This window comes from Pseudomonas sp. p1(2021b), assembly GCF_020151015.1.
In the GTDB taxonomy this organism is placed as follows: Bacteria; Pseudomonadota; Gammaproteobacteria; order Pseudomonadales; family Pseudomonadaceae; genus Aquipseudomonas; species Aquipseudomonas putida_K.
Genome location: NZ_CP083746.1, coordinates 4,380,085 through 4,430,000 on the forward strand (window position 1 = coordinate 4,380,085; position 49,916 = coordinate 4,430,000).

General features: G+C 63.3%; 41 protein-coding genes, 2 rRNA genes and 1 pseudogene (2 of these 44 only partly in view). 17 read left to right on the forward strand and 27 right to left on the reverse strand.

Features of this window, described 5'->3' with window-relative positions; all coding sequences use genetic code 11:
- Nucleotides 1–900, forward strand: partial view of a methyltransferase gene (locus K8374_RS20425; protein ID WP_224459374.1) — the 3' portion only. 225 nt of this gene lie to the left of the window's left edge; 900 of the gene's 1,125 nt are visible here — the last part of the coding sequence; its start codon lies off the left edge, out of view; the stop codon is at nucleotides 898–900.
- A gap of 107 nt (nucleotides 901–1,007) precedes the next feature.
- Here the strand turns inward: K8374_RS20425 and K8374_RS20430 are convergent, their stop codons facing one another.
- Genes K8374_RS20430 through K8374_RS20440 form a run of 3 tightly spaced genes read right to left on the reverse strand, consistent with a single transcriptional unit; the run spans nucleotide 1,008 to nucleotide 3,608 of the window.
- Complete coding sequence (locus K8374_RS20430) at nucleotides 1,008–1,148, reverse strand: DUF2474 domain-containing protein (protein ID WP_084858455.1); 141 nt, start codon at nucleotides 1,146–1,148, stop codon at nucleotides 1,008–1,010.
- Nucleotides 1,149–1,160: 12 nt separating this feature from the next.
- Entirely contained in the window at nucleotides 1,161–2,168 is a 1,008-nt protein-coding gene (gene cydB, locus K8374_RS20435; protein ID WP_224456961.1) for a cytochrome d ubiquinol oxidase subunit II, read from the reverse strand.
- Nucleotides 2,169–2,171: 3 nt separating this feature from the next.
- Nucleotides 2,172–3,608: a cytochrome ubiquinol oxidase subunit I gene (locus K8374_RS20440; RefSeq protein WP_224456962.1), complete on the reverse strand. Its 1,437-nt coding sequence runs from the start codon at nucleotides 3,606–3,608 to the stop codon at nucleotides 2,172–2,174.
- Nucleotides 3,609–3,950: 342 nt separating this feature from the next.
- On the opposite strand from K8374_RS20440, the gene K8374_RS20445 reads away from it, so the two are divergent.
- From K8374_RS20445 to trmA, 3 genes are all read left to right on the forward strand, one after another.
- Nucleotides 3,951–5,171, forward strand: a complete 1,221-nt coding sequence (locus tag K8374_RS20445; protein WP_224456963.1) for an MFS transporter — start codon at nucleotides 3,951–3,953, stop codon at nucleotides 5,169–5,171.
- A gap of 324 nt (nucleotides 5,172–5,495) precedes the next feature.
- The gene (locus K8374_RS20450; protein ID WP_196143789.1) at nucleotides 5,496–6,791 is read left to right on the forward strand and encodes an NCS2 family permease; all 1,296 of its coding nucleotides are present in this window, start codon (nucleotides 5,496–5,498) and stop codon (nucleotides 6,789–6,791) included.
- Nucleotides 6,788–7,873, forward strand: a complete 1,086-nt coding sequence (trmA, locus tag K8374_RS20455; protein WP_224456964.1) for a tRNA (uridine(54)-C5)-methyltransferase TrmA — start codon at nucleotides 6,788–6,790, stop codon at nucleotides 7,871–7,873. The genes K8374_RS20450 and trmA overlap by 4 nt, the downstream gene beginning before the upstream one ends.
- Nucleotides 7,874–7,945: 72 nt before the next feature.
- On the opposite strand, the gene K8374_RS20460 is transcribed toward trmA, so the two are convergent.
- Nucleotides 7,946–8,791 (reverse strand): IS3 family transposase, encoded by an 846-nt coding sequence (locus K8374_RS20460; protein ID WP_411969661.1) that lies wholly within the window; start codon nucleotides 8,789–8,791, stop codon nucleotides 7,946–7,948.
- Nucleotides 8,788–9,147, reverse strand: coding sequence for a transposase (locus tag K8374_RS26585; RefSeq protein WP_224456644.1), 360 nt, complete (start codon nucleotides 9,145–9,147; stop codon nucleotides 8,788–8,790). Before K8374_RS26585 ends, K8374_RS20460 begins: the two co-directional genes overlap by 4 nt.
- 122 nt (nucleotides 9,148–9,269) lie before the next feature.
- On the opposite strand from K8374_RS26585, the gene K8374_RS20465 reads away from it, so the two are divergent.
- From K8374_RS20465 to K8374_RS26595, 3 genes and pseudogenes are all read left to right on the forward strand, one after another.
- Nucleotides 9,270–10,160, forward strand: coding sequence for a neutral zinc metallopeptidase (locus tag K8374_RS20465; RefSeq protein WP_224456966.1), 891 nt, complete (start codon nucleotides 9,270–9,272; stop codon nucleotides 10,158–10,160).
- Nucleotides 10,161–10,574: 414 nt separating this feature from the next.
- Nucleotides 10,575–11,456: pseudogene (locus tag K8374_RS26590) on the forward strand (methyl-accepting chemotaxis protein); the annotation flags it as partial.
- Between the two features lie 198 nt (nucleotides 11,457–11,654).
- Complete coding sequence (locus K8374_RS26595) at nucleotides 11,655–12,359, forward strand: methyl-accepting chemotaxis protein (RefSeq protein ID WP_411969662.1); 705 nt, start codon at nucleotides 11,655–11,657, stop codon at nucleotides 12,357–12,359.
- Between the two features lie 120 nt (nucleotides 12,360–12,479).
- On the opposite strand, the gene ggt is transcribed toward K8374_RS26595, so the two are convergent.
- From ggt to K8374_RS20485, 3 genes are all read right to left on the reverse strand, one after another.
- Nucleotides 12,480–14,147, reverse strand: coding sequence for a gamma-glutamyltransferase (gene ggt / locus K8374_RS20475; protein ID WP_224456968.1), 1,668 nt, complete (start codon nucleotides 14,145–14,147; stop codon nucleotides 12,480–12,482).
- Between the two features lie 118 nt (nucleotides 14,148–14,265).
- Nucleotides 14,266–15,162, reverse strand: coding sequence for a LysR family transcriptional regulator (locus tag K8374_RS20480; protein ID WP_224456969.1), 897 nt, complete (start codon nucleotides 15,160–15,162; stop codon nucleotides 14,266–14,268).
- A gap of 203 nt (nucleotides 15,163–15,365) precedes the next feature.
- A complete protein-coding gene (locus K8374_RS20485; protein ID WP_224456970.1) occupies nucleotides 15,366–15,956 on the reverse strand; it encodes an NAD(P)H-dependent oxidoreductase in 591 nt (196 codons plus the stop codon).
- 165 nt (nucleotides 15,957–16,121) lie between these two features.
- On the opposite strand from K8374_RS20485, the gene K8374_RS20490 reads away from it, so the two are divergent.
- A complete protein-coding gene (locus K8374_RS20490) occupies nucleotides 16,122–16,436 on the forward strand; it encodes a putative quinol monooxygenase (protein ID WP_224456971.1) in 315 nt (104 codons plus the stop codon).
- A gap of 168 nt (nucleotides 16,437–16,604) precedes the next feature.
- Here K8374_RS20490 and K8374_RS20495 read toward each other — a convergent pair whose 3' ends face one another.
- From K8374_RS20495 to K8374_RS20510, 4 genes are all read right to left on the reverse strand, one after another.
- Nucleotides 16,605–16,874 carry a DUF3077 domain-containing protein gene (locus K8374_RS20495; protein ID WP_224456972.1) on the reverse strand — a complete coding sequence of 90 codons (270 nt, stop codon included), beginning with the start codon at nucleotides 16,872–16,874 and terminating at the stop codon, nucleotides 16,605–16,607.
- A gap of 7 nt (nucleotides 16,875–16,881) precedes the next feature.
- Nucleotides 16,882–17,100, reverse strand: coding sequence for a hypothetical protein (locus K8374_RS20500; protein WP_224456973.1), 219 nt, complete (start codon nucleotides 17,098–17,100; stop codon nucleotides 16,882–16,884).
- 377 nt (nucleotides 17,101–17,477) lie between these two features.
- Nucleotides 17,478–17,885 carry a type II toxin-antitoxin system HicB family antitoxin gene (locus K8374_RS20505; RefSeq protein ID WP_224456974.1) on the reverse strand — a complete coding sequence of 136 codons (408 nt, stop codon included), beginning with the start codon at nucleotides 17,883–17,885 and terminating at the stop codon, nucleotides 17,478–17,480.
- Nucleotides 17,886–17,941: 56 nt separating this feature from the next.
- The gene (locus tag K8374_RS20510) at nucleotides 17,942–18,124 is read right to left on the reverse strand and encodes a type II toxin-antitoxin system HicA family toxin (RefSeq protein WP_196143798.1); all 183 of its coding nucleotides are present in this window, start codon (nucleotides 18,122–18,124) and stop codon (nucleotides 17,942–17,944) included.
- A gap of 214 nt (nucleotides 18,125–18,338) precedes the next feature.
- On the opposite strand from K8374_RS20510, the gene K8374_RS20515 reads away from it, so the two are divergent.
- Genes K8374_RS20515 through K8374_RS20540 form a run of 6 tightly spaced genes read left to right on the forward strand, consistent with a single transcriptional unit; the run spans nucleotide 18,339 to nucleotide 24,154 of the window.
- Nucleotides 18,339–18,944 carry a CDP-alcohol phosphatidyltransferase family protein gene (locus K8374_RS20515; protein ID WP_224456975.1) on the forward strand — a complete coding sequence of 202 codons (606 nt, stop codon included), beginning with the start codon at nucleotides 18,339–18,341 and terminating at the stop codon, nucleotides 18,942–18,944.
- A 30-nt stretch (nucleotides 18,945–18,974) separates the two neighbouring features.
- Nucleotides 18,975–20,732: a bifunctional alpha/beta hydrolase/class I SAM-dependent methyltransferase gene (locus K8374_RS20520; protein ID WP_224456976.1), complete on the forward strand. Its 1,758-nt coding sequence runs from the start codon at nucleotides 18,975–18,977 to the stop codon at nucleotides 20,730–20,732.
- A complete protein-coding gene (locus tag K8374_RS20525) occupies nucleotides 20,722–22,161 on the forward strand; it encodes a phosphatase PAP2/dual specificity phosphatase family protein (protein ID WP_224456977.1) in 1,440 nt (479 codons plus the stop codon). The genes K8374_RS20520 and K8374_RS20525 overlap by 11 nt, the downstream gene beginning before the upstream one ends.
- Entirely contained in the window at nucleotides 22,158–22,586 is a 429-nt protein-coding gene (locus K8374_RS20530) for a hypothetical protein (protein WP_224456978.1), read from the forward strand. Before K8374_RS20525 ends, K8374_RS20530 begins: the two co-directional genes overlap by 4 nt.
- Nucleotides 22,587–22,596: 10 nt before the next feature.
- Nucleotides 22,597–23,220 carry a lysophospholipid acyltransferase family protein gene (locus K8374_RS20535; protein WP_224456979.1) on the forward strand — a complete coding sequence of 208 codons (624 nt, stop codon included), beginning with the start codon at nucleotides 22,597–22,599 and terminating at the stop codon, nucleotides 23,218–23,220.
- 1 nt (nucleotide 23,221) lies between these two features.
- The gene (locus tag K8374_RS20540) at nucleotides 23,222–24,154 is read left to right on the forward strand and encodes a phosphatidate cytidylyltransferase (RefSeq protein WP_224456980.1); all 933 of its coding nucleotides are present in this window, start codon (nucleotides 23,222–23,224) and stop codon (nucleotides 24,152–24,154) included.
- A gap of 180 nt (nucleotides 24,155–24,334) precedes the next feature.
- Here K8374_RS20540 and K8374_RS20545 read toward each other — a convergent pair whose 3' ends face one another.
- Nucleotides 24,335–24,610, reverse strand: coding sequence for a metal/formaldehyde-sensitive transcriptional repressor (locus K8374_RS20545; protein ID WP_084858469.1), 276 nt, complete (start codon nucleotides 24,608–24,610; stop codon nucleotides 24,335–24,337).
- A gap of 70 nt (nucleotides 24,611–24,680) precedes the next feature.
- Here K8374_RS20545 and dmeF point away from each other — a divergent pair, with 70 nt between their 5' ends.
- Both dmeF and K8374_RS20555 read left to right on the forward strand, forming a co-directional pair.
- Entirely contained in the window at nucleotides 24,681–25,619 is a 939-nt protein-coding gene (gene dmeF / locus K8374_RS20550) for a CDF family Co(II)/Ni(II) efflux transporter DmeF (RefSeq protein WP_224456981.1), read from the forward strand.
- 95 nt (nucleotides 25,620–25,714) lie between these two features.
- On the forward strand, nucleotides 25,715–26,059 hold the full coding sequence (locus K8374_RS20555) for a cupin domain-containing protein (RefSeq protein WP_084858471.1): 345 nt from the start codon (nucleotides 25,715–25,717) through the stop codon (nucleotides 26,057–26,059).
- Between the two features lie 66 nt (nucleotides 26,060–26,125).
- Here the strand turns inward: K8374_RS20555 and K8374_RS20560 are convergent, their stop codons facing one another.
- The 6 genes from K8374_RS20560 to K8374_RS20585 form a co-directional block, all read right to left on the reverse strand.
- Nucleotides 26,126–27,208: a fimbrial protein gene (locus K8374_RS20560; RefSeq protein ID WP_224456982.1), complete on the reverse strand. Its 1,083-nt coding sequence runs from the start codon at nucleotides 27,206–27,208 to the stop codon at nucleotides 26,126–26,128.
- A gap of 2 nt (nucleotides 27,209–27,210) precedes the next feature.
- Complete coding sequence (locus K8374_RS20565) at nucleotides 27,211–29,808, reverse strand: fimbria/pilus outer membrane usher protein (protein ID WP_224456983.1); 2,598 nt, start codon at nucleotides 29,806–29,808, stop codon at nucleotides 27,211–27,213.
- A 40-nt stretch (nucleotides 29,809–29,848) separates the two neighbouring features.
- Nucleotides 29,849–30,595 carry a fimbria/pilus periplasmic chaperone gene (locus K8374_RS20570; RefSeq protein ID WP_224456984.1) on the reverse strand — a complete coding sequence of 249 codons (747 nt, stop codon included), beginning with the start codon at nucleotides 30,593–30,595 and terminating at the stop codon, nucleotides 29,849–29,851.
- Between the two features lie 60 nt (nucleotides 30,596–30,655).
- Nucleotides 30,656–31,207: a fimbrial protein gene (locus tag K8374_RS20575; protein WP_224456985.1), complete on the reverse strand. Its 552-nt coding sequence runs from the start codon at nucleotides 31,205–31,207 to the stop codon at nucleotides 30,656–30,658.
- A gap of 430 nt (nucleotides 31,208–31,637) precedes the next feature.
- Entirely contained in the window at nucleotides 31,638–32,525 is an 888-nt protein-coding gene (gene mmsB, locus K8374_RS20580; RefSeq protein ID WP_224456986.1) for a 3-hydroxyisobutyrate dehydrogenase, read from the reverse strand.
- 10 nt (nucleotides 32,526–32,535) lie between these two features.
- Complete coding sequence (locus K8374_RS20585; protein WP_224456987.1) at nucleotides 32,536–34,062, reverse strand: CoA-acylating methylmalonate-semialdehyde dehydrogenase; 1,527 nt, start codon at nucleotides 34,060–34,062, stop codon at nucleotides 32,536–32,538.
- A gap of 118 nt (nucleotides 34,063–34,180) precedes the next feature.
- Between K8374_RS20585 and K8374_RS20590 the strand changes: the two genes are divergently transcribed.
- The gene (locus K8374_RS20590; RefSeq protein ID WP_224456988.1) at nucleotides 34,181–35,125 is read left to right on the forward strand and encodes a LysR family transcriptional regulator; all 945 of its coding nucleotides are present in this window, start codon (nucleotides 34,181–34,183) and stop codon (nucleotides 35,123–35,125) included.
- 132 nt (nucleotides 35,126–35,257) lie between these two features.
- Here the strand turns inward: K8374_RS20590 and K8374_RS20595 are convergent, their stop codons facing one another.
- From K8374_RS20595 to K8374_RS20630, 8 genes are all read right to left on the reverse strand, one after another.
- Nucleotides 35,258–35,755 (reverse strand): OmpA family protein, encoded by a 498-nt coding sequence (locus tag K8374_RS20595; protein WP_224456989.1) that lies wholly within the window; start codon nucleotides 35,753–35,755, stop codon nucleotides 35,258–35,260.
- 3 nt (nucleotides 35,756–35,758) lie between these two features.
- Complete coding sequence (locus tag K8374_RS20600; RefSeq protein WP_224456990.1) at nucleotides 35,759–37,030, reverse strand: diguanylate cyclase domain-containing protein; 1,272 nt, start codon at nucleotides 37,028–37,030, stop codon at nucleotides 35,759–35,761.
- Nucleotides 37,027–37,596 carry a YfiR family protein gene (locus K8374_RS20605; protein WP_224456991.1) on the reverse strand — a complete coding sequence of 190 codons (570 nt, stop codon included), beginning with the start codon at nucleotides 37,594–37,596 and terminating at the stop codon, nucleotides 37,027–37,029. Before K8374_RS20605 ends, K8374_RS20600 begins: the two co-directional genes overlap by 4 nt.
- 79 nt (nucleotides 37,597–37,675) lie before the next feature.
- Complete coding sequence (gene recD, locus K8374_RS20610; protein ID WP_224456992.1) at nucleotides 37,676–39,751, reverse strand: exodeoxyribonuclease V subunit alpha; 2,076 nt, start codon at nucleotides 39,749–39,751, stop codon at nucleotides 37,676–37,678.
- A complete protein-coding gene (recB, locus tag K8374_RS20615) occupies nucleotides 39,748–43,425 on the reverse strand; it encodes an exodeoxyribonuclease V subunit beta (RefSeq protein ID WP_224456993.1) in 3,678 nt (1,225 codons plus the stop codon). Before recB ends, recD begins: the two co-directional genes overlap by 4 nt.
- Entirely contained in the window at nucleotides 43,422–46,904 is a 3,483-nt protein-coding gene (gene recC, locus K8374_RS20620) for an exodeoxyribonuclease V subunit gamma (RefSeq protein WP_224456994.1), read from the reverse strand. Before recC ends, recB begins: the two co-directional genes overlap by 4 nt.
- 286 nt (nucleotides 46,905–47,190) lie before the next feature.
- Nucleotides 47,191–47,306: ribosomal RNA gene (gene rrf, locus K8374_RS20625) — 5S ribosomal RNA — on the reverse strand.
- Nucleotides 47,307–47,433: 127 nt separating this feature from the next.
- Nucleotides 47,434–49,916: ribosomal RNA gene (locus K8374_RS20630) — 23S ribosomal RNA — on the reverse strand; it runs 409 nt beyond the window's last position.

A 49,916-nucleotide genomic window follows, 5' to 3' on the forward strand; every position in this document is an offset into this window, starting at 1 on the left:
CACCTGGGCCACCTGGCGCTGCAAAAGAACCTCGCACGCAACGGCAAGCCGTTCGACGCCGTACCCTTCGTGCCGGCCAGCGAGGCCTGGCAGGGGGCGTTCGACCGCGTGCTGGTACGCGTGCCAAAGACCTTGGCCTTGCTCGAGGAGCAACTGATCCGCCTGCAAGGCCACCTGGCCCCTGGCGCCCAAGTGATCGCCGGCGCCATGATCAAGCATCTGCCCCGTGCCGCAGGCGACCTGATGGAGAAGTACATCGGCCCGGTGCAGGCTTCGCTGGCGCAGAAGAAGGCGCGCCTGCTCACCGCGACCGTCGCCGAACGCCCTGCCGCGCGCTCGCCCTACCCCAGCCGCTATCGCCTGGACACGCCGGCCCTGGAGCTGGTCAACCATGCCAACGTGTTCTGCCGCGAAGGGCTGGACATCGGCACCCGTGCCTTCCTGCCCCACCTGCCCCGCGACCTGGGCCAGGCACGCGTGGCCGACCTTGGCTGCGGCAATGGCGTGCTGGCGATCGCCAGCGCCCTGGCCAACCCCGATGCGCACTACACCCTGGTGGACGAGTCGTACATGGCGGTGCAGTCGGCCCAGGAGAACTGGCGCGCCGCGCTCGGGGATCGAGGCGTGGACATCCGCCCTGCCGATGGCCTGGCCGGGCAGGAAAAACAGTCGCTGGACGTGGTGCTGTGCAACCCGCCGTTCCACCAGCAGCAGGTAGTGGGGGACTTCCTTGCCTGGCGCATGTTCCAGCAGGCCCGCGAAGCACTGGTGGTGGGTGGGGCGCTTTATATCGTAGGCAACCGCCACCTGGGCTATCACAGTAAGCTGGGGCGGTTGTTCCGGGGGGTGGAGCAGGTGGCGGCGACACCGAAGTTCGTGATCCTCAAGGCCCGCAAGTAATGTCTGGGGCTGCTTTGCAGCCCTTTCGCGGCACAAGGCCGCTCCTACAGGAGGCGCTGTAGGAGCGGCCTTGTGCCGCGAAAGGGGCGCAAAGCGGCCCCGATGACTCAGTGGGTACTCAACCCCGCCGCACTCATGAACATCCGCATTAGCCAGGCCACGATACCCAGTGCTGCCACACTCCCCGCCCAGATCAGCACCAGCCAGCCCAGGCGCTGCCAGAGCGGTTTCTTCTCTTCAACCATCATCACCGGGCCTCCCTAGTGATAGCCGTGCTCATGGGTGACCTTGCCGCGGAACACGTAGTAGCTCCAGAAGGTGTACCCGAGGATGAACGGCAGGATGAACAACGTCCCCACCAGCATGAAGCCCTGGCTCTGCGGGGGTGCCGCAGCGTCCCAGATGGAGATCGATGGCGGGATGATGTTCGGCCACAAGCTGATCCCGAGGCCGCTGTAGCCCAGGAAGATCAATACCAGCGTCAGCAGGAACGGCGTGTAGTGTGCATTGCGTGCCACCGCCCGCAGCAATCCGTAAAAGGTCACCAACACTAGGATCGGCACCGGCATGAACCAGATCAGGTTCGGCATGCTGAACCAACGGTCGGCAATCTGGGGGTAGGCCAGCGGCGTCCACAGGCTGACGATGCCGATGACCGCCAGCAGCACCAGCGCCAGAGGCTTGCCCAGGTCGTGCATCTGCTGCTGCAATGGCCCTTCGGTCTTCATGATCAGCCAGGTGCAGCCCAACAGGGTGTAGGCGACGATCAGGCCCACGCCGGAAAACAGGCTGAAGGGTGTCAGCCAGTCCAGGGCACCGCCGGCATAGTGCCGGTCCACCACCTTGAAGCCCTCGATGAAGGCCCCCAGGGCCACGCCCTGGAAGAAGGTCGCCACCAGCGAGCCCCAGATGAACGCCTTGTCCCAGATATGGCGCTTCTCGGCCGTGGCCTTGAAGCGGAACTCGAAGGCCACGCCGCGGAAGATCAGCCCCACCAGCATCAGGATCAGGGGCAGGTAAAGCGCCTCGAGGACCACCGAATAGGCCATCGGGAAGGCGCCGAACAGCCCGGCCCCGCCCAGCACCAGCCAGGTCTCGTTGCCGTCCCACACGGGGGCGACAGTGTTCATCATCACATCACGGTCACGCTCGCCCTTGACGAAGGGGAAGAGCATGCCGATGCCCAAGTCGAAGCCGTCCATCACCACGTACATCATGACGCCGAAGATGATGATCACGGCCCAGATCAACGGAAGGTCGATACCCATGGCTCAGTTCCCCTTGCTCAAGCTGGCGGAGTCGGCCTCATGGCCTTCATCGGCGGCGGACAACGGCCGCGCTGGCGTACGTTTCTGGCCAGGCCCGCCAGGGTTGTGCTCGTCGCCCTCGCCGGTCTTCGGCCCCTTGCGCACCAGGCGCATCATGTAGCCAAGGCCCGTGCCGAACAGGGCGAAGTAGACCACCACGAAAATCACCAAGGTCAGGCCGAGCTGGCCGTAGCTGTGGTTGGAGACACCATCGGCGGTGCGCATCAGGCCATAGACCACCCACGGCTGGCGCCCGATCTCGGTGGTGAACCAGCCGGCCAGCAGGGCGATCAAGCCCGAAGGGCCCATCCACAGCACGAAGTGCAGGAACGGCCGCGAACTGTACAAGGTGCCGCGCTTGCGCAGCCACAGGCTCCAGAAACCGGCGGCGATCATCAGCAGGCCCAGGCCGACCATGACCCGGAACGACCAGAACACGATGGTCGAGTTGGGGCGGTCCTCTGGCGGGAACTCCTTCATCGCCGGTACCTGCTTGTCCAGGCTGTGGGTGAGGATCAGGCTGCCCAGCGCCGGGATCTCGATCTTGAAGCGGGTGGTCTCGGCGTCCATGTCGGGGAGGCCGAACAGGATCAGCGGGGTCGATTCACCGGGCTTGTTCTCCCAATGCCCTTCGATGGCCGCGATCTTCACCGGCTGGTGCTTGAGGGTGTTCAGGCCATGGAAGTCGCCGATCACCGCCTGGATCGGCGCCACGATCAGGGCCATCCACATCGCCATGGACAGCATCTTGCGCACCGCCGGGTTATCACGTCCGCGCAGCAGGTGCCAGGCCGCCGAAGCACCGACGAAGAAGGCCGTGGACACGAACGCGGCGGTGGCCATGTGCATCAGGCGGAAGGGGAACGACGGGTTGAAGATCACTGCCAGCCAGTCCACCGGTACCACCCGACCATCGATGATCTCGTGGCCCTGGGGAGTCTGCATCCAGCTGTTCGACGCCAGGATCCAGAAGGTCGAGACCAGGGTGCCGAGCGCCACCATGACCGTAGCGAAGAAATGCAGCCCTCGGCCGACGCGGTTCCAGCCGAACAGCATCACGCCCAGGAAACCGGCCTCGAGGAAGAAGGCGGTGAGCACTTCATAGGTGAGCAAGGGGCCGGTGATGGCACCTGCAAAGTCGGAGAAGCGGCTCCAGTTGGTGCCGAACTGGTAGGCCATGACCAGGCCCGAGACCACGCCCATGCCGAAGTTGACGGCGAAGATCTTCGACCAGAAATGGTAGAGGTCACGGTAGACGTTGTTGTGGGTCCTCAGCCAGAGGCCTTCGAGGACGGCCAGGTAGCTCGCCAGGCCAATGGTGATGGCCGGGAACAGGATGTGAAAGGACACGGTAAACGCAAACTGGATTCGGGCGAGCTCCAAGGCCTCTAAACCGAACATAGTGCTTCCTCTTCAGGTAATCCAGCGTCCGGGCTCGTGGCCCTGACGCCCACTGCCCCCACGGTTATCGAGTGCGGCGTTTTGGAATTGTTCTGTTCGATCGCAGGGATTGCGGCCAACGGCCGGATCGTTGCACCTGGAACGATTGACCCAGGTCAACGAATGTTGGGAAGCATAGACCCGAATGGCCAGGCGAGCCGTGTGGTTGATTGCCGCGTGACCGGTTGTCCCACCGCCTTGCGGGGCACGGTGAAAAGTGCCGAACCCGGCAAACAGCAACCATTTGTTACAAACAGGTGATACCCTGCAACCCCTCTACCGCGCCGAAGTCAAGGCTTACCGATGTCCGATCCCGCTGTGCAGCTGCTGCGTCACCACCGCCCTTTCCTGGCCTTCTGGCTGGCCCGGGTGTTCACCGCCAGTGGCTTCCAGATGCTCACCGTGGCCATCGGCTGGCACCTCTACCAGCTGACCGGCAACGTGCTGGACCTGGGCCTGGTGGGGCTCGTGGAATTCGCCCCACGCGTGCTGTTCATGCTGCACACCGGCCACGTCGCCGACCGCTATGACCGGCGCCGCGTCGCCGCCCTGTGCCAGAGCCTGCAAGCGCTGATCGCCCTGGCCCTGGCAGTGGGCAGCGCCACCGACAACGTCAGCCGCGAGCTGATCTTCGCCCTGGCCTTCCTGCTCGGTGCCACACGGTCCTTCGAGATGCCGGCCACCCAGGCACTGCTGCCCAACGTGGTGCCGACCGGGTTGTTCCCGCGGGCAGTGGCGGCTTCGGCCTCGGCTACCCAGGCGGCGACCATCGTCGCTCCGGCAGTGGGCGGCTTGCTCTATGCCTTCGGCAGTATCTGGGTGTATGGCCCGACCGTGGCGCTGTACGTGATTGCTTGTCTGCTCACCCTGAGCCTCGATGTCCGCCAGCAGGTGGCCCAACGCGGGCGCGCCAGCCTGGAGTCGTTGCTGGCCGGGATCCGCTTCATCCGCAGCCGCCCGGACATCTTCGGGGCGATTTCCCTGGACTTGTTCGCTGTGCTGCTGGGCGGTGCCACTGCGTTGCTACCGGTATTCGCCAAGGACATCCTGCTCACCGGCGCCTGGGGCCTGGGCCTGTTGCGCTCGGCACCGGCGGTGGGCGCGCTGTTGATGTCGCTGTGGCTGGCGCGCTTCCCGGTGGAGCGCAAGGTCGGCCTGACCATGTTCACCGCCGTCGGCGTATTCGGCGTGGCCACCATCGCCTTCGGCCTGTCCACTTCGTTCTGGTTCTCGTTGGCGGTGCTGGTGGTACTGGGTGCGGCGGACATGATCAGCATGGTCATCCGCGGTGCCTTCGTGCAGTTGGAGACGCCGGACGAGATGCGTGGCCGGGTCAGTGCGGTGAACGGCTTGTTCATTGGCGCCTCCAACCAGTTGGGCGAGTTCGAATCGGGGTTGACCGCGCATTGGTTCGGCACGGTGCCAGCGGTGGTGCTGGGGGGTGTGGGTACGCTGGTGGTGACCGGGACCTGGATGAAACTGTTCCCGACCTTGGCCCAGCGCGACCGGCTGCACGGCGGCTGACCATACCGGCGCAATCGCGGGGCAAGCCCGCTCCCACAGGTCTACAGCTGTTTTGAAGTCGGCGTTGTACCTGTGGGGGCCACAGGTCTACCGCTGTCTTGAAGACGGCGTTGTACCTGTGGGAGCGGGCTTGTCCCGCGATTGGGCCCGCACAGACAACCGCATATCCCGCCCTGCCCCGTAGCCATAGGCCCTCGCCATCCATGCTGGTATGATGCGCGGCTTTTTTCCGCCCCGCAGAAAACCACGGCAACCGGTACGGTCTGTGCTTTGCTGATTGGGGTCGATACATTCACGGCGCCGGGGGCGCCTTGGGGAGCGGGCATGCTGGACAGGCTGTTTCAACTAAGAGCACACAACACCAACGTGCGCACCGAGATTCTCGCGGGCGTCACCACCTTCCTGGCCATGGCCTACATCCTGTTCGTCAACCCGAGCATCCTCGGCGAGACCGGCATGGACAAAGGCGCGATCTTCGTCGCCACCTGCCTGGCCGCGGCCATCGGCTCGGTGACCATGGGCGTGATCGCCAACTACCCGATCGCCCTGGCGCCGGGCATGGGCCTGAATGCCTTCTTCACCTACACCGTGGTCCTGCACATGGGCCACACCTGGCAGGTGGCCCTGGGCGCGGTCTTCCTTTCGGCAGTGCTGTTCTTCCTGTTGTCGATCTTCCGTATCCGCGAATGGATCGTGAACAGCATCCCCCTGCCACTACGCTCGGCCATCGCCGCGGGTATCGGCCTGTTCCTGGCACTGATCGCCCTGCATAACGCCGGCATCGTCGTCGACAACCCGGCCACCCTGGTGGGCCTGGGCGACCTCAAGCAACCGGCGCCGATCCTCGCCACCCTGGGCTTCTTCCTGATTGTGGCCCTGGAAGCGATGAAGGTTCGTGGCGCCGTGCTGATCGGTATCCTCGCCGTGACCCTGGCGTCAATCCTGATGGGCGTCACGCCGTTCGCCGGGGTGGTGTCGATGCCACCTTCGCTGGCCCCGACCTTCCTGCAACTGGACATCGCCGGCGCCCTGGACGTAGGCCTGATCAGCGTGATCTTCGCCTTCCTGTTCGTCGACCTGTTCGACAATTCCGGTACCCTGATCGGCGTGGCCAAGCGCGCCGGCCTGATGGGCAAGGACGGCCATATGCCGAAGATGGGCCGTGCCTTGATCGCCGATAGCACCGCAGCCATGGCCGGCTCGCTGCTGGGCACCTCCACCACCACCAGCTACATCGAGTCCGCCGCGGGCGTGAGCGCCGGTGGCCGCACAGGCCTGACCGCCATTGTGGTGGCGATCCTGTTCCTGCTGGCGCTGTTCTTCGCCCCATTGGCCGGTAGCGTGCCGGCCTTCGCCACCGCCCCGGCGCTGCTGTTCGTCGCGGTACTGATGGCCTCGGGCCTGGCGGAAATAAACTGGGACGATGTCACCGAGGCCGCGCCGGTGGTGGTCACCGCCCTGGCCATGCCGCTGACTTATTCGATCGCCAACGGCATCGCCTTCGGCTTCATCACCTGGACCGCCATCAAGCTGATTTCCGGCCGCCGCGGCGACCTGAACCCGGCGCTGGTGATCCTTTCCATCCTGTTCGTCATCAAGCTGGGCTGGTTCAACGCATGAGTGCTGTCTTCGACCCTTCCGCCTATACCCAACAGCTCGAAGCCAAGGTCGCGCGCCTGCGTGAGCTGCTGGCGCCCTTCGGCGCGCCAGAGCCGGCGGTGTTCGACTCGCCGCGCGAGCACTATCGCCTGCGCGCCGAATTCCGCCTGTGGCGTGAAGACGGCCAGCGCCACTACGCGATGTTCGCCCCGGGCGAGAAGCACAAGGCGATCCTGATCGACGACTTCCCCATCGCCAGCCAGCGCATCAACGCGCTGATGCCCCGCCTGAAAGCCGCCTGGCAGGCCAGCGAAGCACTGAGCAACCGCCTCTTCCAGGTAGAGTTCCTCACCACCCTGGCTGGCGATGCCATGGTCACGCTGTGCTACCACCGCCCGCTGGACGACGCCTGGGAAGCGGCCGCACGCCAGCTGGCCGCAGAGCTGGGCGTGAGCCTGATCGGCCGCTCCAAGGGCAAGCGCCTGGTGATCGGCCGTGACTATGCGGTGGAAAAGCTCGACGTCGCAGGCCGCGTATTCAGCTATCGCCAGCCCGAAGGCGCGTTCACCCAACCCAACGGTGCGGTGAACCAGAAGATGCTGGCCTGGGCCTTCGAGGCCATCGGCCAGCGCGACGACGACCTGCTGGAGTTGTACTGCGGCAACGGCAATTTCACCCTGCCCCTGGCCACCCGGGTGCGCCAAGTGTTGGCGACCGAAATCAGCAAGACCTCGGTCAATGCCGCGCTGAGCAACCTCGACGAGAACGGCGTGGGCAACGTGCGCCTGGTACGCCTGTCGGCCGAAGAGCTGACCCAGGCACTGAACGAAGTGCGCCCGTTCCGCCGTCTGGAAGGGATCGACCTGAAAAGCTACGACTTCGGCACTGTGTTCGTCGACCCACCACGTGCCGGGATGGACCCGGACACCTGCGAGCTGACCCGCAGGTTCGAGCGGATCCTGTATATCTCGTGCAACCCCGAGACGCTGGCGGCGAACATCGCCCAGCTGCACGACACCCATCGCATCGAGCGGTGCGCGTTGTTCGACCAGTTCCCGTATACCCATCACATGGAAAGCGGCGTGCTGCTGGTTCGCCGTTGAAGCGGGGGCGCTGTGCGCCCCTTTCGCGGCACGAGGTGATCTGGTCAAGTAATTTTGGACACCGGTTAAGGTTCATGCCGCTGCCCTGAGCTTTTCCTCCATGGCTACCGGGGTCTCGTAGCCGTTGTAGCTGTGGAGGCGCTTGAGGTTGTAGTGCACCAAATAAGCCATGATGTCGGCCTTGGCTTCAGATTCGGACTCATAGCCTCCTGGTGGCACCCATTCTGATTTCAATGCCCCAAAGAATCGCTCCATGGCGGCGTTGTCCCAGCATTGGCCACGGTGGCTCATGCTCTGCTTCAGGCTGCACTCTTCAAGCACAGACCTGAATTTGTGGCTGGTGTACTGGCAGCCTTGATCTGAATGAAACATCACGCCCGCAGGCCTGCCCCTGGACTCAGACGCCATACGCAGCGCGTCACAGGCCAGCCTGGCATCGGCAGTCATTGAAAACGCCCAGCCTACGACTCGGCGTGCATACAAGTCGATTACTGCGGCTAAATACAGCCAACGCCTGCCAACCTGGATATAAGTTACATCGCCACACCAAACCTCGTTGATTGTCGAAACTTTGAAGTTTCGCTTCAGTTGGTTTTCCGCAATCAATGCTTCCGTGCCGGATGACCGATACCGGTGCGGTCTACGCTGCCGGCATTTCAGGCCAGCTTCACGCATAAGCGCACGCACTTTGTAACGCCCAATCTCATGGCCTTCACGCCGCAGCTCCTGCATCAACGTGCGTGAACCGGCAGAGCTTCGTGACGCCTTAAAACGATCGATTACACGCGAGCGTAGAGCATCCCTGCCGGGATTCTCACGCCCTTGGCGTTTGCGCCATGCATAGAAACTGCTGCGTTTGACCCCAAGCACGCGACAGCAGTCGACAACACCATATTGCTCTCTCAGCTCGTTGATCAGCGAGAACGATCTTTGGAGTCCCGAAGCAGGAGAGCACTGGCCTTTTTTAGGATTTCGATATCCCGATCCTTTTGACGAACCAGCGCTTCCAGCTCTTCAATACGTTGCTGCTCCGGAGTGATGGCTTTGGCTCCAGCCGGCACCTTGCCCTCTCTCTCCTGCCTTACCTGCTCAACCCAACGACGAAGAGCTGTGCGGCCAATCCCGAGGATTTCGCATACCTCAGGAACCGACTGGCCGGCATCCAGCACCATTTCAGCTGCTCGGATTTTGTGTTCTCTCGAATAAGACTTGCGCACTGATTTTGCCTCCAATTGGGCGCCATCATAGCGCCCGAAGAAGGTGTCCAAAATCATTAGGCCAGTTCAAGGCCGCTCCTACAGGGGCGAGTGGCCGTAAAGCGGCTCTAACCGCCTGACAGTTGCCCCTGCACTGGCTACTCTTGCTCCTCACGTTACAAGCCCTCGGAGAACAGTACATGGAATGGCGAAAAGGCCGACGTAGCGACAATGTGGTCGATGCCCGAGGCGAAGGTGGCGGCGGGGGCGGCATGCGCTTCGGCGGTGGCAAGGGCCTGGGGCTCGGCGCGATCCTGCTGATCGTCGGCATCGGCTGGATCACCGGGCAGGACCCGTTGCAGATCCTCGGCCAGCTCGCTGGGCAGATGGAGCAACAGCAGCATCAGGCGCCGGCCAGCGTGGGCAGCAAGGCCCCGCCGGCCAACGACGAACAGGCCGAATTCGTCGCCTCGATCCTCGGCGATACCGAGGACACCTGGAAAGCCCTGTTCGCCCAAGGCGGCAAGCAGTACCGCGACCCCAAGCTGGTGCTGTTCAGCGGCCAGGTGAACTCCGCCTGCGGCTTCGCCTCCTCGGCGGTCGGCCCCTTCTACTGCCCGGCCGACCAACGGGTATACCTGGACATGACCTTCTTCCGCGAAATGGAAACCCGCTTCGCCGCCGCTGGCGACTTCGCCCAGGCCTATGTGATCGCCCACGAGATTGGCCACCACGTGCAGACCCTGCTCGGCGTCTCGGCCAAGGTCGACGCCGCACGGCGCAGCGGCCAGCGCATGGAGGGCGACAACGGCCTGCTGGTGCGCCAGGAGCTGCAGGCCGACTGTCTGGCGGGCGTCTGGGCCTACCAGGCGCAGAAGCGCCTGAACTGGCTGGAGCCGGGCGACGTGGAAGAAGCTCTCAACGCCGCCAACGCCATCGGCGACGACCGTCTGCAGCAACAGGGCCAGGGCCGCGTAGTGCCGGACTCCTTCACCCATGGCACCTCTGAACAGCGCGTGCGCTGGTTCAAGGCCGGGTTCTCCAGTGGCGATGTGAACCGCTGCGATACTTTCGGCGCGCGTAATCTGTGAAATGGGGCCGCTTTGCGGCCCTTTCGCGGCACAAGGCCGCTCCTACCGAAGATTCGCGTTCCCCTGTCGGAGCGGCCTTCTGCCGCGAAAGGGCTGCAAAGCAGCCCCCCGCCCTCTCCAAAACGCAAACGTTTTCAGCAGGTTACAAATCCGCTGAAAAAGCGTTTCAGCTTCATCCCCAGCTGCCGATAACCCCCACAGGAATCAGCGGGCCCCGATAACAACAATGCCCAGCGATTGGAGATCAAGCGAGCGAAATCAATTTCTGGAGAGCGTGCCATGAACAGCTGGTTTGCCAATATCAGCGTCAACCTCAAACTCGGCCTGGGCTTCGGCCTGGTCCTGCTTCTGACCGGCCTTCTGGCCCTGACCGGCTGGACCAGCCTGGGCAGCCTGATCGACCGCAGCAACTGGATGAGCGACATCACCAAGCTCAACAGTGACTTGACCAACCTGCGCGTGGCACGCCTGCAGTACATGCTGACCAACGGCGACGACACCTCGGCGGCCAACGTACTGGCCAAGCTCGATGCCTTCGGCGCCCAGCAGCAGCACCTGGTCAACACGTTCAAGAGCCCGGAAAACCTCAAGTTGCTGCGCGAACAGGGCCAGACCATCAGCGAATACCGCGTCTCGCTGGACAAGATGCGCAAAGGCTACAACGCCAGCCTCGCCGCCCGCGACACCATGGGCAAGGCAGCCGCCCAGGCCAACGAACCGATCGAGGCGATCAGCCGCGACGTGCTCGCCAGCACCGATGCCGACAGCACCCGCCTGGCCCAGTACCAATTGATCAGCAAGGCCAAGCAGACCCTGGCCCAGGTACGCCTGGACGTGCGCAGCTACATTGCCGACCAGACCGCCGATGCCGAGCGGGCCGCCCTGCGCCAGCTCGATACCGCCCTGGCGGAAATCGACGGCCTCAAGCGCGAACTGCCCAACGATGCCGCACGCGTGCAGCAGTTCGAAACGGGCCTGCAGGCCTACCGCGCTGCCGTCGCCCAGTTCCGCGATGCGCTCGCCCAGATCGCCGAGGCCCGGGCGGAAATGACCGTGCAAGGCGCCGACATCGTCAAGCGCAGCGACCAGCTGTACCAGATCCAGCTCGACCGTCGCGACCAGGAAAGCCTCCAGGCCCGTAGCCTGCAGACCATCGCCACGCTCCTGGCTTTGCTGGTCGGCGTACTGGCTGCCGTGCTCATCACCCGCCAGATCACCCGCCCGCTGCGCGAAACCCTGGATGCTGTGGAAAAGATCGCCAGCGGCGACCTCACCCAGGACCTGCGCGTCACCCGTCGCGACGAGCTGGGCGTGCTGCAGCAAGGCATCGCCCGCATGGGCGCCACCCTGCGCGAGCTGATCACCGGCATTCGCGATGGCGTCACCCAGATCGCCAGCGCCGCCGAACAGCTCTCGGCCGTCACCGAGCAGACCAGCGCTGGCGCCAACAGCCAGAAGGTCGAGACCGACCAGGTGGCCACCGCCATGCATGAAATGGCCGCTACCGTGCAGGAAGTGGCGCGCAATGCCGAGCAGGCTTCCCACGCCGCGACCGGTGCCGATGACGAAGCCCGCGCCGGTGACCGCGTGGTGGGCGAAGCCATCAGCCAGATCGAACGCCTGGCCGAGGAAGTGCACCGCTCCACCGAGGCCATGAGCTTGCTGCAGCAGGAAAGCCAGAAGATCGGCAGCGTCATGGACGTGATCAAGTCGGTGGCCGAACAGACCAACCTGCTGGCGCTCAACGCCGCCATCGAAGCCGCCCGCGCCGGTGAAGCCGGCCGTGGTTTCGCCGTGGTCGCCGACGAGGTCCGCGGCCTGGCGCAGCGCACCCAGCAGTCCACCGAAGAGATCGAAGGCCTGGTGGCCAGCCTGCAGAACGGCACCCAGCAGGTGGCCGACGTCATGAACGGCAGCCGCAGCCTGACCGACAGCAGCGTCGAGCTGGCACGCAAGGCCGGCGCCTCGCTGGACAACATCACCCGCACGGTGTCGAACATTCAGTCGATGAACCAGCAGATCGCCGCGGCAGCCGAAGAGCAGAGCGCGGTGGCCGAGGAAATCAGCCGCAGCATCCTGAACGTGCGGGATGTGTCGGAGCAGACGGCGACGGCCAGTGACGAGACGGCGGCGTCCAGCGTGGAGCTGGCGCGGTTGGGTGGGCATCTGCAGACGCTGGTGAGCAAGTTCCGCGTCTGAGTGGGTTGGGGCTGCTTTGCAGCCCTTTCGCGGCGCTAGGCCGCTCCTACAGGGGTTGCGTTGTCCGTGCAGGAGCGGCCTTGTGCCGCGAAAGGGCCGCAAGGCGGCCCCGCTTACCGATTACTTGACGATCATCCCCACACCCCGCCCGCGCGGGTCAGAGGCGGTTTCCAGCTGCTCCCCGGTCACCCGGATCGCCTGGATATCGCCCATCTCCCAGCCCTGGTCCTCCAGCACATAGCCCATCTGCTTCAGCTCATCGGCCACCTTGCCGGTCAGCGGCGCATAGCTGTCGTAGTAGAGGGTGTCCTTGGGCAGCAACTGGTGGTGCACCCGCTGCGCTGCCACCGCCTTCTCCAGCGGCATGCCGTAGTCGTACAGGTTGTTCATCACCTGGAAGATCGAGGTGAAGATGCGCGAACCGCCCGGTGTGCCGAGCACCAGCGCCACCTTGCCGTCACGGGTGACCAGGCTCGGGCTCATGGACGAGAGCATGCGCTTGCCCGGCTCGATGGCGTTGGCATCGCCGCCCACCACACCAAAGGCGTTGGCCGCGCCTGGCTTGGCGCTGAAGTCGTCCATCTCGTCGTTGAGCAGGAAGCCCGCGCCCTTGACCACCACGCCACTGCCGTAGTCCAGGTTGAGGGTATAGGTGTTGCTCACCGCATTGCCTTGCTTGTCGACGATGGAGAAGTGCGTGGTCTGGTGCGGCTCCAGGCCCGGCTTGACATCTTCGGTCTTGGAGATGGCACTCGGGTTCACCTGGGCGGCGCGCTTGGCGAGATAGTCCTGGGCGACCAGTTTGTCGACCGGCACCTGGGTGAACGCGGGATCGCCGAGGTAATCGGCGCGGTCGGCGAACACCCGCTTCTCGATTTCGGACAGCAGGTGGATGTACTTGGCCGAGTTGTGTTCCACGCCCTTGAAGTCTGCCGCGCGCGCTTCCTTGATGCCCAGCAGCTGGGCCAAGGCCACACCGCCGGAGCTCGGCGGCGGCGCGGTGTAGACCATGTTGCCGCGCCAGCTGATGGCCATCGGCTCACGCCACACGGCCTTGTAGTCATTCAGGTCGGCCTTGGTGATCAGGCCCTTGTCGGCCTGCATCTGCGCCACCAGCAGGTCGGCGGTCTTGCCCTGGTAGAACTCGCTCACGCCCTTGTCGGCAATGCGCTCCAGGGTCTGGGCCAGTTCGGGCTGTTTGAACAGCTCGCCGACCTTCATGGTGCCGAAATAGTCGTTGAAGTTGGTGGCGGTCTTGAACAGGCCCTGGGCATCGTTGCGGTACTGGTACTGCTTTTCGGCCACCTTGAAGCCGTTCTTCGCATAGCCGATGGCCGGGGTCAGCAGCTCGCTCCAGGGCAGCTTGCCGAACTTTTGGTGCGCTTCCCACAGGCCCATCACCGTGCCGGGCACACCGGCCGCACGGGCGCCGACCAGGCTGAGGTTCTCGATCACCTCGCCTTTTTCGTTCAGGTACATGTTACGGGTCGCGGCCTTGGGCGCCACCTCGCGGTAGTCGAGGAAGTACGGCTTGCCGTCGACGAACAGGGTCATGAAACCGCCGCCGCCGATGTTGCCCGCTTCCGGGTAGGTCACGGCCAGGGTGAAGGCCGTGGCCACCGCGGCATCCACGGCGTTGCCGCCTTTCTTGAGGATATCGGCGGCCACCTGTGCGCCATATTGATCAGGCGCGGCGACAGCACCGCCCTCGAGGGACACCGCAAAAGCGGACGAACAGCTCAGGATCGCGGCCCCAAGGGCCATGGACTGGAACATGACGATACGCATGCGTACTTCCTTGGTGTTGTTTTTGTTGATCAGTCATTAAGGCCGAAGCGCTTCGACTAAGCAAACACCGTAGGAAACTTGCGCCGCCTATGCACAGGTCCTGTCGTGTTCAGGCAACTCAACAGGCATACATCGCCAGCTTCTGCTGGATGAAATCCAGGAAGCACTGGATGCGCAGGGCCAATTGGGTATTGCGGTAGTACACCGCGTGGATCGGCTGGCGATAGCCATTGTTGAACTCACCCAGCACCACCTGCAGGCGGCCGGTGCGGATGTCTTCATGGCTCATGAAGTGCGACAGGCTGACCATGCCCTCGCCGGCCAGCGCCAGCTGGCGCAGGGTCTCGCCGCTGGAGGCGATCAGGCTGGGGCGGATCTGCCAATGGTCGCCCTGGGCATGGCGCAACGGCCAGCGGTTGAGCGACTCAGGTTGGCTGAAGCCGAGCAGGCAATGGTCCTTCAGCTCCTCGACCGTTTGCGGCATGCCATGGCGTGCCAGGTAGTCGGGGCTGGCCAGCACCTGGATCGGGCTGCAGCCGAGTGAACGCGCATGCAGGCTGGAGTCGGCCAGGTCGCCGATGCGGATGGCGACGTCGGTGCTCTGTTCCAGCAGGTCGATGATCAGGTCGTCGGTGTTCAGTTCCAGCTCGATGCCAGGGTACTGGCGGCGGAACTCGCCGATCCACGGCAGGATGGCATGCAGCATGAAGGGTGCTGCGGCATTGATACGCAGGCGCCCGGAAGGCGTCTGGTTGTGCATGGACAGGTGCTCTTCCATGTCGTCCATCTGCTCGAGGATGCGCCGCGAGCGTTCCAGGAAGAAACGCCCTTCCTCGGTCAGGTCCATGCGCCGGGTGGTGCGGTTGACCAGCGTGGTGCCGAGCTTGGTTTCCAGCCGCGACAAGGTGCGGCTGACCGCCGAGGGGGTCTGGCCGATCTGTTCGGCAGCGGCGGAGATCGAGCCACAATCGATGACGGCGACGAACACCTGGAGTTCTTCGGATCGGGTTTTCACGCGGTAGGCCTTGAGTGGGAGTAGCCCTGATAGATAGCGGGTGAAACGGATCGGTGCAAGGGGCCGCGGTGCGGCCCAATCGCGGGACAAGCCCGCTCCTACAGGTATGGCGCAGTCTCTGAAAACAGCGCAGGACAGGTGGGAAACTGTCTTGGGGTTGCTTGCCCTGGCCCTATCGCTCCGGCGATGGGGCCTCGGCAACATTATTGAGCCTTGCCGAATACCCGGTCCAGGTGCGCTTCGTAGGCCGCCAGCGCCGCCGGTACATCCGGGCGCTTCATCACGTCCACCGCCAGGAAGGTCGGCAGGCCGGTCATGCCCAGGAACTGGTTGGCCTTGTGGAACGGGAAGTACACCGCATCCACGCCCTTGCCCTCGAAGAAGTCGCTCGGGTCGTCGAAGGCCTGCTGCGGCGCATTCCAAGTCAGCGAGAGCATGTACTGCTTGCCCTGGATCAGGCCGCCACTGCCGTACTTCTGCGAGGCGTCGGAGCGGGTGCGGCCATCGTTGGCATACAGGCTGCCGTGGCCAGCGGTGAAGACTTCGTCGATGTACTGCTTGACGGTCCAGGGCGCGCCCATCCACCAGCCAGGCATCTGCCAGACCACCACATCGGCCCAGAGGAATTTCTCGACTTCTTCCTGAACGTCGTAACCGCCATCGATGAAGGTCTGCTTCACATCGAAACCTGCGCGATCCAGATGGGCCAGGGCAGCTTCATGCAAGGTCTCGTTCAGGCGACCGTCGGAGTGGGCGAAGCGTTTGCCGCCGTTGAGCAGGAGAATCTTTTTCATGGGTGGGCCTCGTGAGCAGGTCGAATGGATGGCGGCAGATTAGGCAGGCGAGGGCCAGAGAAAAAGCGGCTCGATGGCAAAATACATTTGCGCCAGGAACACGAATGAAAAACATATTGTTGCTTTAGAATGCGCTCATCTTCCCTGCCTTCGAGGCCCATGCACATGAACGAGCAATACGCCTTCATCCTCAAAGCCAAGACCCGCCCGGAAAAGGCCGAAGCCTTCGAGCAGCTGTTCCGGGCCTATGTCGAGCCCAGCCGCCAGGAGCCGGGCTGCATCGAATACCACATGCTGCGCGACCAGGAAGACCCGAGCCTGTTCGTGTTCTACGAGGTCTGGGCCAGCAAGGCCGACCTGGACGTGCATTCGGCCCTGCCGCACATGCGTGAATTCTTCGAGCAGCGCATGGAATACCTGGAGCGAGATTTCGATATCCAGATGATCGAGATGCTCAGCCCGTCCTCCGCCCGACGTTGACCAACTAGCAGCCACCTACCACTGGGAACGACTGCGGTCCTCTGGTGCCTGGTCTATCGCAATCGCGGGCAAGCCCGCTCCCACAAGTTCGGCGCCGCTCTCAAGGGCCGCGGAGAACCTGTAGGAGCGGGCTTGCCCGCGATTGCGGTAGATCAGGCACCAGCAGGCTCAGGGCCTGTTCGCCTCAAGCCCTTCCGCTGCATCATCCATCAACGCCTTGGCCATGCCGCTGAGGTAATGGGCTGCCCACATCAGGTTGCTGCCCCCCTGCTCCGCCAGGGCTGACTCAAGCGTCAGGTACCGCACGCAGTCCTGCATGATCGAAGCCTGCTCCAGCGCCACGCTCACCGGTATTCCCGGCATTACCCGCATCAGCGCCGGGATCGCCTCGCTCACCCGCAGCATCGCGATGCCTGGGGTCATCTGTTCTTTATCCATGGCAACCTCAATGACGCGTTTGCGCCAGGCTCAGGGTGAGTTCGACCAGGCTGCGGGCCGCATCGATTTCATGCATTACCGTCACGTGCAACGCGTGCATCGGCGGTTTGGGGTCGAGGTGTGCCATTTGCTGGGCCACGGTGAACGCGCATTCCAGGTGCTCGGACACGATGAGTAGGGTGTTTTCGAGGGAGTGGAGAGGTGGGGCGGGGACAATCTTCAGCATGGCTACAGCTCCGTCTTGGTTGAGCTGCCGCAATTTCGTGGCTAAACGAAAGGGTGGCAGCTGTACGCGGGTTAGCCAACCGGGAAGACGATACCCGGCTCACCCGAAGGTGCACCGCGCACAGCCGCCATGAAGCGCCAAAGTCAATTGCTAAACCTTGGATCGCGATGGCGAAGTACGTTCGTCTTCATAACCTCGGGTGGCTAAACCCGGTCGCTGAATTGGCAACGACCTGGCGAGACTAGAGGGGGAACAATACCCATCGCAATGGCAGAAGTGCGGCGAGAGTATGTTTCGGAAACGGACTACGCGAAAGAGGGAAAATCCGATGTTTTTGCCGCTAACCCGTATGTGAGTTGCAAAGCAGCCCTATTTCACTAATGCGCCGCAGCCAACTCACGCAAAGCGGCCGAGGCCAAGAAGCCGGAGCGAGAAGCATATCGATGATCACGTTTCACTTTCTCATCGATGCGTTGCAACAGGTTCTCTGGCAGCGTGGCGTTGAAACGCACCGCCTTGCCCAGATAGGGCGTCACATCAAAATCCACGACCGCCCATATTCCTCCGGCGTAATCGGGATTCGCGACATGAACATCAACTTCTTGCGCTTGTGGCAGCGTCTCTCCATCCGCCATCAGCCCTTCGAAATGCAACGTCAGAGCCTCCTGAACATTCTCCAGCGCTTGAGCGACGCTAGCACCGGCGGAGAAACAGCCAGGTACATCAGGCACGATGACGCCGTAGTCCGAGTCAACGTCTTTGTGCAATACGACTGGGAACTTCATCGACTATCTCCATAAGGGTTCGAGGTGGTAAACCTGCTCGAGCATCGCGACCGATCCTACTTCAGGCCAGCTTGTTTCAAGATGTTGTGCACAGTGCCCTTTGGCAAATCACTTTTAGGATGGGGAACCGTAACCCTTCCTCGCTTTATGGGATGCCTGAACTGATGATGGCTTCCTTTCACCTCCACCTCATACCACCCATCCGCTTCGATGAGTTGGATCACGTCCCTACTGCGCATTCACCCTTCCTTCGGCAGTCGATGTGTATAGTACACATCAGTATTGGCAAAAACAAAGAGCAATACACACTATGCACATACCAGACGACAAGCGGACACCTAGTCCTTTTGAATAAGCCTCATCCGGTTCACATGTAAGACATTTGCCGCTTGCAGCCAGCCGGACTCTGTCCCCACAATCCCCGCCATGTCGCGCCATGAAAGGGAGTTCACCGTGCCATCGATCTACCAGCTCAAGCCCCGTTTCCAGGCCCTGCTGCGTCCTGCGGTAAAGCGCCTGTACGACCGTGGCGTCACCGCCAACCAGGTCACCGTCGCCGCCGCGCTGGTGTCGGTGCTGCTGGGCCTGTTGCTGGCCTGGCAAAACACTGTGAACGGGCTGTTCCTCCTGGTCCCGCTGTGGATGCTCGTGCGCATGGCGCTCAATGCGGTCGATGGCATGCTGGCTCGGGAATTCGGCCAGCAATCCAAGCTCGGCGCCTACCTGAACGAGCTGTGCGACGTGGTCGCCGATGCGGCGCTGTACCTGCCGTTCGCACTGTTGCCAGGCGTGTCGCCCGTGCTGGTGGTGCTGGTGGTGTTGAGCGCGGTGGTCAGCGAGTACGCCGGGGTGATGGGCCCGTTGGTGGGGGCTTCGCGGCGCTATGACGGGCCCATGGGCAAGAGCGACCGGGCGTTCGCCTTCGGCGTACTGGGGGCCGGGGTCGGGTTCGGGGTGCTGGGCGCGGCGTGGATCGACGGTTTGTTGCTGGTCATCCTGGCACTCTCGCTCTATACCCTCTACAACCGGGTTCGCCACGGCCTGACCGAAGCCCGTTGATCCTTTTGCCGCCGGACAAGGACCTTAGCCATGCGCCAAGCGCAATCGCTGCACTTCTCCACCCATGACGGCGTGGCGTTGCATTACCGGTATTGGCCTGCCACGCGCAACGAACACCAGCCGCGCCGCGCAGTGGTGATGTTCCATCGTGGCCATGAGCATGGCGGACGCATGGCCCACCTGGCCGACGAGCTGGACATGCCCGGCTATGATTTCTTCGCCTGGGACGCCCGTGGCCATGGCCAGTCGCCGGGGGCACGCGGCGACAGCCCAGGCTTCGCCACCAGCGTGCGCGATGTGCAGACCTTCATCGAGCACATCCGCGATACCCACGGCCTCGAAGAGGCGAACATGGTGGTGCTGGCGCAAAGCGTCGGCGCCGTGCTGGTGGCCACCTGGGCACACGACTACGCGCCCAGGGTACGCTGCCTGGTACTGGCCTCGCCGGCGTTCAAGGTCAAGCTCTACGTGCCTTTCGCCCGCCCTGGGCTGAAGCTGCTCAAGGCCCTGCGCGGCAACTTCTTCGTCAACAGCTACGTCAAGCCACGCCTGTTGACCCACGACCCGGAGCGGGTCATGTCGTACGTTGCCGACCCGCTGATCAGCCGGCCGATCTCGGTGACCATGCTGCTGGGCCTGTACGAGGCCGCCGACCGGGTGGTGGCCGATGCCCAGGCGATCCAGGTGCCGACGCAAGTGCTGGTGTCCGGCGCGGACCTGGTGGTCGAGCGCAAACCCCAAGAACGTTTCTTCGAACGCCTGGGCAGCACGCGCAAAGAGATGCACATGCTTCCAGGCTTCTTCCATGACACCCTGGGCGAGCGTGACCGGGCCCACGCCCTGGCACGTATCCAGCGTTTCGTCGCCCAATGCTTCGAGGCGCCCGTACCGCTACCGTCTTTGCTCGATGCCGACAAGGTCGGCGCCAGCTGCGCCGAGGCCGAGAGCCTGGCCGCGCCCCTGCCCCGCTACTCGTTACGCGAGCTTTACTGGCGCGCCACCCGCGCCGGCCTGCGCCTGGGCCAGGGCCTCTCGGCCGGGGTGAAGCTGGGCTTCGACACGGGCTTCGATTCCGGCAGCACGCTCGACTACGTCTACCGCAACCAACCCACCGGCAAGGGCAAGCTCGGCGAGCTGATCGACCGCAACTACCTCAACGCCATCGGCTGGCGCGGCATCCGCCAGCGCAAGCTGCATGTGGAGGAACTGCTGCGTGAGGCCATCGAGCGCCTGCGCCAGCAGCAGCGCCCAGTGCATATCGTCGATATCGCCGCAGGCCATGGCCGCTATATCCTCGAAGCCCTGCAGGGGCAGATGCCCGACTCGATCCTGCTGCGCGACTACAGCGAACTGAACGTCCAGCAAGGCAGCGCCTTGATCGCCGAAAAGGGCCTGGCCGAGGTCGCCCGCTTCGTCCAGGGCGATGCCTTCGACCGCCAGAGCCTGGCCAACCTCGACCCGCGGCCGACCCTGGCGGTGGTCTCGGGCCTCTACGAACTGTTCGCCAGCAACGACCTGGTCGGTAACTCGTTGGCAGGCCTGGGCGAGGCGGTGGAACCCGGTGGCTACCTGGTCTACACCGGCCAGCCCTGGCACCCGCAACTGGAGATGATCGCCCGCGCCCTGACCAGCCATCGCGACGGCCAGGCCTGGGTGATGCGTCGACGCAGCCAGGCGGAGATGGACCAACTGGTGGAGGCGGCAGGTTTTCGCAAAGTCGCCCAGCGCATCGACGAGTGGGGCATCTTCAGCGTGAGCCTGGCGCAACGGGTGGGCAATGGTGCGTGAGCCTGGGCTGATCCGCCGGGGCGTGCTCTGGCTGTTGCTGCTCGGGCCGTTGTTCTTCCTCAGCTACGGCCTGGTCAACAACCACACCGCCACTCTCACCGAGGTCGGCAGCCTGGTGTTCGCCTGGGAACACCGGGTACCGCTGTGGCCGTGGACGATCATCCCGTACTGGTCCATCGACCTGCTGTACGGGCTTTCCTTTCTGCTGCCGACCACTCGCCGGGAGATGGACCGCCACGCCATGGCCTTGTTCACCGCCCAAGTGATCAGCGTGAGCTGCTTCCTGCTCTGGCCGTTGCGCTTCACCTTCGAGCGGCCAGAGCTGGGCGGGTTGTTCGGTTGGCTGTTCGATGTGCTGATGGGCTTCGACAAACCGTTCAACCAAGCGCCGTCGCTGCATATCGCGCTGCTGGTGATCATCTGGACGATGTTCGCCCGGCATGTGCGGCGCCAGCCATGGCGATGGCTCATGCATGGCTGGATGGGGTTGATCGGGGTTTCGGTGCTGACCACCTGGCAGCACCACTTCATCGACGTGCCCACCGGGGCGTTGGCGGGGTTGATGTGCGTCTGGCTGTGGCCACCTCTGGGGCAGTTGCCTTGGCAGCAGGCGCGCCTTGTGCGTGATACCAAGCGCTGGCGCTTGGCGTTGAGCTACGCCGCGGGCGCATCGTTGTGCGCCGTGCTTGCCATTGGTTTGGGCGGTGCCTGGCTGTGGCTGGCCTGGCCGGCGGTGTCGCTGGCATTGGTGGCCTTGAACTATGGCGTGCTCGGTGCAGGCGGATTTCAGAAAGGCGCCGATGGGCGCTTGTCGAACGCAGCTCACTGGTTGCTGGCCCCGTACCTGATCGGCGCGTGGGTCAATTCGCGGTTGTGGACTTGGCGCCACCCGCAGGCGGACGAAGTCTGTGATGGCGTTTACCTGGGGCGGATTCCGAGGCGTGGGGCGCCCTTCGCTGCGGTTGTCGACCTGTGCGCAGAGCTGCCGTGTCATGTTCAGGCTGGTGCGCCCCCGTGTAGGAGCGGCCTTGTGCCGCGAAAGGGGCGCGCAGCGGCCCCAGCGAAATCTGCTGCGAAGCTGAAAACCTGGGGCCGCTGCGCGCCCCTTTCGCGGCACAAGGCCGCTCCTACACCGGTCGCGTCGACTGGCTATGCGTGTTTTCCTACCCTGGACCTGATCGCCCCTGACAGCCGCCTGCTGCAACAGGCCGCCATCGCCATCGAACGCCTGCGCGCTGATGGCCCGGTACTGGTCTGCTGCGCCCTGGGCTACTCACGCAGCGCCAGCGCCGTGGCCGCCTGGCTGGTATCGACCCGGCGCTGCGCCGACATCGACGAGGCCGAGGCCCTGATCCGCCAGGCCCGCCCGGGCATCGTGCTGCACCCAGGCCATCGCCTGGCCTTGGCACAGCTGGAAGCGCTGCCATGAACCTTTACCTGACCGCCAGCCTGCTCGGCCGCGGCCGCCAGCTCGAACGCCTGTCCGACGGCGTCACCCTGTTGGCACTGGCCTACGGCCTGGCGCCGCTGGTGACCCAGATGCCGCCTTTGGCCAGCCTGCTCTGCGCCGTGCTGCTGACGCTGGGCCTGCTGCACAAGTACTACGCCACCCGCGTCGCCCTGGACGCCGAGCTGTTCGCCCGGCTCGCCGCCAGCGACGACCTTGCCCGCGACACCCAGGCCCTGGACCGCGCGCTGTTCGAGCTGCACCTCAAGCCCAACGCCAGCGACCCACGCGCCTGGGCCGCACGTAGCCAGGGCGCCCTGGGCCTGCTCCGGCGCCAGGCGCTGTGCCTCGGCCTGCAGCTCATTCTGGCCCTGGCTACGCTGCTGACACTTCCCTTCATCGGATAAGGCCCGCGCCATGCTCACCGCCCTGACCGCCTTCGTCATCACCTCCGTCGCGCGCCTGATCACCGGTGCCCGCGCCCTCTGGCTCGGCTGCACGCCGCACCCCAGGCAGCGGCTGTACTTCGCCAACCACAGTAGTCATGGCGATTTCGTGCTGCTGTGGGCCTCGCTGCCCGAACCCTTGCGCCGGCGCACGCGCCCCGTGGCCGGGGCCGACTACTGGGCCAAACCAGGCTTGCGTGACTTCTTGATCCGCAAGGTGTTCGATGCCGTGCTGATCGACCGCCAGCGCAGCGACGCCCACGACAACCCGCTGCAACCGGTGCTCGACGCCCTGGGCCAGGGCGACTCGCTGATCTTCTTCCCCGAAGGCACGCGCAACCTCACCGATGAAGCACTGTTGCCGTTCAAGAGCGGGTTGTTCCACCTGGCTGCGGCACACCCGGACATCGAACTGGTCCCGGTGTGGATCGCCAACCTCAACCGCGTCATGCCCAAGGGCCGCGCCTTGCCGCTGCCGCTGCTGTGCACCCTGAGCTTTGGCGAACCCCTGCACCTGCTGGCCGATGAGGGCAAGCAGGCCTTTCTCGAGCGGGCCCGCCAGGCCCTGCTGAACCTGGCCCCCAAGGATGCCTGAGATGGACGACAATACCCTTTCGCTGTTCGCCGGCATCGGCGCCCTGCTGCTGCTCGCCAGCGTGATCGGCCGCCTGCTCAAGTGGCGCGCCGGCCCCGAGCCGCACGCGGTGATCGACAACCTCAACGCTCGCATCAACGCCTGGTGGGCGATGGTGCTGGTGATCGGCATCGCCTTCGTGTTCGGCAAGTACGGGGTGATCGTGCTGTTCTACTTCGTCTCGTTCTACGCCCTGCGCGAGTTCATGACCCTCACGCCTACCCGGCGCAGCGACTACCCGGCACTGGTGGCAGCGTTCTACGTGGCGCTGCCGCTGCAGTACCTGCTGATCGCCATGGACTGGTACGGGCTGTTCAGCATTTTCATCCCGGTGTACCTGTTCCTGTTCCTGCCGATACTGGCGAGCTTCGGCGGCGACACCACGCGCTTTCTCGAACGCGCCTCCAAGGTGCAGTGGGGCTTGATGATCGCGGTATACTGCCTGTCGTCGGTGCCGGCCTTGATGACGCTGGACATCACCGGCTACGAGGGGCGCAACCTGTTGTTGATCGCCTGGCTGATCCTGGTGGTACAGATCAGCGATGTGCTGCAGTACGTGTGTGGCAAGCTGTTCGGCAAACGCAAGGTGGCGCCCAACCTGTCACCGTCCAAGACCGTCGAGGGGTTGGCCGGCGGCGTGGCCCTGGCCACCCTGGTGGGCGCGCTGCTGTGCTGGATCACGCCGTTCAGCTTCTGGCAGGCGGGCTTGATGGCGCTGACAGTGAATGCCATGGGGTTCTTTGGCGGGCTGGTGATGTCGGCGATCAAGCGCGATCGCGGAGTGAAGGACTGGGGGCACATGATCGAAGGGCATGGTGGCATGCTCGATCGCATGGACTCGGTGTGCTTCGCAGCGCCGGTGTTCTTCCACTTCGTGCGCTATTGGTGGGCATGAACCAGAGGCCTCCTGCGGGCTTGTCCCGGGATTAGGTCTGGCTCGATATCACCGTCGCCTGGCAAGGGCTTCGCCCTTGATCGCGGGACAAGCCCGCTCCTACAGGGGAATTGGGAAATTTTTTCTTCTGTAGGAGCGGCCTTGTGCCGCGAAAGGGCTGCGCAGCAGCCCCAAAACACCTTATTTCAGGTACGACCGCAACAACGCCGCCACCTTGTCGGCCTCTTCCTGCCGCGCCTGGGCACTCAACCCGTCAGCCACCAGGTGCTCGCGGATATGCCCCTCCATCACCTCGGCCATCAGCCCATTCACCGCCCCCCGCACCGCAGCGATCTGCTGCAGGATGCCCAGGCAGTCCTTGTCCTGCTCCAGCGCGGCCTCCAGAGCCGCCGCCTGGCCCTTGATCTTGCGCACCCGGGTCAGCAGTTGTTTCTTGCTCTTGATGGTATGTGCCATTCAGTCTCGCACCTTCATAGGTATACTGGGGTATAGTATATGCCGCATACATTCCGGAGCATGATAAACCATGGTGGCGCAAACCTCAGACAAGTGGCTGCACAGCCATCAGTTCCATACCAGCAACCTGGGCGCCGAGCGCAAGACACGCCTGGCCGTTTGGCTCACGGCCCTGATGATGGTGGCCGAGATCACCGGTGGCTGGTACTTCAACTCCATGGCGCTGCTGGCCGACGGCTGGCACATGAGCTCCCACGCCTTGGCCCTGGGCCTGTCGCTGCTGGCCTACGCGGCGGCACGGCGCTATGCCGGTGACCGGCGCTTCGCCTTCGGCACCTGGAAGATCGAGATTCTCGGCGGTTATTCCAGCGCCCTGCTCTTGCTGGGCGTGGCCGGCCTGATGGCGTTCCAGTCGGTGGAACGGCTGCTGACGCCAGGGCCGATCCACTATGACCAAGCCATCGCCATCGGCGTCGTCGGCCTGGCCGTGAACCTCGTCTGCGCCTGGCTGCTGCGCGACGACCACCACCATCATCATGACCACGATCATCACCATCACGGCCATCACCACCACCAGGACCTGAACCTGCGCTCGGCCTACCTGCACGTGATCGCCGACGCCGCCACCTCGGTGCTGGCCATCGTCGCGCTGTTGGCGGGCAAGTTCTGGGGCGCCGGCTGGCTGGACCCGGTGATGGGCCTGGTAGGTGCGGTGCTGGTGGCCGTGTGGGCCAAAGGCCTGCTGCGCGATACCGGGCGCGTGCTGCTCGATGCCGAGATGGACGCACCGGTGGTTGAGGAAATCCGCGAAGTGGTGGCCGAGTTGCCAGTGCCTGCCACCATCACCGACCTGCACGTGTGGCGCGTGGGCAAGGACCAGTACGCCTGCATCCTCAGCCTGGCGAGCCGCTTGCCGCTGGAGGCGGACAGCGTGCGCCAGGCCCTGGCCGTCCACGAGGAGCTGGCCCACGTCACCGTGGAAGTGAATGCGCTGGCGGGCCACCGATAGCGCAACCAGGCACCTGGGCGTCGAGCCCAGGCAACTGCCCTGCGGGCGCAGGCCCTATGGTGGCGTGTCATTCAGTCACTTACCTGGAGCCTGCCATGTCCGATTTCATCACCGTCCTGCGTGAAACCTGCCCGATCCCGGCCCTGAACGCCACCCCGTGGAAGCGCATCGGCGGCGACCCGCAGACGGTCAACCTGAACGCCTACCTGTCTGCCGACGGCAGCAAGATCATGGGCACCTGGATCTGCACCCCGGGCAAGTTCGAGATCAACTACGAGAAGTGGGAGTTCTGCCACTTCCTCGAAGGCTACGTGATCATCACCCCGGAAGGTGAAGAGCCCAAGCACCTGAAAGCGGGTGATGTGTTCATCATCGAACCGGGCCTGAAGGGCACCTGGGAAGTGGTCGAGACCGTGCGCAAGTACTTCGTGTTCGCCTGATCGTCTCGCCCTGGCATTCCTGTATGTTCCCAGGCCGCGCAAGCGCCCTGGGAAGCGCGAGCGACCTCAATAATATTGCACAGTGAAGATTGCCGAAGCATTGCCAGGTCCCGACGTTATCGAATCCGCTGTCTGTATATAGCGTGCTTTGAGTGGAATCGTATAGGAGGCGCCGTCGACATTCGTTAGCGTTACGCCGGTATCTTCTGGGCTATTAAGCCTGAAGTTCCCCCCTGTACGGCTGCCAATCTGCAGCCCGACCCCTTGGGCTTCCGGCTCATCGCCAGGGGCGCTTTTATCCAACGCGAGGATACCTGTATTCACATCAACCGCAGAAACGGTCGGCTCGACGAAAATCTTTAATGCGTTCATGTCAGGCACACGAACGGTAGAACTGCCGTCGTCATACCATTGATTTCCATAGAGCTTATAATACCCATGAAATGCCGGGCAATCGGTAAGGGTAATATTAAAATCCTTCCACGTCGAGACACTGCCCTTTCCTCTGAACACATTCGAGACTGTCCCCATGTCGACGTCGACATTGGAAGCCGCACGACACGTTCTGGATGAGACTGCTAGACTTCCCGTCATTTTAAGGTCAAGCACACGCGCCTTATCCAAAAAGAGGGTTACAGCAGGCAGCGTAGCCAAGTCCACAGTCCCCGAAACTATTTCCCCCGTCTTCTTTAGCGTGACCCCGAGCCTCGGTCTAATTGTATATCCACAATGCTCACCGTGATTCCCACACAGCTTGACCGCACCATGTGTACCAGGTAACGCGCCCCAAACACCGGCCATCAACCCGCCATAGACTTCAAACCCAATTCCAACCCCAGGGATACCGGTCTCATAATATCCAGTATGACCAGGAACCGGCTTGCCGCCGATGACGCTGCCGCTCACCGAGTAAAAGACACGACCGTAGTCAGATATACATTCTAGTTGTGCATCCGTATCAAATTGCTGCCTATAAATCACCTCACCCACCGCGCTGTCTTTTCCAAATGTCAGGTCAGCCACAACGAAAGGCATTGTTATATCTTGAGGCGTACCACTGAACGGGGAACAGTCCGCTTTCGCCTTCATCGTCATCAGCAAGCCAAACATACCCAAGGCAAGGACCTTGAGCATAGATTTCATATTCATTCTCACGTCCTCTCAACGCGCCCATTAGACGCAACGCGGCTATCGGGTTTCCCAGCCGAACACACCACATCCAGGCGGTGAAGTTGCTGTCTATCGTTCTTGAGCGCAGGCAACGGCAAGGAGCACTGTTGGTCCAGTTGCGAACCCCAGCTGATCCTCAGGCGACGTACATTTTCTTTCAAACGGGCATACAACTGGCCACCTTGCCCCACCACACCTACCGACACGCCGCGATCGTCTACCACACTCGCGCCGAAGGGCAGCGTATCGCCGTCTTCCAGGGTGACGTTGAGCAGCATCGCCTGGCCGCTCTTCACCCCGTACTCCAGTGCCACCACCGCTCCGGCGCGAGGCGCCACTTGCTGGCTGGTTTCGGTGAACTCCACATCGAAGGATGCGCCCATCGGGTCGATGCCCACCTCATTCAACGCGTAGGGGCGCAAGTAAGGCACCACCGCGTTGCCATTGCCATCGAGCCTGAGCGTCGAGTATCCGGCCACCTTGGCGCCAGCGGCGCCAGGCGCGCTGATCACCGCCATGGTGTCACCCCGATGGGGGCTTAGCGTGATGCCCTTTGGGTGCGCGACTACCGAACCGTTGGCGCTGAGCGAAAAGCTATCGTAGTTCGCCCCACGGCTGAGTGAGGCATTTAGCATGGCCTTCGAGCCGTTGTAGGTGCCATTGACCGTGGTGCTGGCCTGGCCAGTGGAACCACTGCGATCCATCGTCAAACCGTAATTGTACTGGTTATCCGCACCAGCGCTACCACTGATGGTCGCTTGCTCGTTCACATTGCCCGCAGCGTCGCGCATTATCCTGGCAGAAAGTCGTGGGCGGCTGGAGCCACCAAATGCCAAGGGCATGCTCACATTGAGCATCAGGCTATTCTGCATCTTGCCTTGCCCTTGGGGCTCTGTAGCTCGGCTACGGTTCAGGCTCAGGCTGTAGCCCACCGAGCCCCATCGATTGTTGTAGCTGAGTTGGTACTGCACGTCGCTACCGGCCTGGTTCCAGTAGTTCTGAGTAATACCGCTGACCCCGACATAACCCCAGTCGCCCAGGCTCTGGTTGAGGGTCGCCGAAATCCGGCTGCGCGGACGGCTGTAGCCGCGGGTGTCCAAGCCGGCGTGCTCGGCGCCCAACAACTGCACCGCATTGTTGAAGTCCAGGTAGTCCTGGGTGGAAAAACGCATGGCCGCCAGGGCGAAGTTGCTGCCTGTACGGACAATGTTCTTGCTGTAGGTCACACGGGCGCTGTGGCCTTTGGCAGTGCCGCCGGCAAGGCGAGTTTCGGCCTGGGTGAGGTCGAACGCCAGTGCGCCAACCGGCATGTTCATGGCCAAACCCGCCAGCACCGAGTAATACCCCTCACTGGCCTGGGCGCCCCCGTAGCCGGTGAAGAAGTTACTCAAACCGCGTTGATAGGTACCCTCCATCAACTTGGCTTCGCCGAAGGCCGTACTGTCGAGACGTGTCTGACCAAGCGTCACGCTGAAGCGCGAGGTGCCTTCACGCAGTAACTGCGCGCCTGCGGCATAGGGCACGCTAAAGGTCTCTTCGGTACCGTCGGCCTCGTAGACGGTCACCTCGAGGTCGCCGCCATAACCGGTGCCATACAGGTCGTCGATTTCGAAAGCGCCCGGCGGTACGGTGGTCTCATACAACAAGTTGCCGGCCTGACGCACCGAAACGCGGGCGCCAGTGCGGGCAATGCCGCGGATCACCGGTGCATAGCCACGCTGGGAGTCCGGCAGCATGCGCTCGTCGCTGGCCAGCTGGACGCCTGTATAGGCGAGCGAGTCGAAGATCTCGCCGCTGGTATTGGCCTCGCCCACGGTCAGTTGGCTCTTGAGCGGTGTGATGTCACGCTGGGCGTAGGTGTTGATGGCTTGGTAGTTTTGGCCTTGGGTCTTCTGCCAGCTCGACGAGCCGTTGTGGCGCAACCGCCATTGGCCGAGGTTCAACCCAGCATACAGCCCCAGGTAGGCCGAGTCATAGGTGCCTACGTTAGTACGGTTGCGCGTGGCATTTAAGTTGTAGCTCAAGAAACCTGCGGTAACACCGCTGTCCCACAGATCGGGGCTGACGTAGCCTCGGGCATCGCGGCGCAGCGCAATCTGCGCAATGGTAATGTCCAGTTGCTGGCTGGAGGGCGAGAACACGGCACTGGCACCCTCCACTACTTCGCTCAGGTCCAGGCAAGTTTCGCCAGTGTCCAGGCGCGCGATGACCTGCGGCGACAATTTGGCAAGGTCCACACCGATCAACTCCAACAATCCACGGCCAAAGCACACCACGGCATCGCTGCCGTCACCATTGGCCCGGATCAGGATATCCTGGCGGCTGGCCAACTTGCCGTTGATGAGGATGTCGGCCCGGTATTGGCCAGGCAGCACCGGGTTGCCGTACTGGTAAGCCGATAGATCGAGGCTGCCTGGACCATCGGGCAGCAATGCGCTGTTGAACTGGATAATTTCTGCCTTTGCCGAATCGAGCATGCAGATGCCGGCCAGGGCGTTGAGCACCAATACCGTCAACGGGCGCAAGGCAAAGCGCTGCCGTGCCTGTGGGCACAGCCCCAAGCGATGGATGATGAACATAGGTTTCTCGCGATACGTGCTGCTACAGGTCGTTCAAGGGCTAACCCTCGAGCGGCTTGAACTCCTGGACATGGGCGCCGTAGTCATTGATGGCGCTGTACTCGACTCGGGCACCGCTGACTGGACGCGCATCGAGCGAAGGCAAGGCGAACTGCCGGGTTTGCCCCGGGCCAACCATATCGACCTCGCTGCCCGCATGGCGCTGTCCGCCCACGACCAGAGCCGCATTGGCCAAGGACACGTGGTAGGCACTGGGGTTGTACGCCTGTAACGCATACCCCTTGCCCTCAGGCACGACCTGCCATTGCAACTGACTGATCGCTTGGCTTGGGGCGCCCTGCAAGCCCGAAGGCCGATAGAAGACCTTGATTCGTGTGCGGAAGGCCATGTGCAACAGGTTCTTGTCTTTGACATTTTCCGGCGTTGGCGGAATTTCAAGCACGTTAAGCCAGAATATCGATTCCTTGTCCGCCGCCAAGGGCGATGCACCGGTGAACATCATGCGTAGACTCTGTCCCTTGCCAGGGTCGATGCGTGCTACCGGTGGCGACAACACGAAGGGGGCCCTCGACTCGGACGGCTTGGTTTTCGGGTTACCGCTGTCGACCCAGGCCTGCATCAATACCGGACGGCTACCGTCATTGTTCATTTTCACGGTGACTTCTTTTTGCGCGCTGGGGTATATGACACGCGTGCCGGTAATGACCACCCCGGCGAAGGCTTGAAAACTTAACAGCGAAGCAGACAGAGCCAGAAGAATAAGGCTTCTATGTTTTGAAGTTGCCATTTACCTCTCCATACCCCAATCTACGTCCGGTGTCGATGGCCGTAGATTGGGATTTCCGTCTCACTTATACATGAGCGAATAGGTCACGGAACTTGTAACTGCGCCCTTGGTCACAGTCACGCCTGGGGCATGATAACGGACGCCATAACGAAGGGTAGCGGTCCCTGGGGAGGCGGCGTAAGTAGCAAAGTGATTGTCGGCAATCTGGCTCGCCAGATCGCCGACCTTGATTACCTTATCGCTATTCATATCGAACAGCTCCAATTCCACATTGCTGGCATCAGTGGTGGCCGTATTTACCAAGCGCCCAGTGCTATAGTCAACGTTTGGACCATCTTCAAAAAACGCTGCAACCGAATTTTTTGTTGTGCCGGTACAGGAAGACAGATTCATGACAAAGCCAATAGCACCGCCCGTATTTCCTGTCCCCAATGCCTGAAGGGAAATATCTGGCAGCGTAACGGTCGCATCGGCGCTGGCACCGGAGCCAATAGTAACCGTACAGGTGTTATCAAGTATGTTACCGGTAAACGAAATTGTCCCATCACTCGCGTTGGCAGTTTGTGTAGCGCCTACGAACAGCGCAGCGAGAAGAAGCGATTTTTTACTCATTATCTCTACTCAGTTAAGTGGCTCACACCGCAAATACATAAACAAATATGCTTTACGGCGCGAGTACTCTGAGCGATTTCAAGGATTTTCCCTACAGCCTTATTCCTACAAACATGTAGGAATTTACGACAACATCTTTGGATCCAACATTTTATCCTACGGCTCTTCAGCACCTTTAAGCAATCAATGCCATTGAGCGCTTACTCATGACGGACCTATCTTATTGATTTTTATTGAAAACTATGGGGTAGGAAGCACGATATCGATTCGCTAGCAAAGACGGATCCGGGTTGGATGGCTCCAGGTAGCTGGCCAGGCTCGAGGGACTTCACACGAACAGACAAAAACATCGCGGGGCAGATGCCCCTCCCCAAGGTGCGCAGTTACATGGGGAAAGCCACCTGGCCCGCGATAAAACTCACCTCACGCGTCAATCCTTTTTGCGATAGCTCTCTACGATCGCCGAGAAGTCCTTGCCGCCTTCACCGCGCAGGCTCATGGCCTGGTACAGCTGCTGGGCGACAGCGCCCAGGATCACCGGCTGGTGCGCGACCCGCGCAGCCTCGGTGGCCAGCCCCAAATCCTTGAGCATCAGCTCGGCGCCAAAACCGCCGGTGTAGCCCCGCGACGCCGGGGCGGTCTCGATGATGCCCGGCCAGGGGTTGTAGGTATCGGAACTCCAGCAGCGCCCGGTGGAGCTGTTGATGATGCCGGCCAGCACCTTGGTGTCGATGCCCAGTGCATTGCCCAGGGCCATGGCCTCGGACACGCCGATCATGGAAATGCCCAACAGCAAGTTGTTGCAGATCTTGGCGATCTGCCCCGTGCCGACTTCACCGCAGTGCACGATGTTGCGGCCCATCTGCTCGAGCACAGGCTTCAAGGTGGCGAACAGTTCGGCGCTGGCACCGACCATGAAGGTCAGGGTGCCGGCCGCCGCGCCGCCGGTGCCGCCGGACACCGGTGCGTCGCCCATGTCCACGCCCTTGGCCGCCGCGGCCTTGGACACATCGCGGGCGGTCTGTGGGTCGATGGTGCTGCAATCGACGGTCGGCGTGCCGGGGCGAATGCCGGCCAGTACACCGTCGTCGTTCAGGTAGACGCTGCGCACATGGGCTGCCGCCGGCAGCATGGTGATCACCAGGTCGCTGGCGGCTGCGGCGTCCTTGGGCGAGGCGCTGACCTGCCCGCCCAGTTCGGCGAGCTCGGCCAGCACGGCCTTGTTCAGGTCGAACAGGTTCAGCTGGTGCCCGGCCTTGATCAGGTTGCGGGCCATGGGCGCGCCCATGTTGCCCAGGCCGATGAATGCGATACGCATGACGAACTCCTTAGCGCAGGCTGATGGTGGTGTTCACACCGTCGTTGACGCTGTCGTCGTCGAACCAGCGGGCGGTGACGGTCTTGGTCTGAGTGTAGAACTGCACCACCTGCTTGCCGTAGGGGCCCAGGTCGCCGAGCTTGGAGCCGCGCGAGCCGGTGAAGCTGAAGAACGGTACCGGTACCGGAATCGGGATGTTGATGCCGACCTGGCCGATGTCGATCTCGCTCTGGAACTTGCGCGCCGCCGCGCCGCTCTGGGTGAACAGGCCGGTGCCGTTGCCGAACGGGTTGGCGTTGACCAGGGCGATGGCTTCGTCGAGGGTGTCGACTTCCAGGGTAACCAACACCGGCCCGAAGATTTCCTGGGTGTAGATCTGCATGTCGGTGCGCACGCCGGAGAACAGGGTGGGGCCGACGAAGTTGCCCTGCTCGTAGCCCGGTACCTTGACGTCGCGGCCGTCCAGCTCGAGCTTGGCGCCTTCCTTGATGCCGCTTTCGATCAGGCCCAGCACACGCTCCTTGGCACGCTTGGAGACCACCGGGCCAACATCGGTGCCCGGTTCGCAGCCGGCATTGACCTTGAGTTTGCTGGCCGCGGCCTTGATGTCCGGCAGCCATTCGCGGGCCTTGCCCACCAGCACCGCCACCGAGGTGGCCATGCAGCGCTGGCCGGCCGCACCGAAGGCGGCACCGACCAAGGCGTTGATGGTTTGGGTGCGGTTGGCGTCGGGCAGCACCACGGCATGGTTCTTGGCGCCCATCATCGATTGCACGCGCTTGCCGTGCTGGCTACCGAGGTTGTAGACGTGGGTGCCCACTTCGGTGGAGCCGACGAAGGAAATCGCCTTGATGTCTTTGTGCGTGCAGATGGCGTCCACCACCTGCTTGCCGCCATGCACCACGTTGAGCACACCGGCCGGCACGCCGGCTTCCAGGGCCAGCTCCACCAGCATCATGGTCGACAGCGGGTCTTGTTCGGACGGCTTGAGTACGAAGGTGTTGCCGCAGACGATGGCCATGGGGAACATCCACAGCGGGATCATCGCCGGGAAGTTGAACGGGGTGATGCCGGCGCACACACCGATGGGCTGGCGCAGGGTGTAGGTGTCCACGCCACCGGCGACGTTTTCGGCGAACTCGCCCATTTGCAGGGTACCGATGGAGGCAGCGTGCTCGACCACCTCCAGGCCACGGAAAATGTCGCCTTCGGCGTCGGCCAGGGTCTTGCCCTGTTCGGCGCTGAGGGTCTGGGCGATGCGCTTGGTGTGTTCGCGGATCAGCGCCTGCAGCTTGAGCATGATGCGCATGCGCGCGCCGATGGGGGTGTCGCGCCAGGTGGTGAAGGCTCGTTGGGCAGCGGCCACGGCGGCATCGACTTCATCGACGGTGGCGAACGGAACCCGCGCCAGCACCTGTTGGGTGGCCGGGTTGACGATGTCGCGCCACTCGGTGGTCTTGGACTCGACCCACTGGCCGTCGATCAGCAGCTTGACCTGCTCGACCTTGGCCTGGTCTGGGGTATGGGGTGCGTTCATCTGCGCTCTCCTTGGAATTATTGTCGGAACGAGATCGCCAGCGGGTGGCGCCGTGGGGCTTTTTTCGAGTATAGATGTGCAAACATCCAACAAGAACGCACAAAAAAACCGGATCATCATGCAAAAAGACCTCACCTCCCTGAGTTCGCTGAACTGGGACGACTTGAAGTTCTTTCTGGAAGTGGCGCGCACCCGCAAGGCCAGCAGCGCGGCCAAGCGCCTGGCGGTGGACTACACCACGGTGTCGCGGCGCATCAGCTCGCTGGAAGGCGCCCTGGGCACGCTGCTGTTCGAGAAATCACGGACCAACGGCTTCGTCCTGACCACCGAGGGCCAGCGCCTGCTGGGCTATGCCGAGTCGATCGAAAGCACGCTGCACATGGCCTGCGAGCAGGTGTCCGGCTCGGGCGTGGCGTTGTCAGGGCATGTGCGCATGGGCTGTACGGAGGGGTTCGGTAGCTTTTTCGTCACGCCGCAACTGAGCCATTTCGTCGATGCCTACCCGGCGATCTCGGTGGACATCCTGCCGCTGCCGCATTTCATCAGCCTGTCCAAACGCGAGGCGGACATCGTCATCGCCCTGGAGCGGCCCGAGCATGGGCCCTACGTGTGTTGCAAGCTATGCGACTACCGCCTGCGGCTGTATGCCACCCAAGAGTACCTGGACAACCACGAACCGATCCGCACGGCAGCCGACCTGGTGAACCACCGGTTCATCAGTTATGTCGATGACCTGGCCTTCAGCTCGGAGCTGCTGTACCTGGCCAATCTGATCCCCAACGCCAATGCGCACCTGCGCAGCACCAGCGTGATCGCCCAGTACACGGCGGCATTGCAGGGGCGTGGGCTGGCGATCCTGCCGTGCTTCCTGGCGGCGCAGGATGCACGGTTGGTCAACCTGTTGCCGCAGGAGGTGGAGATTACCCGGCAATTCTGGATGTACTGCCGGGAGGACCTGCGCAAGTTGAAGCGCATCACCCTGCTGTGGGACTACATTCGCGATGTGACCGAAGCGAACGCGCCGTTGCTGATGGGGCAGACGCGGGACATGCGCTTCGCCTGAGGCCGAGCTGGGCTGCTGCCGGCAAGCCGGCTCCCAGCTGCCCTACGCTGTTTCAGAGACACCACCGTACCTGTAGGAGCGGGCTTGTCCCGCGATCAAGGGCGCTGCCCTTGCCATGCGGGCACTGCCCTTTCAATAGGACGCCACCACAATCGACACCCGGCGGTTTTCGGTACGCCCCGCGCTGGTGCGGTTGTCAGCCACCGGCTGGCTGCTGCCCAAGCCGACGGTGCGGATGTTCTGCGGCTGCATGCCGATGCCGATCAGGGCCCGCGCCACGCTCTGCGCACGGCGTTCGGACAACTGCCGGTTGTAGGCCTCCTTGCCCGAGGCATCGGCATGGCCATCGACCCGTACCCGTTGGATATCCACCGCCAGCAAGGCCTTGCCGATGCGCTCGACGATCGCCCGGCTCTGGCTGTTCAGGCTGTCCAGGTCACTGCCGAACAGCACCTTGCCGGAAAGGTCATAGGCCCATCCCTCGTCGGTCGGGGCAAAGCCTTCGCGCTTGAGGGTAGCGATCTGTTCGGGAGTAAGGCCCTGGGGCACACTCTGGCAGCCGCCCAGGGCCAGCAACGCCAGCAGCACGGCCAGCAAAGGAAAACGCAACGCGTGGGAACGGTGGATCACGGTTCAGCTCCTGTTATCAACGTCAGTGGCGCAGCGGTCCGTCTGCGCCACTTGCCAATGGCCACGGCGCACGCGCTTGGCCTGGTACATCGCCACGTCGGCGGCGTTGAGCAACCCGGCCGGGTCGTCGCCGTCGTCCGGGTAGTAGGCGATGCCAACACTCATCGAAGTGGTGATCTGCTTGCCACCGTCCAGCTGGATCGGCAGCTTCATGCTCTCGACAATCTTTTCGGCAATGCGCTGGGCGTCGTCCCGCGCGTGCAGCGGGGCCAGCAGCACAGCGAATTCGTCGCCGCCCAGGCGCGCCACCAGGTCGTGTTCACGCAGCTGGGCGCGAATGCGCTTGGCGATGCTCACCAGCACTTCGTCGCCCACGGCATGGCCGAGGCTGTCGTTGATCTGTTTGAAGTGATCGCTGTCGAGGAACAGCAGCCCCAGGTGCTCGTGCTGCCGCGCGGCGTTGCGCAGGGTGCGGCTCAGGCGCCCTTCGAAGAAGGCGCGGTTGGGCAGGCCGGTGAGGCTGTCGTGGCTGGCCTGGTGGGCGAGGTTCTCGTTTTCGCTCTGCAGGTGGCTGTGCCAGGCCTCCAACTCGTCGAGCAGGGCGTTGAAGTCGTTTCCCAGTTCGTTGAGCTCGGCGATCTGCGCCTCGGGTACGCGCCGGTCGAAGCTGCGCTCGCGGCGGGCGGCGTGGGCCACGCTGGCCAGGCTGCGCAGCGGGCCGACGATATCGCCGAACAGCCGGCGCGACAGGTAGATGGCCAGCACCGCGCTGAGCAAGGTACAGAACAGGATCCCGGCCAGGCCGCTGAACAGGAAGCGCAGCAGGTTGCCGCCCTGCCCCACCAGTTCGATATGGCCCACCTGACGCTGCTGGTGCACCACCGGCAGGTTGATCGGCTCATCCAGCAGCGCACGGGCCACTTCGGCTTCCAGTTGGGCGAACATGCCGTCGTCGTCGCGGTGCCAGTGGGCCAGTTGCTCACCGTCGCGGTTGAACACCTTCGCATCGGCCACTTCCTCGGTGGCCGCGATCAGCGCCAGGGCCTCCTTGGCGGCCGGGCCGTCGTTGAACACCACGGCGGCTTCGACGGTGTAGTTGATCGAGCGGGCGATCAGGTGCAGGTTGTGGTTGGCATACACGCGCAAGGCAAGCACACCGAGCAGGGTCAGGGAAATACCCGCCAGGCCTACCGCCAACAGCGCTACGCTCAAATGCCCACGGCCCAGCACCGAGCGCAGGGTCGGGCGGGTACTACGCTTGGCAGCGAGCTTCATGGCTGCACCGCCCGGCGCCGCGACAGCTGCAGCACGCTGGGGTGGATACGCACGCCGCTACGCGCCACTGAGTCGAGGTTCACTTCGAAGGCCACTTGGTGATCGCTGACACGCAGGCAGAACAGGCTGCCGACCCTGCAGGGGTCATCGGCCTCGCTGATGCTCAGGACTGGGTGGCCATTGATGGCCTGGAACAACCGCTCGCGCTCCCCGCTGTCCAACTTGCCGATGTAAACGGCATCGCAGGCATTGGCGATGCGTGCGTCGTCGGCCAGCAGACGGCGTACCTCCAGCGATTGGCCGGAAGTCTGCACATTGCCCTTGATCAGGTCATCGGCGTATTCGGTAGGGCCCACCAGGCACAAGCGCAGCGGCACGGGGTTGGCCGGCCAGCGGGCATAGCTGAGGATGCCCAGTACCACCTGGGTCACGGCCTTGGCCCGTTGTTGAGCCTGGGCAGCGCTGGCCGGCTCTGCCTGAGCAAGGCCAGCGAACAGCAACAGGGCGGCTAACGCCAGCGAAAGCGCATGGCCCAACACGCGCCCCCAGGATGAGGCAGCCACCATGTAGGAAATCTCTCAAAATCCCTTAAGAAATTAGCGCAACGATAGCACAATGCTTTTGGCCTCAGGAACGTGCGATACGTCACACTTTTTCCAGCATCAACCCGGAAATCCTGCGCACCTTGCGCGCTACCGCCTCTTCGAACACCCCGGCGCGCGGCTCGATCAGGCTGAAACAGTGCTTGGCCCGGGTGATACCGGTATAGACCAGTTCCTTGGTCAACACCGGATTGAGCGAATCGGGCAAGACCAGCGCCGTATGGCTGAACTCCGAGCCCTGGGACTTGTGCACGGTCATGGCAAATACCGTTTCCACCTCGTTGAGCCGGCTTGGCAGGACAAAGCGCACGCCGCCGCTACCGTCGTTGCGCGGGAAGGCCACGCGCAGCACGGGCTCGCCCAGGTCGTCGGGCAGGCGCAGGGCAATGCCGATATCGCCGTTCATCAGGCCCAGGCTGTAGTCGTTGCGGGTCACCAGCACCGGGCGACCTTCATACCAGGGCTGCTGACTGTCGATCAGCCCGGCGTTGCCCAACACTCGCGCCACGCGCTCGTTCAGGCCCTGGACACCCCAGGGGCCCTTGCGCACCGCGCAGAGCAACTGGAAGTCTTCGAAGCTGTGCAGCACCTTGCTGGCCCAGTGTTCCCAGCGCGGATCGGCGGCGGGCGTGCCAGGCGCCGGGCGATGACGGCCGATGGCGCGCAGGTAGCTGCGGTAACCCTGGGGGCCGTCGTCGCCGCGCCCCAGGCCGTCGAGCAACAGGCGGTCGAAGGCGCGGTCGTGTTCACCGCGCAGGGCCAGGCCGAACACATCGGCCGGCGGCAGGGTCAGCAGGTCACGTGCCTGCTGGGCCTGCTGGCGGTTGACCAGGCGTGCGAGCTGGCCAATGCCGCTGCCTTCGCCGAAACGTCGGGAAAACCGCAGCATCACCACCTGTTGCGCCAGAGGGTTGCGCTGCGCATCGCCCGGCGCAAGGCCACTGCCTTCGAGCGACTGGCCGCCCACCTGCTCCAGCCAGGCCTGGGTCGCCGGGGAGTAGCACCCTTCTTCGGCATCGCGGCACAGGTCACCGAGCACCGCACCGGCTTCCACCGAGGCCAGCTGGTCCTTGTCGCCCAGCAATACCAGGCGAGCCCGGGGCGGCAAAGCGTCGAGCAGATTGGCCATCATTTCCAGGTCGATCATCGAGGCCTCATCGACCACCAGTACGTCCAGCGGCAACGGGTTGCCGGCATGGTGGCGAAAGTGCCGCGAGCCGGGGCGGCTGCCCAGCAGGCGGTGGACAGTGCTGACCTCGGTGGGGATGTGCCCGCGCACCTCGCTGCCGACCTGCAGGCGCTCGACCTGCTGGCCGATGGACTCGGTGAGGCGCGCGGCAGCCTTGCCGGTCGGGGCCGCCAGGCGAATGCGCAGCGGGCGGCCCTGCTCCACCGCCGGGGCCTGGAGCAAGGCCAGCAGACGCACCACGGTGGTGGTCTTGCCGGTACCTGGGCCGCCAGTGATGATGCTGAAGGCTGCGCGGGTGGCCAGGGCGCAGGCGAGCTTCTGCCAGTCGACCTGACCAGCCGGGGCGCCACCTGCGAACAATTGCTCGAGGCGCGCGGGAAGGTCGGCCGGAATATGCTCGTCCTGGGTCAGGCGCTGGCGCAAGGCCTGGTCGATACGCCGCTCATAGCTCCAATAACGACGCAGGTAGAGGCGCCGGCCACTGAGCACCAAGGGCCTCGCGCCGTGCCCGGGAGCGTCCCCGGCCGCCACCAGGGGGCTGGCGGCGATGTGTTGCAGCCAGGTATCCAGGGCCAGGCCGGCGAGCAACTGCGAGGGCAGCAGCAAAGGCCCGGCCAGAGCATCACCCTCCGGGGGCAACGACAGGGCGAAATCCGGCTCGGCCAGGGTTTGCTCCAGATCGAGGCAGACGTGACCGTGGCCAAGCTGGTGGCTGGCCAGGGCCGCCGCCAACAGCAGCAAGGGGTCACTGCCCGGGGCCCGCTCCTCGAGGAAATGGACGAACGCGCGGTCCAACGCCCGAAGCCAGTCGCGCTCGACCCAGCGGTCGAGCAGCACCAGCAGGTCGCGGCTTTCGCGCAGGGGCGCCAGGGCCACCAGCTGTTCAGTGTTCAGAGGCGTGGGCAACAGGTCATCGAGGCGTCGGCTCATGGCGCGGCTCCGGCAAACAGGTCTTGCTGTTCGGGTTCGTGGGCGCCCCGGAACAGCACATCGAGTTGTTCGATCAGGGCACGCGGCGGCTTGGCGAAATACAGGCCGTGGCCAGCGCTGCCGACGCCGCGCAGGAAGATGAACACCGCGCCGCCAACATGGCGGTCGTAGTCGTAGTCGGGCAGGCGCGCGCGCAACTGACGATGCAAGGCCAGCAGGTAGAGCACGTATTGCAGGTCGTAGCGGTGCTCGAGGATCGCTTGCTCCATGGCCAGGGCATTGTAGGCCTGGGCGTCGGGGCCCAACCAGTTGGATTTGTAGTCAGCCACGTAGTAGCGACCGTCCAGCTCGAACGCCAGGTCGATGAAACCTTTGAACATGCCGTTGAGCACGGTGGGCAGCGCCGCCGGACGTGCAGCGTTGCCGTGGGTATGTCGCACCACCAACTGGTCCAGGCGCACGGCATCCACCTGATGGCTGGCGAACCAGAATTCCATTTCGATCTGGTATTGATGCAGGTGTGCGAGGGTCAGGGTCGGGCCTTGGGGTTGCAAAGGCAACGGCTCGGTGAGCAGTTGGCCGAGCCAGTGTTCCAGGGTCGGGATCCAGCCGGTCCAGTCGCGGCGGTTGCAGCGCTCGCCGACGGTACGCCTGATCAGTTCGGGCTGGGCGCTGACCTCGGCGAAGCCTTCCCGGCCAGCCCATTCGAGCAGGCCGTGAAGGAAGGTGCCTGGGTTCGGGCCGCGGGGGAAGCGGTGGATGTCACCGCCTTCGGCTGGGACTTCGCGCAACAGCTGGGTGTCGACCTGCTCATCGTCCAGCAATTGCTGGGCTTGAGAGCTGTCGGCACCGAGGGTCTGGTCGCCCACGCGTAGGGCGCTGTAGGAGGCGATCCACCAGTGTTCGGCGGCAGCCCGACGCGGCTTGCGCGCTGGCAGCAGCTCGCGTGTATCGCGCGGGGCGTGATAGACGTGCTCGCTCGGCTCAGGCAGGCCGAGGCAGGCGATGTCGCGGCTGCCTGCCTGCAAGGCCTGCAGCCAGTCGGCCAGTTGGCCCGACGCAGCCAACGGCACGCCACCGCCCAGCAGATAGCCCAGGGCCGACCTGTGCAACTGGGAGGTCTTCTGGCTGCCGCGCTTGAGGTCGGCGACGCCCAGCCAGCAGGCGTACTGGGCACGGGTCAGGGCGACGTAGAGCAGGCGCAAATCTTCGGCCAGGCGCTCGTCGTCGGCACGGGCAACCTGCTCGTCGCTCGGCGCCAGGGTCAGGTGGGCCTGGCCTTGGCTGTCGTGCCAGGTCAGGGGCAGGCGCTGGCCGTCCACCGGTTTGGCGGTGCAGATGAAGGGCAGATAGACCAGGGGGTATTCCAGGCCCTTGGACTTGTGGATGGTCACCACCTTGACTAACTGCTCGTCGCTTTCCAGGCGCAGGATCTGCTCTTCGCCCGCCTGGCCGGCGTTGGCCAGGTGTTCGGCCAGGTGACGGATCAACGCCTGCTCGCCATCGAGCTCGCTGGCGGCCTGTTGCAACAGCTCGGCCAGGTGCAGCAGGTTGGTCAGCACCCGCTCGCCATCGCTGCGACCCATGAGCGTGCGCGGCAGCTGGAAGTCGTGCAGCAGGCGGCGCAGCATGGGCAGCACACCCTGGCGCTGCCAGGTGTCGCGGTACAGGCGGAAACGCATGACCCAGGCTTCCCAGACCCGCTCGTCCTGGTTCAGGCGCTCCAGTTCGGCCAGGGGCAGCTCGAGGGTCAGGCTGGCCAAGGCGCCCTTGAGCAGGCGCTCGGAATCAGGCTCGGCACAGGCCTTGAGCCAGACCAGCAGGTCATGGGCCTCCTGGGCGGCGAACACCGAGTCCTTGTCCGAGAGGTACACGCTGCGTACATCGCGGGCGGCCAGTTCGGCACGAACCAGTTGGGCTTCGCGGCCATCACGCACCAGGATGGCGATGTCCGATGGCTGGCACGCTCGCAGCGAGCCTTGGGCATCACGAAAACCGGTCACGCCTTGCTGGCCGCCATTGAGCAACCTGACGATGTGACTGGCGCAACTGGCGGCGAGCTGTTGGCGGTAGAGGGTGTTGGAGACCGGCTCTTCACTCTGCAGCTGCCAGCACTGCAAAGCGGCGCAGGGTTGACCGTCGACCAGCAGCTGCTCGCCGCGGCCCTTGGCGCGGACCTCGACGAAGGGCAGTGGGTTGTCGTCGGCCTCACGGAACAAGAAGGCCCCTCGCCCCTCGCAGCGGGCTTCGGCCTGAAGGAACACGCGGTTGACCGCGGCCACCATGGCCTGGCTGGAGCGGTAGTTGGTGTCCAGGCTGTGCAGCCGGCCGCTGGTGGCACGGCGGGCAGCCAGGTAGGTGAAGATGTCGGCGCCGCGGAAGGCGTAGATCGCCTGTTTGGGGTCGCCGATCATGAACAGGCCGGTTTCCCGGCGGTTTTCGCTGATCCGGTAGATGCGTTCGAAGATGCCGTACTGGACCGGGTCGGTGTCCTGGAACTCGTCGATCAGGGCCACGGGGAACTGCTCCCGGATCAGGCCGGCCAGGCGCTCGCCGGACCCGCTGGCCAGGGCATGCTCCAAGCGCAGCAGCATATCGTCGAAGCCCATCTCGGCGCGCCGGCGTTTTTCCACTTCGAAACGTGCCGATACCCAGGCAGCGGCATGCTCGAGCAGACGGGCATCGGGGCTGGGCAGCGCTTGCAGTTGTTCGCGCAAGTTCTCCATGGCCAGCAACGCGGGGTGGTCAGGCGGGGTGCCGGACTTCCAGGCCTCGGCCATACCGGCTGGGGTCAGGCGGGTGAAGCCGGTACCCAGGTCCAGTTCCAGGACTTGATCGTCGCCGGCCCAGGCCCGCAGCTTGTCGAACCAGGGATCGAAGTACCGCGCTTGTAGCTTACGGCCGTCCGCCAACTTAGCGGCCACCGCGTCGCGGCAGATCTGGTGCAGTTCGTCGGCCCATTGCCCCCAGGGGGCCTTGAGCTGGCAGAGCTGCGCGGCGCGTTCGCGCAGGGTGGCCTCGATAAGAGCTTCGGGCTGCTCGTCGTCCTGCACGCCGCGCACTCGGCCGAACAGCGGGCGGAGCCGTGGCAGCAAGGCGTCCGGGCTGCCCCATTGGCTGCGCACCCAGGCCAGGGCTTCGCCCTGCATGCCGTAGCAGAAGCGCCGCCAATAATCGCGCATGACCTCGCCCAACAGGTCGCTGTGGTCGGTCTCCAGGCTCTGGGTGAACAGGCTGCCGCTGTCGAAGGCATGCTCGCGAAGCATGCGTTGGCACCAACCATGGATGGTCGACACCGCCGCCTCGTCCATCCACTGCACCGCGACCTCCAGCCGGCTGGCGCAACGGGGCCAGTGCTCGGCGGGATAGTCGCCGCGCAGCAGATGCAGCAGTGGGTCGGCCTCGGTCAGTTCACCGCGGAAGAAACGCGCGGCCTCGGCCAGCCGTGCGCGAATACGCTCGCGCAGCTCCTTGGTGGCGGCGTCGGTGAAGGTCACCACGAGGATCTGCGGCGGGAGCAGCTCGCGGCCGAACCCCTGCTCGCCACCGTGGCCGAGAATCAGGCGCAGGTACAGCGCCGAAATGGTGAAGGTCTTGCCGGTGCCGGCGCTGGCTTCGATCAGCTGGCTGCCGTGCAGCGGAAAGCTCAATGCCAAGGGGCGGGCCTGGGTCATGCGGCAGTCTCCGGGGCGCCCAGGGTTTGCCAGGGCGCAGCGAACAGTGGGCGGTACAGGGTTTCGCACCAACCTTCGAAGGTCTCGTCGGCGCAGAGCGCGGCAAAGTCGCGGAACTGGCGGGCCAAGGCCAGGCTTTCGCTGCGCTCGCCGAAGGTATTCTGGCCATCGCCTTCATAGGCTCGTTCTGCGGCAGCCAGAGCCTTGGCCGGGTCGCTTTGCTCCAGCCAGGCGAAGGCGGTCTTGGCGGCCACGGGCAAGGGTGCGTTCATCCCAGCCTGGCGGGCGATCAAAAGGTCGGCCAGCAGCTCCGCGGCCTGGGCCTGGGGCAGCGGGTCGAGCAGCAGGGTCCGGTCGCTGGCGACCATCGCGCTGTGCAAGGGGTAGCCGGCGGCACAGGCGGCCAGGTGCATGACCCAGGTGGGCACCAGCCGGTGCCATTTGACGCTGTTGCGCCCTGCGCCCAAGGTGTTGGGCACGGTGGCGATGCTCAGCAGGCTCTGGTCCTGGGCTTGGTAGACCCGGCCCAACCAGCCTTCCAGGCGCTGCTCGCCCCTTTCGAAGTGGATCGGCAGGGCACCCTCCACCACGTCAGGCCAGCGCTGGAGCAAGTATCGGTGGCGCTGCAGCAGGTCAGGCAAGGGCTGAATCAGCTCGGCTTGGAGCATCTCGCCAAAACCGGCTAAAGGTAGCAGCCCGCAGGCCTGTAAACGTCGCGCCTGGCCTTGCAGCGCTTGCTCGGCATTGTCCGGGTCGGCCAGCGCCGCACCTAGCAGGGCTTCGCTGAGGCTGTAGCGTTGCAGGGCATCGAGGACGAAGGGTTCTTCATCTGGTGTCGGTGTTTCCAAGGCCTCGAAGAACACCTTCAGCCGCTGGCTGAAGAAATGCCGCACGGGGTGGCGGAGGAAGTCCTGCAGGAGGGTAAGGCTCAGCGCCTCTTCATCCTTGTAGGACGGCAGCGGATCGTCGCTGGCCGAGGTCGGCTCCATTGTCTGGTGCACGACCTGCCATTCGTGGGCATAGCTGAACAGTGCGCTGCCCTTCTGGAAGTAACGTGGGCTGAAAGGCTGCAGCGGGTGTTCCTGGGTCAGGGCATGCAGCAGCTGCTCGCCAGGGTTTTCGAGGCCCCCAGATTTGGCACCAGCCAGCGTCCAGCCTGCGGCGAAGTGGTCGCGTAGCTGGCCGATCAATACCGATGCGGGGCGCTCGCTGTTATCGCGAATGCTGCGCCCGACCCAACTGATATACAGCTGGTCACGTGCCGAGAGCAGGGCTTCGAGCAAGAGGTAGCGGTCGTCTTCGCGTCGAGAACGGTCGCCTGGGCGGTAGTCGCTGGCCATCAGGTCGAAGTCCAGTGGCGGTTGGGCGCGAGGGTAGTCGCCGTCGTTCATGCCCAGCAGGCACACCACCCGGAAGGGGATGGCGCGCATGGGCATGAGGGTGCAGAAGTTCACCGACCCTGCCAGGAAACGCTGGGACAACTTGCCCTGGTCCAGGCCCGAGAGCCAAGCCTCGCGCACCACGGTGAGCGGTAGCGGGTCTTGCAGGCCGACGGTTTCGCAGGTGGCGAGCCAGGTGTCACGCAAGTCCTGCAGTTGCATCAGCAGGAACTCGTCGTGCTCGTCCTCAGCCAGGAAGAATACCCGCAGCAGCGCTTGCAGACGCTCGCCCCACTCGGTTGCGGCGGCAGGCTGCGAAAGAGCCTGGCAAGCCACGTCGAGCGCATCGAGCAAGGCCACCAATGGGCCGATCAGCGCGGCGTCGAGGCCTCCGATTTCGTCATAGGGCTCGATACCGTCGCAGCCTTCGCCGACACCCACGGCGTAACCGAGCAGCATACGTCGTAGGCCAAACCGCCAGCTGTTCTGTTCCAGGCCTTCGGGCAAGCCCAGGGTCGCCCGCTGTTCGGCGCTCAGGCCCCAACGGATCCCCGCGCCCTCGATCCAGCGGTGCAGGGTGGGCAGGTCGCTTTCCTGGATGGCGAAGCGGGCGCGCACGGCAGGCACATCCAGCAGGTCGAGCACTTCGCTCACGGCGAAGCGGCTTTCGGGCAGCTTGAGCAGATGCTCCAGGGCGATCAGCAACGGCTCGCGACCGCGCTGGCCTTGGTCGGTGAGGGTGAACGGGATGTAACGCGGGTCGTTGCGCTCCAACTGGCCGAAGACGGCACGGATGTGCGGTGCGTAATCATCGATTGCCGGGAGCATGACGATGACATCCCGTGGGCGCAGCGTGGGGTCGGCACTGAAGCGGGCGAGCAGTTGGTCGTGGAGGATCTCCACTTCTCGCTGCGGGCTGTGGGCCACATGGAAGCGCACGGAGCGGTCCTTGGCGGGGTCGACTGCCGGCCACAGCTCGCGGGTTTCGGCCAAGGGGCGCAATTCGAGGATATCGTCTTGCAACTGGCGCAGCAGGTTGTCGGGCGTCGCCTCTTGGAACAGGTCGATGCGGCCATCGCTGAATACGCCGCGGTAGCTGCCAGGGTCGTCGTAGCTGTCAAGCAAGTTGATGTAGTCGCGGCCCTGCTTGCCCCAGGCGGCCAGCAGAGGGTGGGCGTGCTGGTGCAGAGACTCGTCGTCCAGGTCCAGGGGCATGCCTTGCTTGCGCTGCTGGCGCTTGTACTGGTGCCTGAGCAGGTCCTTGTCCGCCACGATATCGGCCCAGTGATGGCGACAGGGGTTGTGCACGCACAACAACACCTGGCTGAAGCGCGCCAGGCCAGCCAAGGCTTCCAGCGCCTGGGCCGGGAGAGACGAGATACCGAAGACGATCACTCGTTTCGGCAGGCCGGCAGGGGCATGTTCGAGTTGATTTATACGCTCGATGAAGCGCTGGTGTACGCCGGCGCGGCTCTGGGCCATGCCCTGCTCGCCTACGTCCTCCAGCAGTGCTCGCCACAGTTCGGCCTGCCAGCGATTGCCGGCGGCCAGGGGCTTGCGCTCGCCCCGGGCGCTGTTGAGTACATGGCCCCCTGCAGCCCACTCCTTGAGCCAATCGGCGCGGTAGACCTGGTATTGGTCGAACAGGTCGGCCAGGCGCTCAGCCAGCTGGTAGCGCTTGCGCAGGTCGCTGTCGTCGGTCAGGAAGCGCCGCAGGGGCTCGAAATGCACCCGTTCGATCAAGGCAGGCAACAGACGCATCAGGCGCCAGGTCAGCGGCGCCTTGTCCAGCAGCGAGACTTCAGGGATTTCGTCGCGACCCAGCACCCGGCGGTAGAGCTGCCACATGAAGCTGCCCGGCAGTTGCACGTCGATCGCGGCGGCGATGCCGCAGCCGCCTTGGTCGTCATCCTGCGGGTCCTCGGCCAGGGCAAGCTTGAGCCATTGCGCGATGCCGTTGCTCTGCACCAGGGCGATCTCGTTTTCCAGCGGCGCCAGGGGGTAACGACGCATCCAGCTCACGACCAGACTGCGCAGGTCGTCCAGGCGATTACCATGGACGATCATGAAGCCGGGGTGGAGGTGAGAGGTATTGAGCATCGGAAGGTCTCTGGCAGGCGCTGGAGGCTGAGGGGGAACGATATCACGTAGGGCATGGCCCGGTGCGCCCCCCGTAGGAGCGGCCTTGTGCCGCGAACCGGGTGCGCAGCGGCCGTAGATCCAGGCAGCGCGGTGTGCCTAGACGATCGGGATGGCAGGGTTGGCGGTCGCTGCGCGACCGATTCGCGGCACAAGGCCGCTCCTACAGGGCGAGGCGCGCGTCTTTCGGAGAGCGGAAAGACAAAACCCCTACCTGCTCACGCAGATAGGGGTTTTGCGAAATGAATCTTGACGATGACCTACTCTCACATGGGGAAGCCCCACACTACCATCGGCGATGCATCGTTTCACTGCTGAGTTCGGGATGGGATCAGGTGGTTCCAATGCTCTATGGTCGTCAAGAAATTCTGTTGCCAGAACGTCCAGATGGACATGCCAGCCAATTCGGATATGTGAATTTGTGATGCAAACTTTCGGTTCGTTCGTCTTCACCACCGCAATTCGCAACAGCAAATTGCTTGGGTGTTATATGGTCAAGCCTCACGGGCAATTAGTATCGGTTAGCTCAACGCCTCACAGCGCTTACACACCCGACCTATCAACGTCGTAGTCTTCGACGGCCCTTCAGGGGATTCAAGATCCCAGTGAGATCTCATCTTGAGGCAAGTTTCCCGCTTAGATGCTTTCAGCGGTTATCTCTTCCGAACATAGCTACCCGGCAATGCCACTGGCGTGACAACCGGAACACCAGAGGTTCGTCCACTCCGGTCCTCTCGTACTAGGAGCAGCCCCTCTCAAATCTCAAACGTCCACGGCAGATAGGGACCGAACTGTCTCACGACGTTCTAAACCCAGCTCGCGTACCACTTTAAATGGCGAACAGCCATACCCTTGGGACCGGCTTCAGCCCCAGGATGTGATGAGCCGACATCGAGGTGCCAAACACCGCCGTCGATATGAACTCTTGGGCGGTATCAGCCTGTTATCCCCGGAGTACCTTTTATCCGTTGAGCGATGGCCCTTCCATACAGAACCACCGGATCACTAAGACCTACTTTCGTACCTGCTCGACGTGTGGGTCTCGCAGTCAAGCGCGCTTTTGCCTTTATACTCTGCGACCGATTTCCGACCGGTCTGAGCGCACCTTCGTACTCCTCCGTTACTCTTTGGGAGGAGACCGCCCCAGTCAAACTACCCACCATACACTGTCCTCGATCCGGATCACGGACCTGAGTTAGAACCTCAAGGTTGCCAGGGTGGTATTTCAAGGATGGCTCCATGAGAACTGGCGTCCCCACTTCAAAGCCTCCCACCTATCCTACACAAGCAAGCTCAAAGTCCAGTGCAAAGCTATAGTAAAGGTTCACGGGGTCTTTCCGTCTAGCCGCGGATACACTGCATCTTCACAGCGATTTCAATTTCACTGAGTCTCGGGTGGAGACAGCGCCGCCATCGTTACGCCATTCGTGCAGGTCGGAACTTACCCGACAAGGAATTTCGCTACCTTAGGACCGTTATAGTTACGGCCGCCGTTTACCGGGGCTTCGATCAAGAGCTTCGCTTGCGCTAACCCCATCAATTAACCTTCCGGCACCGGGCAGGCGTCACACCCTATACGTCCACTTTCGTGTTTGCAGAGTGCTGTGTTTTTAATAAACAGTCGCAGCGGCCTGGTATCTTCGACCGGCATGGGCTTACGGAGCAAGTCCTTCACCCTCGCCGGCGCACCTTCTCCCGAAGTTACGGTGCCATTTTGCCTAGTTCCTTCACCCGAGTTCTCTCAAGCGCCTTGGTATTCTCTACCCGACCACCTGTGTCGGTTTGGGGTACGGTTCCCAGTTATCTGAAGCTTAGGAGCTTTTCTTGGAAGCATGGCATCAACCACTTCGTCGCCTTAAGGCAACTCGTCATCAGCTCTCGGCCTTGAAATCCCGGATTTGCCTAAGATTTCAGCCTACCACCTTAAACTTGGACAACCAACGCCAAGCTGGCCTAGCCTTCTCCGTCCCTCCATCGCAATAACTGGAAGTACAGGAATATTAACCTGTTTTCCATCGACTACGCTTTTCAGCCTCGCCTTAGGGACCGACTAACCCTGCGTCGATTAACGTTGCGCAGGAAACCTTGGTCTTTCGGCGTGCGAGTTTTTCACTCGCATTGTCGTTACTCATGTCAGCATTCGCACTTCTGATACCTCCAGCAAGCTTCTCAACTCACCTTCACAGGCTTACAGAACGCTCCTCTACCGCATCACCCTGAGGTGATACCCGTAGCTTCGGTGCATGGTTTGAGCCCCGTTACATCTTCCGCGCAGGCCGACTCGACTAGTGAGCTATTACGCTTTCTTTAAAGGATGGCTGCTTCTAAGCCAACCTCCTAGCTGTCTAAGCCTTCCCACATCGTTTCCCACTTAACCATGACTTTGGGACCTTAGCTGACGGTCTGGGTTGTTTCCCTTTTCACGACGGACGTTAGCACCCGCCGTGTGTCTCCCATGCTCGGCACTTCCAGGTATTCGGAGTTTGCATCGGTTTGGTAAGTCGGGATGACCCCCTAGCCGAAACAGTGCTCTACCCCCTGGAGTGATACATGAGGCGCTACCTAAATAGCTTTCGAGGAGAACCAGCTATCTCCGAGCTTGATTAGCCTTTCACTCCGATCCACAGGTCATCCGCTAACTTTTCAACGGTAGTCGGTTCGGTCCTCCAGTCAGTGTTACCTAACCTTCAACCTGCCCATGGATAGATCGCCCGGTTTCGGGTCTATACCCAGCGACTAAGCGCCCTATTAAGACTCGCTTTCGCTACGCCTCCCCTATTCGGTTAAGCTCGCCACTGAATATAAGTCGCTGACCCATTATACAAAAGGTACGCAGTCACCTAACAAAGTAGGCTCCCACTGCTTGTACGCATACGGTTTCAGGTTCTATTTCACTCCCCTCTCCGGGGTTCTTTTCGCCTTTCCCTCACGGTACTGGTTCACTATCGGTCAGTCAGTAGTATTTAGCCTTGG

What these genes read in the sequence shown, in the direction of transcription:
- K8374_RS20540 (WP_224456980.1), top strand. Translation starts at nt 23,222, where the DNA reads ATGGACGACAATACCCTTTCGCTGTTCGCCGGCATCGGCGCCCTGCTG.
- K8374_RS20430 (WP_084858455.1), bottom strand. Translation starts at nt 1,148, where the DNA reads ATGATGGTTGAAGAGAAGAAACCGCTCTGGCAGCGCCTGGGCTGGCTG.
- K8374_RS20585 (WP_224456987.1), bottom strand. Translation starts at nt 34,062, where the DNA reads ATGAACGCACCCCATACCCCAGACCAGGCCAAGGTCGAGCAGGTCAAG.
- K8374_RS26595 (WP_411969662.1), top strand. Translation starts at nt 11,655, where the DNA reads ATGGCCGCTACCGTGCAGGAAGTGGCGCGCAATGCCGAGCAGGCTTCC.
- dmeF (WP_224456981.1), top strand. Translation starts at nt 24,681, where the DNA reads ATGGTGGCGCAAACCTCAGACAAGTGGCTGCACAGCCATCAGTTCCAT.
- K8374_RS20600 (WP_224456990.1), bottom strand. Translation starts at nt 37,030, where the DNA reads ATGAAGCTCGCTGCCAAGCGTAGTACCCGCCCGACCCTGCGCTCGGTG.
- K8374_RS20495 (WP_224456972.1), bottom strand. Translation starts at nt 16,874, where the DNA reads ATGGATAAAGAACAGATGACCCCAGGCATCGCGATGCTGCGGGTGAGC.
- K8374_RS20465 (WP_224456966.1), top strand. Translation starts at nt 9,270, where the DNA reads ATGGAATGGCGAAAAGGCCGACGTAGCGACAATGTGGTCGATGCCCGA.
- K8374_RS20445 (WP_224456963.1), top strand. Translation starts at nt 3,951, where the DNA reads ATGTCCGATCCCGCTGTGCAGCTGCTGCGTCACCACCGCCCTTTCCTG.
- K8374_RS20490 (WP_224456971.1), top strand. Translation starts at nt 16,122, where the DNA reads ATGAACGAGCAATACGCCTTCATCCTCAAAGCCAAGACCCGCCCGGAA.
- K8374_RS20560 (WP_224456982.1), bottom strand. Translation starts at nt 27,208, where the DNA reads ATGAATATGAAATCTATGCTCAAGGTCCTTGCCTTGGGTATGTTTGGC.
- mmsB (WP_224456986.1), bottom strand. Translation starts at nt 32,525, where the DNA reads ATGCGTATCGCATTCATCGGCCTGGGCAACATGGGCGCGCCCATGGCC.
- K8374_RS20510 (WP_196143798.1), bottom strand. Translation starts at nt 18,124, where the DNA reads ATGCGCAGTAGGGACGTGATCCAACTCATCGAAGCGGATGGGTGGTAT.
- K8374_RS20525 (WP_224456977.1), top strand. Translation starts at nt 20,722, where the DNA reads ATGGTGCGTGAGCCTGGGCTGATCCGCCGGGGCGTGCTCTGGCTGTTG.
- K8374_RS20570 (WP_224456984.1), bottom strand. Translation starts at nt 30,595, where the DNA reads ATGGCAACTTCAAAACATAGAAGCCTTATTCTTCTGGCTCTGTCTGCT.
- trmA (WP_224456964.1), top strand. Translation starts at nt 6,788, where the DNA reads ATGAGTGCTGTCTTCGACCCTTCCGCCTATACCCAACAGCTCGAAGCC.
- K8374_RS20500 (WP_224456973.1), bottom strand. Translation starts at nt 17,100, where the DNA reads ATGCTGAAGATTGTCCCCGCCCCACCTCTCCACTCCCTCGAAAACACC.
- K8374_RS20590 (WP_224456988.1), top strand. Translation starts at nt 34,181, where the DNA reads ATGCAAAAAGACCTCACCTCCCTGAGTTCGCTGAACTGGGACGACTTG.
- K8374_RS20535 (WP_224456979.1), top strand. Translation starts at nt 22,597, where the DNA reads ATGCTCACCGCCCTGACCGCCTTCGTCATCACCTCCGTCGCGCGCCTG.
- K8374_RS20605 (WP_224456991.1), bottom strand. Translation starts at nt 37,596, where the DNA reads ATGGTGGCTGCCTCATCCTGGGGGCGCGTGTTGGGCCATGCGCTTTCG.
- K8374_RS20575 (WP_224456985.1), bottom strand. Translation starts at nt 31,207, where the DNA reads ATGAGTAAAAAATCGCTTCTTCTCGCTGCGCTGTTCGTAGGCGCTACA.
- K8374_RS26585 (WP_224456644.1), bottom strand. Translation starts at nt 9,147, where the DNA reads ATGATTTTGGACACCTTCTTCGGGCGCTATGATGGCGCCCAATTGGAG.
- recB (WP_224456993.1), bottom strand. Translation starts at nt 43,425, where the DNA reads ATGACCCAGGCCCGCCCCTTGGCATTGAGCTTTCCGCTGCACGGCAGC.
- recC (WP_224456994.1), bottom strand. Translation starts at nt 46,904, where the DNA reads ATGCTCAATACCTCTCACCTCCACCCCGGCTTCATGATCGTCCATGGT.
- cydB (WP_224456961.1), bottom strand. Translation starts at nt 2,168, where the DNA reads ATGGGTATCGACCTTCCGTTGATCTGGGCCGTGATCATCATCTTCGGC.
- recD (WP_224456992.1), bottom strand. Translation starts at nt 39,751, where the DNA reads ATGAGCCGACGCCTCGATGACCTGTTGCCCACGCCTCTGAACACTGAA.
- K8374_RS20530 (WP_224456978.1), top strand. Translation starts at nt 22,158, where the DNA reads ATGAACCTTTACCTGACCGCCAGCCTGCTCGGCCGCGGCCGCCAGCTC.
- K8374_RS20545 (WP_084858469.1), bottom strand. Translation starts at nt 24,610, where the DNA reads ATGGCACATACCATCAAGAGCAAGAAACAACTGCTGACCCGGGTGCGC.
- K8374_RS20485 (WP_224456970.1), bottom strand. Translation starts at nt 15,956, where the DNA reads ATGAAAAAGATTCTCCTGCTCAACGGCGGCAAACGCTTCGCCCACTCC.
- ggt (WP_224456968.1), bottom strand. Translation starts at nt 14,147, where the DNA reads ATGCGTATCGTCATGTTCCAGTCCATGGCCCTTGGGGCCGCGATCCTG.
- K8374_RS20505 (WP_224456974.1), bottom strand. Translation starts at nt 17,885, where the DNA reads ATGAAGTTCCCAGTCGTATTGCACAAAGACGTTGACTCGGACTACGGC.
- K8374_RS20555 (WP_084858471.1), top strand. Translation starts at nt 25,715, where the DNA reads ATGTCCGATTTCATCACCGTCCTGCGTGAAACCTGCCCGATCCCGGCC.
- K8374_RS20565 (WP_224456983.1), bottom strand. Translation starts at nt 29,808, where the DNA reads ATGTTCATCATCCATCGCTTGGGGCTGTGCCCACAGGCACGGCAGCGC.
- K8374_RS20450 (WP_196143789.1), top strand. Translation starts at nt 5,496, where the DNA reads ATGCTGGACAGGCTGTTTCAACTAAGAGCACACAACACCAACGTGCGC.
- K8374_RS20440 (WP_224456962.1), bottom strand. Translation starts at nt 3,608, where the DNA reads ATGTTCGGTTTAGAGGCCTTGGAGCTCGCCCGAATCCAGTTTGCGTTT.
- K8374_RS20520 (WP_224456976.1), top strand. Translation starts at nt 18,975, where the DNA reads ATGCGCCAAGCGCAATCGCTGCACTTCTCCACCCATGACGGCGTGGCG.